Raw genomic sequence first — 56,643 nt, 5'->3', positions numbered from 1 at the left:
TCGTCGCGCTGCTGTTCCTCGGGACGGTGCCGACCCTGCTGGCGTACCGCTGGTACTTCGCCGGCCTCGCGGCGGTACCGGGTGCCACCGCCTCCGTCCTGGTGCTGCTGGAGCCGGCGGCCGCGGCGCTGATCGCCACGGTGCTGCTCGGCGAGCCGCTCACGCCGGGCCTGCTGCTGGGCTCGGCGCTGCTGCTGGCCGCGATCGCGGCACTGACCCGCGCATCGGCCTGACGCCCCCGGCGCGGCCTGCCGCGCCGGCGCCCGCCGCCGCCCACCAGGGCGCCGGCCGGCGCCGGGCCCGGACCGGTGGGCTCACGGGACCGGGTGGAGTGCGGGCGGGCCGGGGGCGAGGGACCGGAGGACCAGCTCGATCCGGACCCGGGCCGCGCCCGAGCGCTGCAGTGCAGCCGTGACCGCTCGTAACTCCGCGGGGCCGGTGCAGGCGAGGCGGAGCTCCAGGTCGGCGTCCCCGGCCAGCGCGAGCCCGCTCTGCACCGCCGGGAACTCCGCCGCGAGGCGGTGGAAGTCCAAGGGGACCGGTCCGAAGCTGATCCGGGCCAGGGCGTGCAGCGGCCGGGCGGTCTCCCCGGAGCGCGCGCCTGCGCCGGGGACCAGGTGGAGGGCGGTCACCTGGGCTGGAGCTGAGCGGCCGGGGCGGGGGAGAGGACGGCCGGCCCGGCGACGGGCGGGGCCACCAGGCGGGGGTCCAGGACGAGGGTGTCCACACCGAGCGGCGTCCAGGACGAGGGTGTCCACACCGAGCGGCGCGACGAGGGCGCGCAGCGCCGGTTCGGCGAGCCGGACGGAGGCCTGCTGCGGGCCGAGCAGGGCGGTGAGGGCCTCCGCCGAGGCGAAGCCGACCGCGCAGCGGCGGCCGTCGCGCAGGCGGAAGAGGCGGAGGGCGGTGGTGCGTCCGGTGACGGTGACCGGGACGTGCCAGACGACGCGGGCCATGCGGGTGCTCCCGAGTGGGTCGAGGGGCCTGCCGGAACTGCTTCTTCGACGCTAGGGCGGCCGCGGGCACCCCGACGCCGTCCATACGCGGCGTTGACCGGATGAGGCGCCGTGTTGACGGACTTCTGACGCACCGTGCGCTGCCGGCCGCCCCGTCGCCGCGGTTCACGCCCCCAGAGGCGGCCTCCCTAAAACTCCCTATCGGTCCTCATCGGATGGTAGGTTGCAGTGGTTAAGGGAAGTATGCGAAAGGTGAGCTCCGTGCCGCAGTACTACTCGGTGGAGCAGGTGGCCGAACTGCTGGGCCTGCATGTCCGCACCGTGCGCGGCTACATCCGCGACGGCCGGTTGCGGGCGACCAGGATCGGCAAGCAGTACCGGATCGCCCGCCAGGACCTGGAGGCCTTCACCGGCGCGCCGGCCGCCGAGCCGCCCGCCGCCGAGCCGCGGTACGCCGAGGTGTCCGCCGTGGTGCGGATCGAGTCGATCGGCCGCGTCGAGGCCGGCCGGGTGGCCAACACCGTGCTGGCGGCGATCGCCGGCCCGCGGGACGGCGGCGGTCCGCCGCTGCGGGTCGAGGCCGTCCACGAGGAGGACCGCGAGACGCTGCGGCTGGTCGTCCTCGGCGGCCCCGCCGACACCGCGGCCGTGCTCGCCCTCGTCGACACACTGATCAAGGAGAACCGGCATGGCTGAGATCCCCGACGCCTCCGAGGCCCCCGACGCCTCCCAGGCCCCCGAGGCCCCTGGGACCCCTGGGACCCCCGCGGCCCACGGCACGGCCGAGACCGCCGACCGCACGGTCATGCGGGTGCCGGCCGACGGTGCGCCGATCCGGGAGGAACGCGACGCGACCGACCTGATCGGCGAGGCCTTCGGCTGCGGCGCGACCTGGGTCGTCCTTCCGGTCGCCCGGCTGCACCAGGACTTCTTCCGGCTCGGCACCAGGGTGGCCGGCGGCATCGTGCAGAAGTTCGTCAACTATCGGATCGGCCTGGTCGTGCTCGGCGACATCGCCCACCACGTCGCCGCGAGCGACGCGCTGCGCGACTTCGTCCGGGAGAGCAACCGCGGGCGGCAGCTCTGGTTCCTGGCCGACGAGGCCGAACTCGCGGACCGCCTCGCCGGGGTCGCGGAGTCCGCGATCCGAGAGCCCTCCGCTTGCCCCGCGCCCGCCCCGGGACCACGGTGGAGCTGACCGCCGTCCGCCCCGGGCGGGGCCCGCGCGCATTCCACGGCAGGGGGAGGTGGAGCGAGGGGGCACCGACGAGATATCTTGACGTCAAGACGTTGGAGACGTGAAGCGGAGTACCGATGACTGACTCGACCATCATCTATACGCACACCGACGAGGCGCCGGCCCTGGCGACGTACTCGTTCCTGCCGGTGGTCCAGGCCTATGCCTCGACGGCGGGCGTGCAGGTGGAGACTCGCGACATCTCCCTGGCCGGGCGGATCATCGCGAGCTTCCCGGAGCGTCTGGAGGAGGGCCAGCGGATCGAGGACGCCCTCGCCGAGCTGGGCGAGCTCGCCAAGACCCCGGGCGCCAACATCATCAAGCTGCCGAACATCTCGGCCTCCATCCCGCAGCTGAAGGCCGCGATCGCCGAGCTGCAGGCGCAGGGCTACGCGCTGCCGGACTACCCGGACGACCCGCAGACCGACGAGGACAAGGACGTCCGCGCCCGTTACGACAAGGTCAAGGGCAGCGCCGTCAACCCGGTCCTGCGCGAGGGCAACTCCGACCGCCGCGCCCCCGCCTCGGTCAAGAACTACGCCAAGACCCACCCGCACCGCATGGGCGCCTGGTCGGCCGACTCCAAGACCAATGTCGCCACCATGGGCGAGAACGACTTCCGCTCCACCGAGAAGTCGACCGTGATCGCCGCGGACGGCGCGCTGCGCATCGAGCTGGTGGCCGAGGACGGCACCACCACCGTGCTGCGCGAGAAGGTCCCGGTGCTGGCCGGCGAGGTCGTCGACGCCTCGGTGATGCGCGTCGCCGCGCTGCGCGAGTTCCTGGCCGCCCAGGTCGCCCGCGCCAAGGCCGAGGGCGTGCTGTTCTCGGTGCACCTCAAGGCCACCATGATGAAGGTCTCCGACCCGATCGTCTTCGGCCACGTGGTCCGCGCCTTCTTCCCGCAGACCTTCGCCAAGTACGGCGAGGTGCTGGCCGCCGCCGGTCTGAGCCCGAACGACGGCCTCGGCACCATCCTGAACGGCCTGGACAACGTGCCGCACCTGGGCGCCGAGATCAAGGCCTCGTTCGAGGCCGAGCTGGCCGACGGCCCGGCCCTGGCCATGGTCGACTCGGACAAGGGCATCACCAACCTGCACGTCCCGAGCGACGTCATCGTCGACGCCTCGATGCCGGCCATGATCCGCACCTCGGGCCACATGTGGGGCCCGGACGGCAACGAGGCCGACACCCTGGCCGTGCTGCCGGACAGCAGCTACTCCGGCGTGTACCAGGCCGTGATCGAGGACTGCCGCGCCCACGGCGCCTTCGACCCGGCGACCATGGGCTCGGTGCCCAACGTCGGTCTGATGGCCCAGAAGGCCGAGGAGTACGGCAGCCACGACAAGACCTTCGAGATCGCCGCCGCCGGCACCGTCCGGCTCGTCGACGCCGAGGGCGACGTCGTCCTGGAGCAGCCCGTCCAGCCCGGCGACATCTTCCGCGCCTGCCAGACCAAGGACCTGCCGATCCAGGACTGGGTCAAGCTGGCCGTCACCCGCGCCCGCGCCACCGGCGACCCGGCCGTGTTCTGGCTGGACGAGGACCGTGCGCACGACGCCGTCCTGATCGAGAAGGTCAAGACGTACCTGGCGCAGCACGACACCACCGGCCTGCAGATCGAGATCAAGTCCCCGGTCGAGGCCACCAAGTTCTCGCTGGAGCGCATCCGTCGCGGCGAGAACACCATCTCGGTCACCGGCAGGCCTGCGGTCGGGCGTGGCGGGGGAGCAGGAAGGCGACCACGAAGGTCACCGCGAACAGGCCGGCGGTGAGGCCGTACGTCCAGCCGGCGGCGTGGCGGAATCCGTCCGAACCCGCCCGGCCGAAGAAGGCGGTGCCGAGCAACGCGACCCCGATCGAGCCGCCGAGCTGCTGCTGCGCGTTCAGCACGCCGGCCGCCGAACCGGTCTCGGAGTCCTCCACCCCGGCCAGGGCGATGTCGAAGAACGGCGCCATGATCAGGCCGAGCCCGAGGCCGGCGACGGCCAGCGCGGGGACCAGCTCCCAGCTGGTGAGGTCGGCCGCCCAGTGCTCGACCGTGGCCCGGAGCCCGAGCACCCCCGCCGCCGCGACCGTCATGCCGGCGTGCAGCACCCTGCGGCCGTACCGCGGGCCGAGCAGGGCGCCCGAGAGGACGGCGCCGAGCACGATGCCGAGCGAGAGCGGGATCATGCTCAGCCCGGAGTGGAGCGGGGTCCAGCCGAGGCCGAGCTGCAGGTGGAGGGTGAAGACCAGCAGCAGGCCGGAGACGGCGGCGAAGAAGACCAGTCCGGTGGCGAGCGCCGAGGTGAAGGCGCGCTTGCCGAACAGCGAGGGCTCGATCAGCGGGGTGCCGCCACGGCGCAGCACCCGCCGCTGGTGGACGGTGAAGAGCCGGAGCACCGGCAGCGAGGCCGCCATGGCGGCGTACGTCCAGAGCGGCCAGCCCAGCTCGCGGCCCTGCACCAGCGGGTAGACGAGGAGGAGTACGGCGGCGCTCAGCACCAGGACGCCCACCGGGTCGAGCCGGCCGGCGCCGGGGGCGCGGGTGGTGCGGTCGGCGGGCAGCACCTTGAGGGCCGCGAGCACGGCGAGCACGCCGAGCGGCAGGTTGACCAGGAAGACCATCCGCCAGCCGGTGCCGAACCAGTCGGCGTCGGTGAGGTAGCCGCCCAGCGTCGGCCCGAGGACGGAGGAGAGCCCGAGGACGGGGCCGAACAGCCCGAACGCGGCGCCCACCTCCTTGGGCGGGAACATCGCCTTGATCAGGCCGAGCCCCTGCGGGATCAGCAGCGCGGCGAAGAGGCCCTGGACGGTCCGGGCGGCGATCAGCGTGCCGGCGCCGGGCGCGGCCGCGCAGAGCACCGAGGCGGCGGTGAAGCCGGCCGCGCCGACGACGAAGAGGCGCTTGCGGCCGAAGAGGTCGCCGAGCCGGCCGCCGGTGATCAGCAGCACGGCGAAGGCGAGCGTGTAGGAGGCGGAGATCCACTGGATCTGCGCGCCGCTGCCGCCGAAGTCGTGCTGGATGGCGGGGGAGGCGACTCCGACGATCGTGGTGTCGAGGAGGTCCATCACCTCGGCGGCGAGGATCACGGCCAGGGCGGCCCAGCGCAGCCGGTAGCCGGCGGGCTCGGGCGCGGCCGGTGCGGCGGGGGCGGAAGTGGCGGTCGGACTGGTCATGCGGGTCTCCGAGTGGATTCAGAGCTGGACGAACCTCGTTCGTCCGAACGAACACTGTTTGGCTTGACGAACAGTGTTCTTCCATGGAACGGCGTTCGTGTCAAGTAGGGTGGGATGCGTCGTCGACCCGTGAAGGAGCCCTCCATGACCAGTGCAGCCCCGCGTTCGAGCTGGTCGGGGCAGTGGCAGGAGAAGGAGAAGGGCGGCTCCCGGCGCCAGCCGCTCACCCGCGAGCGGATCGTCGAGGCCGCGCTGCGGATCGTCGACACCGAGGGCATGGACGCGCTGAGCATGCGCCGGGTGGGCCAGGAGCTCGACACCGGTGCGGCCAGCCTCTACGCGCACGTCGGGAACAAGGAGGAGCTGGTCGACCTGGTCCTCGACCTCGCCTACTCCGAGATCGAGCTCGAACGGCCCGACCCGGCCGACTGGCAGGAGCAGCTGAAGCGGCTGCTGCGGCGCTCGCGGGACGTCCTGCTCGGCCACCGGGACCTGGCCAAGGCCGCGGTGACCGCCAACGTCCCGATGACCCCGCACGCGATGGACGTCGCCGAGAACATGCTCGCCATCCTGCGCGCCGGTGGCCTGGACGAGCAGACGGCCGCGTACGGGGTGGACCTGCTCGGGCTGTACACCACGGCGACCACCTTCGAGGCCTCGACCCGCAGCGGCGGGAACTCCCAGGAGTTCACCGACCAGGTCCTGGCGTACTTCGGCACGATCCCGGTCGACCGGTACCCGATGATCACCTCGATGGCCGTGGCGCTCACCCGCAACGTCGGGGGCGAGCGGTTCGAGTTCGGCCTGGACATCCTGGTCGCCGGCCTGGCCCGGCAGGGCGGCGGGACCGACCCGTCGGCCTGACCGCGCCCGTTCGCGCCGGCCGGCCGGAGGCCGGAAACACAGGAGCCCCCGCCCGACGGGCGGGGGCTCCTGGGACCGGAGGGGGCCGGAGCGGTCGGCTCAGCCGGCGTCGGCGGCCGGGGCCGCCGGGCGCTGGTTCCGCTTGTCGAGCGAGGCCAGGTAGGCGTTGTACGCCGCCAGCTCGGCGTCGCCGTTGCGGTCCTCGGCGCGGTCCCGGCGGCGGGAGAGCCGCTGCTCGGAACGCATCCACTGGTAGACCAGCGCGATCAGCACGATCGCGGTCGGGATCTCGCCGAACGCCCAGGTGATGCCGCCGGCCAGCTTCTGGTCGGCCAGCAGGTCGGTGCCGGGCGGGGCGCCCGCCTCGGTGAAGGTGCTCACCAGCTGGTGGCTGCCCATCATCACGGCCACGCCGAAGAACGCGTGGAACGGCATCCCCATGAACAGCTCGATGATCCGCATCACGTGGCCGGGCCGGTGCGGGCCCGGGTCCACGCCCATGATCGGCCAGAAGAACGCCAGGCCGGCGGCCAGGAAGTGCACCATCATGAAGATGTGCCCGAGCCGGTACTGCATCAGGAAGTCGAACAGCGGGGTGAAGTACACCCCGTACAGGCTCGCGATGAACAGCGGAATGGTGAACGCGGGGTGCGAGATCACCCGGACGTAGGTGCTGTGCAGCAGCGCCACCAGCAGCTCGCGGGGACCGCGCGGCCGGCCCTTGCCGGCCGGACGCAGCGAGCGCAGCGCCAGCGTGATCGGCGCCCCGAGCAGCAGCAGGATCGGCGACAGCATGGAGAGCACCATGTGCTGCATCATGTGCGCGCTGAACAACACCATGCCGTAGTCGTTGAGCCCGGTACAGGTGACCAGGATCACCGAGCCTACGCCCGCGACCCAGCCGACGGTCCGGCCGATCGGCCAGCGGTCGCCGCGGCGGTACAGCCGGACCACGCCGGTCACGTACAGCGCCAGGGCGACCAGGCTGCCGATCAGGAAGACCCAGTCGGGGGACCAGGTCATGACGTTGGAGAGGGAGAACGGTCCCAGCTGCGACATCCCGCCGTGGTGGTGCATCCCTGACATTCCGTCGCCCATCGGCGGGTCCTGCTTTCCCTCGTCGCGGGCCCAGGGTGGGTCCGGTTCGCCCGTTTTGGTTCGCCCTACAGCCTAGGCGGGCCTTACCCCGGGCCTCCCCCCGGCCCCCTTCCGGCGGCGAGCCGGGACGGCAAGGGTCGGGGGCGGACGACACCCGTCCGGACGGCGCCGGCCCGGACGACACCGGTCCGGACGGCACCGCTCGGACGGCACCGGTCCCACCCGGGTCGCAGGTGCGGCGCCGTACCGGGGCGGTCGTCCGGCTCACCGGTCGTGCTTCAGGTCACCACCGCCCGCCGCTTGGCCAGGTACGGCCGGTGCGCGCCCTCCGCGGCGATCTCCCGGAGGGTGGTCATGGCGTGCAGCACGTCGGCATGGGAGACGTAGAGGGCGTTGACCCCGAGGGTGAAACCCTGCGGGGCGAGCAGGTCGTCGGCGCAGTCGAGCAGGAAGCCGGTCAGGGAGAGGCTCTTGGCCCGCAGCCGGGCCGGGTCGACGCCCTCGAAGACGGTGAGGGCGGCTTCCAGCGCGAGCAGGGAGAGCATCGGCGGAGTGCCGATCCGCGCGCGCGAGACGCCCTCGGCGGGCCGGTACTCCTCGGTCGGGTCGAACGGGTCGGCGTGGCCGTTCCAGCCGGTCAGGGGGTGGTCGAAGTCGGCCTGGTGCCGGTGGGCGACGTAGAGGAAGGCCGGGGCGCCCGGGCCGCCGCACAGGTACTTGTAGCCGCAGCCGACGGCCAGGTCGGCGCCGAGCGCGTCCAGGTCCAGCGGCAGCGCTCCGGCGGCGTGGCACAGGTCCCACACCGCCAGCGCGCCCGCGTCGTGGGCGGCCCGCGTCACGGCCGCCGGGTCGGTCAGCCGGCCGGTGCGGTAGTCCACCGGTGCGCCGAGTACGGCGGCCACCTGCTCCCCCTCCCGGGACAGCAGGTCCGCCAGCGCGTCGGCCGGCACCGCGCGGAGCCGGAGGCCGTGGAGCCGGGCGACGGAGGCGGCGAGGTACCGGTCGGTGGGGAAGTGGTCCCGGTCGACGACCAGCAGCGGCCGGCCGGGGCGGAGCCGGACCGCCGCGCTCAGCGCGTTGAACAGCTGCACGCTGGTGGAGTCGCCGACCACCACCTGCCCCGGGGCCGCACCGATCAGGCGTCCGACCGCGTCGCCGACCCGCAGCGGGGCCTGCCACCAGGCGTGGTCGTTCCAGGAACGGATCAGACCGGTGCCCCACTGCCGGTGCACCGCGTCCGCCAGCACCGGCGGGACGGCCGCGGGCAGCGCGCCGAGCGAGTTGCCGTCCAGGTAGACGACGCCCGGCGGGAGCAGGAAGCGCTCGCGCAGGCCGGACAGCGGGTCGGCGGAATCCAGCGCGGCGGCCCGGGCGGCGAGGCGTTCGGCGGTGCTGCTCATGCCGTGCTCCCGGCGCTCCCGGTGGCCGCGGCGCTCCCGGCGGCTCGCCCCGGGCCGAACTCTGCGGCCAGCCGGTGCAACTGCTCCGCGACCGCGCGGGCGCCCGGCGCGCCGGGCTCGATCAGGGTGTAGTGGCCGGTGTCCGGCAGCACGACGACCTCCAGGTCCCGGTGGACGGCGGCGTAGTCGGTGAACTGGTCGAGCGGCACCTCCTCGTCGAGCGCGCCGTGCAGCAGGACGGTGCGCACCCCGGTGGTGCCCGGCCCGCGCAGCAGGGTGACCGGGTCCACCAGCGGCAGCCGCTCGGGTACGGCCTCCGGGCCGCCGAGCAGTTGCAGGGCCGCGTCCTCGCTGAGCCGGTCCCGGATGGTGGCTTCGAGGTCGGTGAGCGGGGCGAGCGCGAGGATCGCGGTGGGCGACCCGGCGCTGGCGTGCCAGGGGGAGTCGGCCGGCAGCAGCGCGCGGGCCCCGGCCCACAACGCCAGGTGCCCGCCCGAGCAGTGCCCGGCGAGGACGTACGGCCGGCCGGCCGGGAGGGTGTCCACGATGCGCGCGATGTCGTCGAAGGTCTCCGGGTAGCCGCCCGCGCCTCCGGAGCGACGGAAGCCCGGCAGCAGGGTGGTCAGCCCCTGCCCCGCCAGGTAGGCGGCGAACGGCGTCAGGTGCATCCGGTCGTAGCGCCAGTAGCCGCCGTGCAACAGGATCACCAGGGGTGTGTCGGCGGGGTCGCCCGCGGCCGGCCACAGGTCGTAGACCTGGTGCGGGTGGTCGCCGTAACGGCCGTGGACCGGGGCCAGCACCGGCCGGAGGCCGAGCACCCTCCGCTCCTCCTCGGCGGCGAAGGCGGAGATCGTCCTGCCGGCCGTCGTGGTCGCCGTGACGGCGGCGGCCGTCGTGGCGGTTCGTGGTGCTCGGGTCGGACGTGACGCTCGGGTCGGACGTGGGCTCAGACATGGCTGCGCACCGTCCACAGCTCGGGGAAGACCCGGCGCCGCGCGCGACGGTCCAGCCAGTCCAACCCGGAGGTGCCTGCGCTGCCCGGCCTGGCCCCCATCGCCCGCCGCACCACCAGCAGGTGGTCGGTGCGCCAGCGCTCGACCGACTCGGCGATGTCGGTGAGCAGCTCGGCCAACCGCAGGAGCGGATCGTGCTGCGGTCCGCGGTAGATCCGCCGCCACACCTCGACGACGCCCTCGTCCGGCCGGTACTCCTGGGTGACGTCCCGCCGGAGCACGGCCTGCGGCACCTCGTGGCCCTGGGAGTGCAGGTAGCGCAGCACCTCGTCCCAGAGCGAGGGGGCGTGCAGGTGCTCACCCAGCTCGGCGTGCTCCACGGGGTCGCCGCGGTGGGCGTCCAGGATCGCGTCGGACTTCTCGCCGAGCAGGAACTCCATCATCCGGTACCGGACGGACTGGGCGCCCGAGGCCTTGCCGAAGGCGGCCCGGAAGCCGTTGAAGCGGACCGGCGTCAGCGCGGCCAGCGGCGTCCAGCTGGCGTTGAGCGACAGGTGGGCACGGCGGCTGCGCTCCAGCGCGTCCAGCGCCGCCGGCAGGTCCTGCTTGGCGAACGCGTCGCAGGCCGCGCGCCACTCGTGCACGATCAGCTTGAACCACAGTTCCATCACCTGGGTGGTGACCAGGAAACCCATCTCGTCGGGCGCGTCGGTGAACGGCTGCTGGAGCGACGGCTGCTGGAGCGAGCCGAGCACCGAGGCGTGCACGTAGTCCTCGTACGGCGAGGTGCCCGAGAAGACGGCCAGCTCGGCGGCGTCCCCGGGGACGGGCGTTCGGTTGATCATCTGTGGGCTCCAGGGTGTCAGAGGCCGAGGTGGACGCCGCCGGTCGCGTCGATCCACTGGCCGGTGATCCAGCGGGCGTCGTCACCGGCCAGGAAGGCCACCACGTCGGCGATGTCGGCGGGCGCGCCGAGCCGGTTGAAGGCCGAGTGCGCGGCGAGGGCGCTGCGGATCTGCGGGTCGGCGAGGGTCGGGTTGATCGCGGTGTCGGTGAAGCCGGGCGCGACGGTGTTGACGGTGATGCCGCGCGGGCCCAACTGCAGGGCCAGGGCCGGGGTGAGGACGTCCAGCGCGCCCTTGGTCATCGTGTAGGCGGCGATCGCCGGGTAGGCGATCCGGGCGGCGCCCGAGGAGACGTTGACGATGCGGCCGCCGTCGCGCAGCCGGGGCAGCGCGCGCTGGAGGATGAAGAACGGCGCACGGGTGTTGACGGCGAAGACCCGGTCGTAGTCCTCCTCGGTGACGTCCGCGATGGACTTGGGCAGCGTGACGCCCGCGTTGTTCACCACGATGTCCACCCCGGCCGGCGCGCCCAGCGCCTCCAGGCCCCGGTCGAAGCCGTCCCAGACGGCCTCGGCGTCGCCCGGCACCCCGAGCTCGGCGCGCAGGGCGAAGGCCCGGCCGCCGTCCGCCTCGATCTGCTTGACGGTGTCCTGCGCGGCCTGGTGGTCGTGGCCGTAGTGCACGGCCACCAGCGCGCCCTCGGCGGCGAGCCGCAGCGAAATCGCCCGGCCGATGCCGCGGCTGCCACCGGTCACCAGCGCGGTCCGGTTGGCGAGTCTGGTCGACGTCATCTTGGTTCCTCTCTGCGCCGGCCCCGCCGGGGCCGGCGTTCGGGACGCCCGAGGTCTCAGGCGTCGAAGTCGAGTTCGATCGCGTCCGTCTGCGGACGGGCGCGACAGGTGAGGGTGTAGCCGGCCGCCACCTCGGCCGGGTCGAGCGCGTACTGTCGAGCGCGTACTGGCTGTCCAGTGCCGCCGAGCCGGAGACCACCCGGGCGCGGCAGCTGCCGCAGAGCCCGACCCGGCAGGAGTACGGTGCGTCCGGCCGGACCCGCAGCACCGCGTCCAGCAGGGTGCGGTCGCCGGGCAGCATCCGGGCGCCGGCGGTGTGGCCGCCGAGCCGTGCGGTGACCCGGACGCTGCGGCCGGCCGGCGGCACCGGGACCGCGGCGGGCGTCCCCTCGGGCGAGAAGAGCTCCAGACGGATCTGCCGCTCGGCCGCGCCGGCCTCGGCGAGCGCGGTCCGGGCCAGCGCCACCAGCCCCCACGGTCCGCACAGGTAGAAGGCGGTGGCCGCGTCGAACTCGGTGCCCGGCGCGGACAGCAGGCGCCGCAGCCGGTCGCCGTCGAGCCGGCCGGAGAGCAGCTCCGCCTCCCGGCGCTCCCGGGAGAAGACCTGGAGCATGGTGAGCCTGCCCAGGTACGCGTCCTTCAGGTCGGCCAGCTCGTCGGCCAGCAGCAGCGAGCCGGCGCCGCGGGCGGCGTACAGCAGTGAGACGCGGCAGCCCGGGTCGTCGCGCAGTGCGGCCGCGGCCATCGCCAGCAGCGGGGCGATGCCGGTGCCGCCGGCCAGCAGCACGTGGTGCGCGACCGGGGCGGCGGCCAGCTGGAAGGTGCCGGCCGGCGGGGAGACCTGCAGCCGGTCTCCCACCGCCAGGCGGGTCGTCGCGTGCGCCCCGAAACCGTCCGGGCTCGCCCGCTTGACGATCAGCCGGAGCCGGCCGGGGTCGGACGGCGGCGGGCAGACCGAGTAGCAGCGCCGCAGGTCGCGCCCGTCCTGCCGGTGGCGGATCACCACGTGCTGCCCGGCGCGGTGGGCGAAGGCGCCGGCCAGCCGGTCCGGCACCGCGAGGGTGATCGCCACGGTGTCGTCGGTGAGGTGGTCTGCATCCGGCGCCGGCTCTCGGCGGTGCCCAGGCCCAGCCGGACCGTCCAGCCGTCGGCGTGCACCCGGTGGTAGCCCACCTCCGTTGCGGCGCGCCCGGCGAAGGCGGCCAGCTCGGGGGCCGCACAGCCCGCCAACTCGGCGTAGTACAACTGCGCGTAGTGCGTGTAGAGCAGCTGCCGGGCCACCGTGACGGCGAAGTCGCCGCCCGGGAGCTCGGCGAGGAGCGTGTTGCGGAAATCGCGTCGCTCATGGTCAGCAGGACGCGGGCGTGGCCGAGCAGGTCCAGGGCGATGTTGGACAGCGCCAGGTCCTCCTCGATGCTCGGCGCCCGGGTGATCCAGGCGCACAGCCGCTGGGCCAGGACCAGTGCGTCGTCGCCCAGTCCGAGCGCGCAGCGGGCGAGGTCCCGCTCCCGCGCCGCCGTCGTCCCGCCGGTGGTACCGGCCGTCGTGTCAGCGGTCACGGCCCGCTCCCTCCGCGGACTCGGACGGCTCGGCCGGCCCGGGTGAATCGGCCGGCCCGGGTGGATCGGCCGACGCGGCCGGACCGGAGGGCTCGGACGACTCCGGCCCGCCCAACGGCGCGTAGTGACCGGGATAGCGGTACGGCTTGGCCGCCGCGCCCGCGAAGTACGGGTCCTTCTCCTGCGGTGAGACCGCGTGCACCTGGTCCGAGCGGACCACCCACAGGGACTGCGGTTCGCCCCGGCGGGCGAACAGGTCGCGTGCGGTGGCCAGGGCCAGCTGCTGGTCCGCCGCGCGGACCGAGCCGACGTGCTGGTGGGCCAGTCCGCGCCTGGCCCGCAGGAACACCTCCCAGGAGGCCGGCGCGCCGCCGTTGCCGCCGGTCACGACGCCACCTCCGCCGTCTCCTCGCCGCCGCGGCCGGCGTACGCCTCGGCGGCCTCCCGCACCCAGGCGCCGTCCCGGTGGGCCGCCTCCCGGTGCGCGAGGCGCTGCCGCGCCCAGTGGGTCCCCTCCGCCAGCGCCCGCCGGTAGCAGGGCCAGTCGATCGGGCCGAAGTCGTGGTGGCCGCGCTCGGGGTTCCAGCGGATCGCGGGGTCCGGCAGGGTCAGGCCCAGGCTCTCGGCCTGCGGCACGACCAGGTCCACGAAGCGCTGGCGCAGCTCGTCGTTGGTGTGCTGCTTGATGCCCCAGGCGATGGCCTGCCGGGAGACCGCCGAACCGACCGCCACGCCCGCGCCGCCGGCCTCGGTGTCCGGGGGCCCGAACATCAGCGCCACCGCGGGCAGCCACCAGCGGTTCACCGCGTCCTGGGCCATCCGGTGCTGCTCCGGCGTGCCCCGGGTCAGGGACAGCAACTGGTCGTAGCCCTGCCGCACGTGGAACGCCTCCTCCTGGCAGACCCGCCGCATGGCCCGCGCGTAGGGGCCGTAGGACGTTCGGGTCAGCGGTGCCTGGTTGACCACCGCGGCGCCGTCGGTGAGCCAGGCGATGGCGCCGGTGTCGGCCCACGTCAGCGCCGGGTGGTCGAAGGTCGCCGCGTAGCGCTGCTGGCCGCGGTGCAGCGCGTCCAGCAGGTCCGCGCGGTCCACGCCCAGGGTCTCGACCGCCGAGTACAGGTACATGCCGTGCCCGGCCTCGTCCTGCACCTTGGCCAGCAGGGCCGCCTTGCGGTGCAGGGACGGCGCGCGGGTCAGCCAGGCGCCCTCCGGCTGCATGCCGATGATCTCCGAGTGCGCGTGCTGGGCGATCTGACGGATCAGCATCCGCCGGTAGCCGTCGGAGCGGCGGGTGCCGCTCAACCACAGTCTCACCAGCCGACCGCCCTGATCGGCGAGACGGCGCTGCTGGAGCGCTTCGCGGACCTCCCGGTGCCGCGGCGGATCGCCCTGGACGAGCCGGCCTTCGCGGAGATCGGCGCGGACGCGCCGGAGTTCGAGCTGCCCGAGGTCGCCGACACCGATCCCGTCGCGATCCTGCACACCTCGGCCACCACCGGCCGGGCCAAGGGCGTCGTGGTGGACCAGCGGTCGTTCCGGGCCATCGCGCTCGGCTGGCTGGCCGTCAGCAGGCCTGCCGACGACATGGTCCTGGTCAACTGCTGCCCGCTCTACCACGGCAGCATGGTGGTCACGCTGACCTACCTGGCCGCCGGGGCCACCGCCGTGCTGATGCCCGGCTTCACCCCGCAGCGCGCGCTGGCCGCGATCGAGGCCCACCGCGCCACGCACATCTGGCTGGTCCCGCAGATGCTGCGCTTCATGCTGCAGGCCAAGGCCCTGGAACGCACCGAACTGGGCGCCCTGCGCGAGGTCATGTACGGCGCCGCGCCGATGCCCCGCGAGGTGTACGTGGCGGCCGCCGAGCGGCTGGGCTGCGGCTTCCGGCAGGTCTACGGCATGACCGAGGTCGGCGGCCCGTTCGTCACCCTCGGCCCGGAGGAGCACCCGGCCCCGGACGCGGTGGGCGGGATCATCCCCGCCGGCCGGGTCGTCCCCGGCATGTCCGTGCGCGCGATCGATGCCGACGGGCGGGAGGTGGAGCCGGAGGCGATCGGCGAGATCGTGGTCCGCGGACCGGGCGTCATGCACGGCTACCTGCACAACCCGGACGCCACCGCCGAGATCACCACCGCGGACGGCTGGATCCGCACCGGCGACCTCGGCCGGATCGACCGGGCCGGCCGCATCCACCTGGTCGACCGCACCAAGGACCTCATCCTGCGGGCCGGGCAGAACGTCTACCCGTCCGAGATCGAGCGGGCGCTGCTGCAGCACCCGGCGGTGCAGGATGCGGCCGTGGTCGGCATGCCCGACGCCGACTACGGCGAGGTGCCGCTGGCCTACGTGGTGGCCGGGGCGGACACCGGCCGGGCCGAGCTGCAGCGCCACCTGGCCGAGCGGCTGGCGCCGTACAAGCGCCCGGCGCGGATCGAGTTCATCGAGCAGGTGCCGCGCAATCCGGCCGGGAAGATCGTCAAGAAGCTGCTCCGGGCGTGACAGGGGAGCTCGTGCGGCGGCAGGTCCTGGACGACCTGCCGCCGCTCGGCGCTGCCCTGGCCGCGCGCGGCCTGTCCCTGGGCTGGGCCCTCGCCGGGGACGGCGGGCCCGGCGGGGACGGCGGCGCCGAGGACGTGGACGCCGCACCCGCCGGGCCGAGCGAGGCACAGGCCGCGGCCGGGATGCCGCCCACCCGGCGCCGCGAGTTCCTGGCCGGCCGGTGCGCGGCCCGAAGGGCCCTGCGGGCGGCCGGCGGCCCGGTCGGCGAGATCGGGCGGGCCGGGCGCCGACCCGTGGCGCCGGCCGGCTGTCGGCGAGATCGGGCGGGCCGGGCGCCGACCCGTGGCGCCGGCCGGCTGGACGCTGTCCATCAGCCACTCGGCCGGGCTCGCGGTGGCCGTCGCCGCCCCGCTCGGACGGCACGCCGCGGTCGGCTGCGACCTGGAACTGCGCCGGCTGCCCGCCGCGGCGGCACGGCTGGTGCTGACCGGACCGGAGCGCGTCTGGGTCGGCGACGCCGGTACGCCCGAGGCGGAGCACCGGCTGCTGGCCCTGTTCTCCGCCAAGGAGGCGGCCTTCAAACTGCTGTGCGGGCTGCAGCCGGGAACCTTCGGCGCGCTCACCGTGGCCCGCCTGACCGCCGACCCGCTGCCGGCCGGCGCTCGGCCGCAGGCCTTCCGCCTGCGGCCGAGCCTGCCGGCCGCCCCGGCCGCCCCGGGCACCCCACCGCCCGCGGCGCTGGTGCGGGTCGGCGCCGCGGGCGACGGGGTGTTCTGCTGGACGGCGCTGCCGCGCCCGGGCGGCGTGCGGCCCTAGCGCCCCGCGTTGACCAGCACCGCCATGTTGCCCGGGGGGTGCTGGTTGTCGTGGATGAGCTGGTGCGCCAGCCCGACCTCCTCGAAGTCGAAGGTGCGCGACAGGCACGGGTCGATGTGTCCCTGCGCGATCAGCGCGGACACCTCCCGCGCCTCCCGGGCGCTGGCCACGTGCGAGCCCTGCAGGCGCTTCTGCCGCATCCACAGGAACCGCAGGTCCACGTCGCCGTTGTAGCCGGTGGTACCGCCGCAGATGACCACCATGCCGGCGTTGTCGCACAGGTACATCGACGTCGGGATGGTGTCCTGGCCGGAGTGCTCCAGCACGATCCGCGGCGCCCGCCGCTCGCCCAGCACCTCCCAGAACCGGCGGCCGAACGCCCGGGCCCCCTTCAGCCAGTGGGCCATCGCCTCCTGGTCGGTGGCGTCCGGCAGCCGTCCCCAGTGGTCGAAGTCGCGCCGGTCGATCCAGCCCCGGGCGCCCAGGCGGACGCAGAACTCGCCGCGCTCCGCGCTCGAGACCACCGCCACCGGGATGCCCCCGGCGTGCCGGACCAGCTGGATCGCGATGCTGCCGAGACCGCCCGCCCCGCCCCAGATCAGCACCGGGTCGCCGGGCCGGACCGCGTGCGGCTCCCAGCCGAACAGCTGGCGGTAGGCCGTGGCGGCGGTCGCGAGGTAGCAGGCGGCCTCGGCCCAGGACAGCCGGGCGGGCTTGGGGTGCAACTGGTACTCGCCCACCACCGCGAACTGCGCGAACGAGCCGTAGTTCTCCTCGTAGCCCCACACCCGCTGGCTGGCGGAGGTCGCCGGGTCGGCGCCGAGCCGGATGTCCTCGGCGTGCTCGTCCCAGGTGCTGGCGAGCACCACCACCTCGTCGCCGGGCCGGAACTGCCGCACCCCCTCGCCGGTGGCCCAGACCACGCCGGAGAGGTCGGAGCCACCGATGTGGAAGTCCTCGGTGGCGCCCTGCTTCTGCCGGGCCGCGATCACGTCCAGCGGGTAACCCTGCGCCGCCCAGACGTTGTTGTAGTTGACGCCGGCCGCCATCACCTTCACGAGCACCTGGTTGCGGCCGACCGGCGGCACGTCCACCACCTCGGTGCGGAAGGCGTCCGCGGGGCGGCCGTAGCGCTCCCGGCGGATCAGCGAGGCGTGCATGCGCCGTGGCATCCGCCCCAACTCGGGCGCGTCGCCCAGTTCGTAGAGGTCCTTCTCGGCGAAGGGGACCTGGCTCGGCTGGCTCACCGGGAGACTCCTCGGGTGGTGGTACCGGGGTGGGTGGCGGAGGAACGGTGGGACCGGCAGGGCCGTCCGCCGCCCCGGCCGGCCGGGCCCCCGGGGCGTCGATCCAGTACCGCCGGCGGTCGAACGCGTAGCCGGGCAGCGGGACCGGGCGCACCTGCTCGGCCGGGTCCGGCTCGGGCAGCGCGGCCACACCGGCGCTCCACAGCCGCCCCAGCGCGGCCGCCAGCACCTGCCCGTCCGGGCTCTCGGCCTTGGCGTGCCGCATCGTGGTCACCCCCACCACCGCGGCCCGCTCGCCGAGCGCGGCGCCGGCCAGCTTCAGCAGGGTGTCCCCGGGGCCGATCTCCACCAGCACCGGGCTGCCGCCCTCCCACAGCGTCCGGACGCCGTCGGCGAACCGCACGGTCTGCCGGGTGTGGGCGACCCAGTGCTCCACCGAGCCGGCCTGCGCGTCCGTCGCCCAGTCGCCGGTGACGTTGGTGACGTACCGGATGCGCGGCGGGCGCAGCGGGACGGAGCGCAGGTGCCCGGCCAGCTCGCCGAGCGCCGGGTCCAGCACGGCGGAGTGGGCCGCGGCCGGCATCCGCAGCCGGCGGAACGTCACCCCGGCCTCCGCCAGCCGCCGTTCCAGCTCCGCCACCGCGGCCTCCGGGCCGGCGGCCGTGCAGGCGGCCGGGCCGTTGACGGCGGCCAACGAGACGCCCTCGGTCAGGAACGGCCGCAGCTGCTGCTCGCCCAGCGCCACCCCGACCGTGGCACCGCCACAGGCGGCGATCAGCCGGATCCGCTCGTGAACCAGCGGCAGCATCTCCTCCAGGGTGAACACCCCGGCGAGGCAGGCGGCCGTGTACTCGCCGAGCGAGTGCCCGATCATGGCGTCCGGACGCACGCCGCGCTCGGCGAGCTCCGCGGCCAGCGCGTACTGGGTGACCACCAGCGCCAGGAACGCCTCGGCGGACGCCGGGTCCACCTGTTCGAACAGCGCGGTGCGCAGGTCCCCGCCGAGCCCCGGCCGCAGGATGCGGGCGCACTCGTCCACCGCGTCCCGGTACACGCCGCCGGCCCGGTACAGCTCGGTGCCCATGCCCACGTACTGGGTGCCACCGCCGGGGAACAGGAACGCCACCGGCCGCGGCGCGCCGTCCGCCACCTCCACCGGCTCGGGCAGCGGCGCGCGCAGCGCGGCGACCGCCTCCCGGGCGCTGCGCACGGCGACCGCCGAGCGCAGCCGCATCCCCGGCCGGTGTTCGGTCAGCGTGTGGGCGACGTCGGCCAGCCGCAGCCCGGGGTCCTCCGCCAGCCGCCGGGCCAGCGCGTCGGCCTGGCCGCGCAGGGCGCCCGGGGTGCGGGCCGACAGCGGCAGCACCCGCCAGCGCGCCCGCTCCGGCGCCCGGGAGTCCGCCGGGGCGGCCGGCGCCTCCTCCAGCACCACGTGCGCGTTGGTGCCGCCGACGCCGAAGGCGCTCACCGCGGCGCGCCGCGGGTGCGGGCCGGCCGGCCAGTCCTCCAGCGCGGTCGGGACCCGGAACGGGGTCGCGGCGAAGTCGATCAGCGGGTTGGGCCGCTCGAAGTGCAGGCTGGGCGGAACCTGCCGGGTTGACGAAACGCGCCGTCCGGGGCCGCGGACCCGCCGGGTTCGGCGGACCCGGCCGCCCGCAGCACCCAGTGCCCGTCGACGTCCAGCCGCCGGGCCGCCTCGCCGGCGCCCGTGCACACCGCTCCCAGGTCCGCGCCGTCGGCCAGCACCACCCGGCCTGCCAGCCGCTGCACCGGGCGGGCCGGGCCGGCCAGGTGCGCCCGCACCCAGGGCGCCGTGCGGTCCGCGCCGATCAGCAGGTGCGGCTCGGCCGTCGACGCCGCCAGGTCGTACGAGCGCAGGGCCGCCACCGCATCGAGGGCGCGGTAGCCCCGGGCCTCGGTCAGCGCCGCCAGCCGGTAGCCCTCGCTCATCCCGCGGCCCTTCCAGGCGCTCCAGGCCAGGCTGCGCACCGGGCGTCCGTCGCGCCCGTGGCGCACCGCGAGCGCGTCCAGGAAGGCGCAGCCCGCCGCGTAGGCCGCGTTGAGCGAGCCGCCGAAGAAGCCGTTGACCGAGGAGAAGGCCGTGTAGGAGGCGTCCAGCTCGGCGGCCAGCCGGTACAGCACCCAGCCGCCCTCGACCTTGGCCGCCAGCGCGGACCGCCAGCGCTCCGGGTCCAGCTCGGTGACCGGCGCCTCGACCCGGTCGCCGGCCAGGTGCAGCACGCCGGCCAGCGGCGCCGACCACGCGTCGCGTGCCCGGTCCACCGCAGCCCGCAGCTGCCCCGGGTCGGTCACGTCGGCCGCCTCGTAGCGGACCTCGCCCAGCGCCCGCAGCCGCCGGTACGCCGCGACCCGGTCGGCGGCCGGGCCGTCCGCGGCGGGCTCCCGCTCCTGGTCGGGCTCGTCGGGCAGCGCGGTGCGGCCGACCAGCAGCAGCCCCGCGAGCCGGTCCAGCAGCCGGGCCAGGTCGGCCTCGTGGTCCGGCCGCACGGGCCCCGCCGACGCGGTCTCGTACGAGGCGGGCACGGTCAGCGGGACGGCCGTGATGCCGCCCAGGATGCAGCCCCACAGGGCGGCGAGGTAGTCCTCGGTGTCCTCGCACTGCAGGATCACCCGGTCGCCGGGGCGCAGCCCGAGGGCCCGCAGCCCGCCCAGCACCCGGGAGGCCTCCGGGACCAGCGAGGCGTAGCTGCGGCGGGTCTCCGAGCCGTCCGCGCGGACGTGCACCACCTCCGCGTGCTCCCCGGCCGCGGCGGCCCGGCGCAGCGCCGCCGCCCAGGTGTCCACCGAGGGCTCCGGCAGCTCGGGGCCGGTGCTCACCGCGTGGTCGCGGCGTCGAACAGCTCGGTGGCGTACTCCAGGTGGCAGTCCAGGCCCGCCGGGGCGCCCTGCTCGTCGGTCCGCTCGACCACGTCGAGGAACAGGTCGAACTTGGCGGTGCCGGTCGCGGTGGGCCGCAGCGGCGCCGTGGTCGGGCCCAGCCGCAGTACCCGCACCCGGGCCAGCAGGGTGCGGAAGTCCGGGTCTCCGGATGTGTCGGTGGGCAGCACCAGGGTGTTGGTCAGCAGGCCGACCAGGTCGTCCAGCGCCGGGTCGGTCCGGCCGGCGACGGGTGTGCCGATCGCGACCAGCGGGCCGGCGCCCCACCGGGTGAGGAGCGCACCCAGGGCGGCCTGCAGCACCATGAACAGGCTGGCCTCGCCGTCCTCGGCGAGCCTGATCAGCGCCCGGTGCAGCTCGGCGTCCACGGTCAGCGTGCGGGCCGCACCCTCGCCCGGGCGGGCACCCCGGGGCCGGTCCGCGGGCAGACCCGCGTCCTCCGGCAGGCCGGCCAGCGCCCGGCGCCAGAAGGCCAGCTGGTGTTCCAGCAGACCCGCCCCGGCGGGCGGCGGGGCGAGCAGGCGGCGCTGCCAGAGCGCGTAGTCGGCGTACTGCACCGGCAGCGGGCGCCACTGCGGGACCCGGCCCGCGACCCGGGCGGGCTGGAGGTGGACGGGTGCCCGCCGAAGCGCAGGTCCTCGCTGAACGGGATCAGGTTGACCACCGGTCCGTACAGCCGCCGGCCTCCGTCGAGCAGGCCCAGGTCGCGCCGCAGGTACTCGCCGCGGTAGAGCTGGTTGCGCCGCAGGGCGGCCAGCTCGGCGGCGACCCGGCGCACCAGGTCTCCCACGGTGGTGCCCGGGTCCACCCTGACCCGTAGCGGCAGGATGTCGGAGGTGGTGCCCGGCGTGCGCAGCGCGGCCGAGCCCAGGCGGCTCATCGTGGCCAGCCCGAGCACCAGGTCCTCCGCCCCGGTCGCCCGGTGCAGGTAGGCGGCCACCGCGGCCACCAGCAGGTCGGTGCGGGAGGCGCCGAACCGGCCGGCGGCCGCCGCCAGGCCCTCGGCGTCGGGCAGCACGGTGGCGCGGCGGCGGAACGGGTAGACCGGTGGCGCGGTGCGCGCGCTCAGCCGCACCGGCGCGGGCGCGTTGGCGAGGCGGTCGGTCCAGTACGCGCGGTGTTGCGCGAAGCGTTCCGAGGAGCGGTACTCGGCATCGGCGTCCAGCAGCGGGCCGACCGGGCCGAACGGATCCGGCGGGACCTCGCCGCCGGCGGCCAGCGCGCTGTACGTATCGGCCAGCCGGCGGGCCACCAGCTTGTAGCTGTAGCCGTCCAGCAGGATGTGGTGGGCGCGCAGGGACCAGGCGTAGTGGTCGGCGCCCAGCGTGAACAGCGCATGGGTGAACAGCGGGCCGCTCTCCAGGTCCACCGGGGTGGCCAGGTCGGCGCGGATCCACGCCTCGGCCGCGCTCCGCGGGTCGGGCTCCGCGCTCAGGTCGATCCGGTGCAGCGGCCAGTCGGCCGGCTCGGCGGGCAGCACGCAGCACGGCCCGTCCGGGGTGTCGCGGAACCGCAGCGCGAAGGTCTGGGCCTCCGCCACCGTGCGCCGAAGGGCGGTCTCGAAGAGCGCCGGGTCGATGCGGCCGTGGATCTCGACGTACTCGCCGGTGTTGTAGGCGCCGTTGGCCGGGTCGAGCCGCTGGGCGAACCAGATTCCTTCCTGGGCGCCCGACAGTGGCCGGAGTTCTTCCTCATGGACTGACATTGCACCAACCTTCAGCGCGGAGCGGGAATACCGCAGGAGAGACCGACCGATGTGTTCGAGCAGGAGTCGGGGCGCGCGCGAGGAAATCTGCCGGCGTACCCGCGGAAAGCTCAAGAAAGGGAACGGTGAATTCGGGCTGAACGGAGCCCGACGTGGCGACGCGTCGCACCGGTGAATGCATTGGCGACGGTGATCATTCAGGCCTCATTATCAGGAGCCCCACTTGTCGGGTCAAGGTCAACTTTGAGGATGGTCGAGCGGGACAAAACCGGACAATCGACGGATCCGGCCAGCTCGGATGTGGAGGTTCCGGCTCCCGTGTCGGGACTCATTTGGCTGAGAACCCGCCGGAAGACGCGATTCGGCCATGTCTCGGAGGCGACCTTGGCGCATACGTGACCAGGTGAAAAGCTGAGCGCGCGGACCCCTTCGGCGGGTCCGCCGCAGCTACGGGGGACACGAATCTTGCTGCGGAAATCCGGATTCGGCTGAACCTGATCGGCTCGCCGTCCGTAGGACCGAACAGTGCGCCGTGCCACAGCTCGAAAGGCTCACCATGCAGCGCGCTTGCCCACGAGCCCGGCGGCGACCGCGGCGCAGCTGCTCGCGCGGGCACGGGCCGGCGACCGGCAGGCGCTCAACGACCTGCTGGCCCACATCGCGCCCTACGTCTCCCGCGTGTGCACGCCGATCGCCAGGCGTCACGGCCCGGACGCCGTCCAGGAGGCCCTGCTCGCGGTCTACCGCGGTGTGCACGGCCTGCGCGACACCGGTGCGTTCTACGGGTGGGTGCGCGCCATCGCCGTCCGTGAGGCCGTGCGCGCCGCCCGGCTCTCGGTGGCCTCCGCCGCGGACGCGCTCCCCGACGTCACCCAGACCGCCGACCCGCTGGACGTGGTGCACATCGACGACATCCTGGAGCGGCTCTCCCGTCAGCACCAACAGGTGCTCTCGCTCAGGGTGTTGGGCCTGAGCGAGGAGGAGATCGCGCGCACCCTGCAGCTCCCGGTCGGCACCGTCCGCTCCCGCCTGCACCGGGCCCGGCGCCGCTTCCGCCAGCACTGGAACGCCACTCCGGTCTGCTGACCCCGCCCGGGGAACCCACGACGGGCCGTCCTCTCGCGGGGTCAGCTCCTCGGCACGAGGGTGTTCTCGTTGCGGCGGCCGGCGGCGAAGTCGTCGACGTTGCGGGCGGTGGCGTCGATGATCTGGCCGACGGCGGTCCCGGTGAAGTAGGCCTGGTGGCTGGTGACCAGGACATGGGGGAAGGTGACCAGGCGGGCGAGGGTGTCGTCGGTGATGCCGTGGATGGAGCGGTCGGTGAAGAAGACGCCGGTCTCCTCCTCGTAGACGTCCAGGCCGACGCCGGAGAGCCGCCCGGCGCGCAGCGTCTCCACCAGGGCGGCGCTGTCCACGAGGCCGCCGCGGCTGGAGTTGACCAGGATGGCGTCGTCCTTCATCCGGGCCAGCGCGGCCGCGTCGATCAGGTGGTGGGTGGCCGGCACCAGGGGGACGTGCAGGCTGATCAGGTCGGAGCGGCCGAGGAGGTCGGGCAGCTCGGTGTAGGCCATGCCGAGCTCCAGGCAGTCCGGGTTCGGGGCGATGTCCCAGCCGAGCAGTTCGGTGCCGAAGCCGGTGGCGATCCGGGCGAAGCAGGTGCCGATCTTGCCGGTGCCGATCACGCCGACCGTCATGCCGTGGACGTCGCGGCCGAGCAGGCCGTCCAGCCGGAAGTCGAACTCGCGGGTGCGGACGGCGGCGCGGGTGAGCCGCCGGTTCACCGCCAGCGCCAGCGCCCAGGCGTGTTCGGCGACCGCGTGGGGACTGTAGTGGGAGACCCGCGCGACGGTGAGGCCGAGCTCGGCGGCGGCGTCCAGGTCGATGTTGTTGAAGCCGGTGGAGCGCTGGGCGATCAGCTTCGTGCCGCCGGCGGCCAGCACGGTGAGCGTCCCGGCGTCGAGCACGGCGTTGACGCTGCTGCTGACGACCGGGTGGCCGCTGGCCAGCGGGGCGGTGTCGCGGTTGAGGAAGACGTCCAGGCAGCGCAGTTCGTGCCGCCCGGCGAAGGCCCGCTCCAGCAGCGGCCGCTCGTCGGTCTGGACGCCGTACGCCAGGATCTCCATCGACTGGTTCCTTCCGTGGTGGGCCGGCCCACCGGTCACGCTAGCCGCTGCCGCCCGGCGCCGGGCGGGAACGACACCGGCCCCCGGGCGGCAACGCCACCGGCCCCCGGGCCGGAACGCCACCGGCCCCCGGGCGGGTGCTCGGGGGCCGGTGCCGCGGTGCTTCGTGCGGCGGTGCTCCTCGTGCCGCGGCGCGGCGGGGGCGGACGGGTCAGACGACCGTCTCGGCCTCCACGTAGCGCTCCTGCGGGACGGTCTTCAGCTCGGCGACGGCCTCCGCCAGCGGTACCAGGTTGATGTTGGTGCCCTGCAGCGCGGTGATGTGGCCGAAGGCGCCCTTGTGGACGGCCTCGATGGCGTGCCAGCCGAAGCGGGTGGCCAGCACCCGGTCGTAGGCGGTCGGCGTGCCGCCGCGCTGGGTGTGGCCGAGGATCACCGGGCGGGCCTCCTTGCCGAGCCGGTGCTCCAGCTCGCGGGAGAGCTGGGTGGCGATGCCGGTGAACCGCTCGTGGCCGTAGATGTCCTTGCTGCCCTCCTCCCAGTGCATGGTGCCGGGCTCGGGCTTGGCGCCCTCGGCGCAGACCACGATCGCGAACTTCTTCTGCCGGTCGAAGCGCTCGCGCACGACGGCGGTGAGCTTCTCGATGTGGAACGGGCGTTCCGGGACGACGATCGCGTGGGCACCGGCCGCCATGCCCGCGTTGAGCGCGATCCAGCCGGTGTGCCGGCCCATGACCTCGACGACCATGACGCGCTGGTGCGACTCGGCGGTGGTCTTCAGCCGGTCCAGCGCCTCGGTGGCGACCGAGACGGCGGTGTCGAAGCCGAAGGTCACGTCGGTGCAGGCGATGTCGTTGTCGATGGTCTTCGGCACGCCGACGATCGGCAGGCCGGCGTCGCTCATCAGCTTGGCGGCCTTGAGGGTGCCCTCACCGCCGATCGGGATGACGGCGTCCAGGCCGAGGTCGGCGCAGTACTGCTTGGCGCGCTCGACGCCGTCGCGCAGGTGGCTGGGCTGCACCCGGGAGGACCCGAGGATGGTGCCGCCCTGAGCGAGGATGCCGCTCACCGAGTCGAGGGTCAGGGGCCGGTGGTGGCCCTCCAGGAAACCGCGCCAGCCGTCCTCGAACCCGATGATCTCGTCGCCGTGGTCGACCACCCCCCGGTGGACCACGGAGCGGATCACCGCATTCAGGCCGGGGCAGTCACCGCCGCTGGTCAGCACTCCAATACGCATTGCTTTGCAACTCCCGAGCAGAACCGAGGAACGGCCGGACTACAGGCTGGGACGACGAGCCGTCACCGTAGCGGCCCGATCCCGCACCGTGGTGACGGGGAGGCGACCGTGGGGTGAAGGGCCGGCCGATTCGGACGGAACGCCCGAAAGCGGCCGGGGAGTCGAGCATACGGCCCCTGCGTCCGGCCGGGCAGGGGCCGACGCGGGAGCGGCGCCGTCGGCGCCCCCGCGCGGAAGTGCAGCCTGCTGCCGAGGAGGGTGTGCAGCCGGCAGCCCCATTGTCGTACGTCCGGGCCCGCCGGTGGGCCGGGTGACCGCATCGCGGGCACCCGGTCCGGGCGGGGACGTGCTACGCGGGGCGCGAAGTGGCCGCGATGCGCTCGGCGCGCAGCGCGTCGTACCAGGTGGTGTCGGCCGGCGGCAGGGCGTTGACGTCCAGCGCCAGCTTGATCAGCATGTCCGCCACGGCGGGGTTCCGGGCCAGCACCGGGCCGTGCAGGTAGGTGCCGAAGACCGTGTCCCGCCAGGCGCCCTCGGTGCCGTCCCCGGTGCCGTTGCCCCGGCCGACGGTGACGTTGGCGAAGGGCTGGACACCCTGGCCGAGGTGGGTGACGCCCTGGTGGTTCTCGAACCCGGTCAGCTGCGGCAGGCCCAGACGCGGGTCCACGTCGGCGAGCACGTCGCCGACGCACCGGGCGCCCTCGCCGCGGGTTGTCCAGACGTCGAGCAGGCCCAGGCCGGGCTCGCGCTCGCCGAGGTCGTTGATGAACTCGTGGCCCATGATCTGGAAGCCCGCGCAGACGCCGAAGATGATCGCGCCGTTCTCGGCGGCGCGGATCAGGCCGCTGTCGGCGCGCAGCCGCTCGGCGGCCAGCCGCTGCGGGCGGTCCTCGCCGCCGCCGATCAGGTAGATGTCCCCGCTGGTGGGGATCGACTGGTCGGAGCGGACGTCGATCCGGGTCACGTTGAGGTGGCGCTGGCGGGCCCGGCGCTCCACGACCAGGGCGTTGCCCCGGTCGCCGTAGGTGCTGAGCAGGTCCGGGTAGACCCAGACCACGCGCAGGCTGCTCTCACTCATCCTCGAAGGCCTTCCGTCACGCTCACTCGATGGGGCTGCTGGGCCGGCATCAGCCGGCCACGACCTTCCGCAGCTGCTGGAAGGCGGTGTAGTTGGCGATCGCCTCGATCCGGCCGGGCGGCGCCATCCGGACGGCCTGCTCCAGGGAGTCCACCACGTGGAACTGCAGCCCGGCGACCTCCAGGCGGACGGCCAGGTCCAGCTTGCGCTGGCCCATCACGAACACCGGGTGCCCGGCGAGGCGCTCGTAGTCGACGTCCCAGAGCCACGAGGTGTCGGTGCCGTCGGCGTCGAGGGCGTTGACGGAGAGGATGACCGGAGCCGGGGGGCCGTCGATCAGGGAGAAGGTCTCCAGCCAGCCGGCCGGGTTCTTGGCCAGCAGCAGCCTTATGTCCCGGCCCTGGTACTGCACCACGTCGTAGCGGCCGGCCACGGCGGTGACCGAGCGCATCCGCTCCAGCGCGACCTGGGGGGCGACGCCGAAGACGGCGGCGACCGCGGCCGAGCTGGTGGCGTTGGCCAGGTTGGCGCGGCCGGGCAGCTGGAGCTGGATCGGCCAGGCACCGCGCTGCGGGTCGATCACGTGGGTGCCCTGGAGCGCCCAGTGCGGGTTGGGGCGCCGGAAGCCGCAGTCCTGGCAGAACCAGTCGTCGCCGGGGCGCTGCATCACACCGCCGCAGGCGGGGCAGGACCAGGCGTCCTCCTTCCAGGCCTGGCCGGCGGCCACCCAGACCACCTTCTTGCAGGAGGAGGCGGCCCAGGTCACCAGCGGGTCGTCGGCGTTGGCGATGACCACGGCCTCGGTGTCCTGGAGGCCCTCGCGCCACTTCTCGGCCATCATGCGCGTCTCGGCGGCGCGGTCGAGCTGGTCGCGGGAGAGGTTGAGCAGGGCGATCGCCTTCGGACGGGTGTCGCGGGCGACCCCGGCCAGGTACTTCTCGTCCACCTCGATGACGCCGAAGCGGGCGTCCGAGCCACCGGCCAGGGCGGAGGTGATGCCGGCCGGCATGTTGGCGCCGAGGGCGTTGGAGACCACCGGACCGGCGGCGCGCAGCGCCTCGGCGATGAGTCGCGTGGTCGTGGTCTTCCCGTTGGTGGCGCTGACCAGCACCACGTCCAGGTGGTCGGCGAGGGTGGCGAGCAGATCGGGGTCGAGCTTGAGGGCGACCTTGCCGCCGATCACCGAGCCGCTTCCGCGGCCGGCCTTGCGGGACACGGCGGCGGCCACCTTGCCGGCCGTCACCGCGATCTTGGCGCGGGCGGGCAGCGAGGCGTCGCGTGCGCCTGTGGGCTCCGGTTCGGTGCCTGCCATGCTCAGTGGTTCCTCCTTGCTGCGGCACCGCCCGGGGGCCGGATAACGAGCCGTCGGGCGGCGGGGACGGGGTCAGCCTACCGACTCCGCCGGCCGGCTCGATGCTCCGGACCCCGCGCCGCCTGCTGCGACGGCCCCGGCGGCCCCCTCGCGGGTGCCCTGACGCGGTGTCAGGAAAGACGGTGTACGGAGGGGCCTTTCGCCGCTGGGGACGCTGATCCGGGGCCTGCCGGTTCCCCGCGGCGGGCGTGCGGCGGGCCGGACGGCGGGGCTCGCCGTCCGGCCCGAGGGGTCCGCGTGAGGATGTAGTGAAGAAACGATAACCGCCCGGTTGGTCGCCGGGTGATCGGCTACCGGACCGCCGGGTGACCCCGCACGGCCGGGCCGGCTGGTCCGGCGGCAGGATCGGCGAGGCGGGCCCCGCCGCCCGGCGGGGCTACCGGCCCGGGCGGGTCGGCCACGGGACGGGGAGCTGCTCCGCGGCCTCCGCCAGGTGCGCGGTGATCACCAGGGTGCCCTCCTCGACCTGGTAGTCCAGCGGTGCGGCCAGCCGGCGCATGGTGGCGATCAGGCCGGTGTTGGACGACTGGGTGACGGCGTAGACCGTCTCCACCCCCGCCTCCAGGGCCAGCGCGGACATCCGCCGCATCAGGTCCAGGCCCAGGCCGCGGCGCTGCCAGGCGTCCTCGACCAGGACGGCGACCTCGGCGCTGTCGTCGTCCCACATCAGGTGCCCGAGGGCCACGATCCGGCCGTCCGCCGCCTCGACCGCCAGGGTCTGGCCGTGCCGGGCGTCCAGCAGGTGGTCCAGGTAGCGGTCGGCGTCCCGGACGGGGCCGTGGTAGCGCTTGCGCAGGGTGTCCGGGGAGCAGCGGTGGTGCATGGCCAGCGCCGCCTCCTTGTCGCCGGCGTCGGCCCGCCGGACGGTCAGGTCGGTGCCGGCGGGCAGCGTCAGTCGCGCCCGGACGTCCGGGACCCGGGGGCCGAGCAGGGCGTCCAGCTCGACCAGGGCCTTCGCCCGGGCGAACTCGGTCGGGGTGAAGGGCAGCTGGGGGCGGCTGAGCTCGATCAGGTCGCCGGACGGCACCGGAAGCCGCAGCACGTGGCCGTCGACCCCGGCGACGGCGCGTCCGGCCCCGCCCGGGTACTGGCGGATGGTGCACTGGCCGAACAGCTGGCGCAGGGCGACCGGCAGCTCGGCGGCGTCCAGGGCGGTGCGGGTGGCCAGCGCCAGCACGTGGGTCGGCCCGTCCACCAGGTCGTGCGCGTCGGCGGGCGCGCTCCAGATGTCGTGCCCGCCGGCCGCGGCCACCAGCGAGGTCAGGTCGGCCCGGGTGAACGAGCGCGGGGCGCGGACGAAGAACTCGTCCACGGTGCCCTCGGGCAGCGGGTGGGACTGCATCGAGACGATGTTGACCCGCCGCTCGGCGAACGCCGTGCACACCCGTGCCAGGCTGCCGGGGGAGTCCTGCACGGTGGTGCGGATCCGCCAGAGCGCGGTCTCCTCGAAGTCGTCCAGGGGTCCCTTCAGGGGCTCCTTCACCGGCGCCGCGGCGGCCTGCGCGGCGCCCGGGGGAGCGGGCGCGTCCGGCGCGGGCGGACCGTGCAACTGGTGGCGGTGCGACCACCAGGCGTGGAAGAGCGCCGTGGCGACCAGGGCGGCCGCGGATGCGGCGAGGACCACCGGGCCGTCCGGGCCGTGCACCACGACCTTGGCCACGAGGTCGGCGGCGGTCACCGAGAGGAAGACCGCGGCGAGCTCGACGGTGTCGCGGCGCCAGCGGTGGTTGCGGGCACCGCGCCGTTGGGCACGGGAGGGGGTCGGCGTCTCGGGGGATGGGGTGGTCGGCTTCTCCGTGTGCTCCATGCCATCAATCTGCCGTCCCGGTGTTTCACGATCACGAATCCTCCGTGTCCGGTCGGTTAATGGTGCGCAGGTCGGCGGCGGCCGACTTCACCTCGGCCAGCAGGAGCGCGAGGTCGGCCTCGGTGGTGGCGGCGTTGAGGAGGCAGGCGCGGAGCATCTCGCGGTCGCCGAGGCGCGCGCCGGTGACGAAGACCCGGCCGCGGCCCTGGACCGCCGCGGGCAGCTGGCGGTTGAGCGCGTCGAGGGCGGCCTCGTCAAGCCCGGCCGGCCGGTACCGGAAGGCCGTGATGGAGGTCTGCACCTCGGCAAGCAGCTCCAACTCGGGGTCGGCGCAGACGAGTTCGCCCAGACGTCGGGCCAGTGCGGTGCAGTGGCCGATGTCCCGGGCGAGGCCGTCGCGGCCTCGGTGGGCGATGGTGGCCCAGACCTTGAGGGCGCGGAACGGGCGGGTCTGCTCGGTGCCGTACTCGGAGAACCAGCCGAGCGCGCCGGCCGCCTCGTCGCGCAGGTAGGAGGGGACGAGGCTGAAGGTGCCGCGCAGCTCGCCGGTGTCGCGCACCAGGGCGCAGCCGCAGTCGACCGGGACGCCCAGCCACTTGTGCGGGTCGAGGGCGAGCGAGTCGGCCCGCTCCAGGCCGGCGTAGCGGTGCGCGATCGCCGGGTCGAGCCGGCCGAAGGCCCCGTAGGCGCCGTCGACGTGCAGCCAGAGGCCCTGCTCGGCGCAGAGGTCGGCGATCGGGTGGAAGGCGTCCACGGCGCCGGTGCCGACCGTGCCGGCCGAGGCGACCACCAGGAACGGCAGCAGGCCGGCGTCCCGGTCGCGCGCGATCGCGGCGCGCAGGTCGGCGGTGTCCAGCCGGCCGTCGGGCCCGGTGGCGACGGTGCGCAGGTGCCGGCTGCCGAGGCCCAGCAGCTCGGCGGCCTTGCGGACGCAGGAATGGGTCTCGCCGGTGACGTAGCCGACCAGCGGCGGCAGGCCGGCCAGGCCGTCCTCGCGGACGTCCCACCCGGCGGCGCGGGCGGCACGGTTGCGGGCGGCGGCCAGGCAGACGATGGTCGCCATCGAGGTGCCGGAGGTCAGCAGCCCGCCGCCGGCCGGGTGCGGGAAGCCGACCAGCTCGGCGATCCAGCGGACCACCGCCCGCTCCAGGTGGACGTCGGCGTGGTCGCCGCCCGCCGAGCTGGGGTTCATCGCGGCGGCGGCGAGGGTGGCCAGGACGCCGGCCGGGGCGGGGGCGGAGTTGACCCAGCCGAAGAAACGGGGGCTGCCGTTGCCCATCGGGTACGGCAGCACGTCCCGCTCGACGGCGGCGAGCAACTCGGTGAGCGCGGTGCCGGCGGTCGGCAGGGGCGCGTCCAGCAGGGCCGCCCGGGCGGCCTCGTCCATGGGCTGCCAGACCGGGCGGGCGGGCAGCCCGTCGAGGTAGTCGGAGACCAGCTCGGCGGCGGCGTGCGCCGCGGTGCGGAAGTCGTCGCCGGCCGGCGGGGTGGTGCCGACGTGGTCGGCGCCGGGGCTGCGGAGGTCGTCAGGGGTCGTCACGGCGGGCTCCCAGGGGGTGCGGGGCCAAGGGCCTGGCGGCGCGGCGTCCTCGGCGCACCCGATCACCGCGATCCTACGGAAAGGGACCCGCGCCGTGCGGCGCGGGCCCCTTCCGGTGGCGAACGTCCGGTCGACCTGGCGACGCCTAGTCGAGCGAGGCGGAGAGGCCGCTCGCGGAGCGGCAGTAGCCCTGCATCTCCTTGTTGGTGATCTTGCCGCAGAGCCGGGCGGCCGCGCCGGCCTCGGTGTAGTTCACCGTGTAGTAGCTGACCAGGCCCTCGGCGCAGGCCTTGCGCTGCCAGCCGTCGGCGGCGGTCGCGCACTGCTGGGCGGCCCAGTCCTCGCGGTCCAGGTTGTACTTCATGGTCCGCGAGCCGACGCCGCGGCTGCAGTCGACGGCGCCGCCGGAGGCCTTGCCCGCCAGGCACCACTTGAGGGCGTCGGCGTAGACCTCGGGATGGTTCGGGTAGTCGTGCGAGGAGAGGTAGAAGGTCGGCGCGTAGAAGAAGCAGGCGGACTGGAACAGCGCCGGCTGGTCCTTGCACGGGTAGAGCGGGTCCTGGGCGAGCTTGTCGGCGGGCAGGTTCGCCTTCGCCTTCTCGTCCTCCTCGTCCGGGCCGAAGAGCTGCATGAACAGGCCCTCGGAGCAGCGGATCCGGTTCTGGTCGGTCGTGAACTTGTTGCACAGGTCGCGGGCCTTGGCGACGTCCTGCTTGGCGACGAACATCGTCCCGTGGCCGACGCCGTGGATGCACGGGCCGCTGTTCTTGGGGGCGCAGAGCTTCAGGAGGTCCACCTCGGGCTGCTGGGAGGCGTTCAGCATCTCCTCGACCGCGCCGTGCAGGTATCCGGCCGCGCAGGTCTCGTGCGGGAAGGAGATGACCTTCTGGAAGTCGGCGTTGAACCGCTTGACCGCCGCGTGCCCGAGCTCGTGCGCGATCGGGTGGCAGAACCGGACGGTGTACGGCAGCTGCTTGGTGATCCTGTCGAGGTCGGCCAGCGCGACGCCGGGGTCGGTGGCCTCCATCTCGGACATCAGCTTGTTGCGCAGCGTCGAGCGGGTCCACACCGCCGGGTCGCCGGTGGGGGTGGCGCTGGCACCGGTGACGGCGGCGCCGCCGGAGGGCGGTGCACCCGAGCCCGTCGCGCCGGTGGCCGCCGGAGCCGCGGCCGCCGCGGTGGTCGAGGGCGTCCAGTCGGTGACGGCCACCGAGCCGAGGCCCAGGACGCCCAGCAGCAGGGCGGTGAGAATCGCGAAGGCTCGCGGTTGCATGACGGAGATCCCCCGGCGGATCGATGCGGACGGTTCGCTCCCCATCCTGACGGCACGCGGGTCGGATTCCGCGTTTTCGGCCGCCATTCGGGAGGTGTCGGCGACGCTACCGCACGCCGTGCCGGCCGATCGACGCGGGATGGCCCGGGGCCGGCCGCCCCCGTACGGCGGCGGCCGGCCGCCGTACGGGCTGAGGTTCGGTCAGAGCTCCAGCTCCACCCGGTACTCGGTCAGCCAGGCGTTGAGGTCCAGCGCCAGGTCGACGCCGAGCCGGACGGACTGCGGGTCGGTGTCCGGGGCGAGCGCGTCGGTGAGCGCCCGGCGGTCCAGCAGGCCGAGCACCGGCGCGCTGCCGTCGTCGGCGACGGCGGCCAGCTCGGCGCGGAGCAGCGCCGGGTAGTGCGGGTCCTGGACCACCGGGTACGGGGCCTTGGGCCGCTGGGCGACCTCCTCCGGCAGCAGGTCCTTGACGGCGGCGCGCAGCAGGCTCTTCTCCCGGCCGTCGAAGGTCTTCATCCACCAGGGCGCGTTGAAGACGTACTGGACCAGCCGGTGGTCGCAGAACGGCACCCTGACCTCCAGGCCGTTGGCCATGCTCATCCGGTCCTTGCGGTCCAGCAGGATGCAGACGAAGCGGGTGAGGTTGAGGTAGGAGATCTCCCGCATCCGCCGCTCCAGCGGGTCGGCGGCGGGCAGGTGCGGGACCTCGGCCAGCGCCTCCCGGTAGCGGGCCCGTCGGTACTCGTGCACGTCGAGCTTGGCGACCAGGCCAGGGTCCAGCAGCTGCTCGCGCGGTCCCGCGCCGGCGCCGGCGAGCTGGCTCAGCGCGCCCGCCCAAGGGAAGTCCTCGGCGGCGACCAGCCGCGGGTCGTGGAACCAGCGGTAGCCGCCGAACAGCTCGTCGGCCGACTCGCCGGAGAGCGCCACGGTGGAGTGCCGGCGCACGCCCCGGAAGAGCAGCAGCAGCGAGACGTCCATGTCGCCGAAGCCGCCGGGGACGTCCCGGGCGCGCAGCACGGCGGCCCGCTCGGCCGGGTCGGTGAGCGCGCCCGCGTCCAGCTCGATCACGCTGTGGTCGGCGCCGACGTGCCGGGCGAGCAGCCGCGCGAACGGGCCGTCCGGGGTGGAGCGGACCTCGTCGGCCCGGAAGTGCTCGCTCTGGCCGGTGAAGTCGACGGCGAAGGAGCGCACCGGGCCGGCTCCGGCGGCGCGCAGCGCCCGGGCGGCGAGCGCGGTGACGGCGCTGGAGTCGAGGCCGCCGGAGAGCAGCGAGCAGAGCGGTACGTCCGCCTCCAGCTGGCGGTGGACGATGTCCTCGAGCAGGGCCCGGACGGTGGTCACCGTGGCGTCCAGGTCGTGGGGGTGTTCGCGGGCCTCCAGGGCCCAGTAGCGGCGCACCGAGACGCCCTCGCGCCGGATCCGGACCACGTGGCCCGGCCGGACCTCGGCGACGCCCCGGTAGACGGTGCGGCCGGGCGACTTGGTGACGGCGAACATCTCGCGCAGACCGTCCAGGTCGACCACCGGCCGGACGGAGGGGTGGGCGAGCACGGCCTTGGCCTCCGAGCCGAAGACCACGCCGTGCCGGGTGGGGTGGTAGTAGAGCGGCTTGACGCCCATCCGGTCCCGGACCAGCAGCAGCTCCTCGGTGCGGGTGTCCCACACGGCGAAGGCGAACATGCCGTTCAGCCGCTCGGCGAGGCGCTCGCCCCACTCCAGGTAGGCGTGCAGGACGACCTCCGTGTCACTGCGGGTGCGGAAGCGGTGGCCGGCGGCCTCCAGCTCGGCCCGCAGCTCGCGGTGGTTGTACACCTCCCCGCTGTAGGTGAGGGCGGCCAGCACCCGGCCGTCGTGCTCGACCGTCATGGGCTGGGTCCCGCCCTCGAGGTCGATCACGGCGAGGCGGCGGTGGCCCAGGGCGGCGTGCCGCTCCAGATGGACCCCGCCGGCGTCCGGTCCGCGGCAGAGCTGGGTGGCCGTCATCGCGTCGAGCACTGGCCCTTCGGCGGTGAGGTCGCGGTCGAAGGCGACCCATCCGGTGATCCCGCACATCAGCAAGCCTCCGGTTCTTCCGAGACGCGTCCGTGGAGGGCGCGTCTCTCCGATGCGTATGCGAAGAGTCACGCTACGTGTCGTGCCGGTGCCGCTACAAGGGGTCCGGCGACGGTCCGGGGGCGGTCGGGGGCGGGCATCGGAGCGCGAACGCGCTGGATTTTGAGCTGAATGCGGCAAGTCCTGCCCGAATTCGGGCAGGATCTTTGATCTCCGTGCCCTGCCCGGCCTAGAGTCCCGAGTTGTGTCCAGCGCTCCCGGTTCCTCGCACTCCCAGTCCCACCCCCACGAGGAGCTGCTCGCCCACCTCACCCGGACCAGCCCGCTCGGGCCCCGGGAGGCGGCGCGGGTGGTGGCGGAGGTCCTGGCGTACTTCTCCGAGACCACCGAGGAGTACGTCCGGCGCCGCCACGGCGAGCTGCAGGCACGCGGCCTGACCAACGAGAAGATCTTCGCCCGGCTCGCCGAGGAGCTGCCGGCCCGGCGCGTCGCCGCGCCCGGGTTCTCGGCCCGCCAACTGCGCCGGATCGTCTACGGCTGACCGGCGGCCCCTCGCCGGCCGTGCCCCGACCGGCCGGGGCCGGCCCCGCCCCCGGTCCGCCCGCGCCATCCGGAACACCGGCCCTCCCACGCCACCCCAGAAGGAGTCCATTCAGATGTGCGGAATCGTGGCCTACATCGGCCCCAAGGACGCGACGCCCTTCCTGCTGGAGGGTCTCGCCCGGCTGGAGTACCGCGGCTACGACTCCGCGGGCGTGGCCGTCGCCGGACGCACCGGCGGCATCAAGGTCCGCAAGGTCAAGGGCAGGGTCGCCGACCTCGCCGCCGCCGTCCCGGCCCGGTTCAAGGGCGGCACCGGAATCGGCCACACCCGCTGGGCGACCCACGGCGTGCCCAGCGACGCCAACGCGCACCCGCACCAGGACAACGCGGAGAGGATCGCGGTCGTCCACAACGGCATCATCGAGAACGCCGACGAGCTGCGTGCCCGGCTCACCGCCGAGGGGGCCGTCTTCCGCTCCGAGACCGACACCGAGGTGCTCGCCCACCTGATCGCCGCCCACGCGACCGAGGGTGTGGAGCTGGAGGAGGCGGTCCGCGCCGCGCTCGGCAAGGTGGTCGGCACCTACGGCATCGCCGTGCTGGACGCCGAGCAGCCCGACCGCATCGTGGTGGCCCGCAACGGCAGCCCGATCGTGCTGGGCATCGGCGAGAAGGAGATGTTCGCCGCCTCCGACGTGTCGGCCCTGGTCCGGTACACCCGCCAGGTCGTCCACCTGGAGGACGGCGAGCTGGCGACCGTCCGCGCCGACGGCTTCCGCACCTCCACCGAGGACGCCCGCACCACCCACCGCCAGCCGTCCACCGTGGACTGGGAGATCGACTCCTACGACACCGGCGGCTACGAGCACTTCCTGCTCAAGGAGATCCACGAGCAGCCCGGCTCGGTCGAGCGCACCCTCAGCGGGCGCCTCGACGAGCGCTTCGCCACCGCCCACCTGGGCGGCCTCAACCTGGACGCCCGCGAGCTGCGGGAGATCCGCCGGGTGAAGATCCTCGGCTGCGGCTCCGCGTACTACGCGGGCGAGATGGGCGCCCAGCTGATCGAGGAGCTGGCCCGCATCCCCGCGCACAGCGAGCCGGCCTCGGAGTTCCGCTACCGCAACCCGGTGATCGAGGCGGACACCCTCTACATCGCGGTCAGCCAGTCCGGCGAGACCTACGACACGCTGGCCGCCGTCCAGGAGGTCAAGCGCAAGGGCGGCCGGGTGCTCGGCGTCGTCAACACCGTGGGCAGCGCCATCGCCCGCGAGTGCGACGGCGGCATCTACCTGCACGCCGGCCCGGAGATCTCGGTCGCCTCCACCAAGGCGTTCACCTCCACGGTCATCGCCTTCGCGCTGCTCGCGCTGCACTTCGGTCGGATCCACGACCTCTCGCCGGCCGACGGGCGCCGGATCGTGGCCGCGCTCAAGGCGCTGCCGGACCAGATCCGGGAGGTCCTCGCGCAGAGCGACGCGATCGCCGGACTCGCCGCCGAGTACGCCGACTCCGAGGGGATGATGTTCATCGGCCGGGTCCGCGGCTACCCGGTGGCCCGCGAGGGCGCGCAGAAGCTCAAGGAGATCTCCTACGTCCACGCCGAGGCCTACCCGGCCAGCGAGCTCAAGCACGGCCCGCTCGCGCTGATCAGCCCCGAGCTGCCGACCGTCGCGCTGGTGCCGGACGACGAGCTGCTGGACAAGAACCTCACCACCCTCGGTGAGATCAAGGCCCGCTCCGGCCGGGTGCTGGCCGTCGCCCACCGCGCGCCGGAGGCCAAGCTGGCCGACCACTGCATCCTCGTCCCGAAGAGCGAGCCCGAGCTCGACCCGCTGCTGCTGAACATCCCGCTGCAGCTGCTCGCCTACCACGCCGCGGTCGCGCTGAAGCGCGACGTCGACAAGCCGCGCAACCTGGCCAAGAGCGTGACGGTGGAGTAGACGGTGGAGTAGGCGGCGTCCGATTGCCGAGGGAGGGCCGGTCCCGGACGGGGCCGGCCCGCCGTGCATCCAGATGCTTGACTTCACCAACCATTCGGACCTACCGTCGAGACAAGTGCTTGATATTGGCAACTATCAAGCGGCTGAAAATTTCTCGCCGGGAGTACTGTCATGAAGGCCACCACCCACCCTCGGCAAGGGCCCCGCCGAGGCGCACCGGACGGAGATCGCCTTCACCGTCAACGAGCTGGACCAGGTGCTGCCCGTGCTGGAGGTGCCCGACCTGGATGCGGCCATCTCCTTCATCACCGACCGGGAGAAGCCGCTCGCCCTCTACGCCTTCACCGCCTCGGAGACGACCAAGGAGCGGCTGGCCGCCGAGACCTCCTCCGGGGCGCTGGTCTTCGGGCTGTCCGTCTCGCACCTCGCGGTGCCCGAGCTGCCGTTCGGCGCGCGCGGCCAGGGAGTTGAGCAGCGCTGCGCCCCGCTCCGCATCGTCCAGGCTCACCGCGAACTCCGGCCCCGTGCGAGGGCGGACCACCAGGCAGGCGCCGCCGCGCAGCATCACCGTGGTGCCCGTGCCGCTCAGCCGGTAGCCCCAGCCGCCGACCTGGGCGGGGGTGCGGTCCTCGGCGCGGGCCGACTCGATCCGACCCAGCGGCCAGCGGCGGACCGGCCAGCCGAACGGGCCGAAGGAGACCTCCAGCCCCTCGGGCGAGACCACGGCCTGGACGAGAGCCAGGCGAAGCGCTCGCCGTCGGGGAGGGCGAGCCGCGGCCCGGCCGCCGGGGTGCCGGCGGGGGCGCCGGCCGGGGCGGCGGTGCGCCTGGCGGCCAGGTGCCCGAGCAGGCCGGCGGCGGCCGCGGCGACCAGGACGAGGACGACGTCCGGACCGACGTCGCCGGCCCCGGTCCAGTCGGTGCGGTCCAGGTTCAGTTCCACGAGATCCTCCCTGCTGTAGCCCAGCCGTGCGGCTTCCTCCACCAGCTCGGCGGCCCGGCCTGCGAGCCCGGCCCGCCCGTCGGCGCCGCCGGCGACGGTCACGCCCCGGCCCCGGCGGAACTCCAGGACGCCCTCGTCCCGCAGCGCCCGCAGACCGCGCAGCACGGTGTTGGCGGCATGTCGGTGAGGTCCAACTTCAGCAACATGATGCTATCGACAGTAGCACCATCATCGGGGCAAGGAGCCGTCGGTGCCGAGAGGGCCGGGCGCAGGCCCCGGGATGCGCCGCGGCCGGCCGGCACCCGGACCTCAGGGTGCCGGCCGGCCGTGCCGGTCAGTAGTCGACGCTGGGGGCGGTCGTGGTGGAGCCGAGGTCGGGCCGGTCGCGCAGTTCCAGGACGGTGCCGTGGGTGGCGAGTTCGAGGACGATCAGCTCGTTGCCGCCCGCGCGCCAGAGCGGGCCGGGGGCGTAGAGGGTTTGCTGGGGGCTGTCGGGGGAGTAGCGGCCGAGCAGGAAGCCGTTGAGCCAGAGGAGGCCGCGGCCCCAGCCGGGCAGGGCGACGAAGGCGTCGCCGGGCGCGTCGAGGTGGGCCTCGAAGCGGTGGAACGCCGGGTCCTCGTCGGCGGCCCCGACCGCGGGGTCGAAGGCCAGGCCGGAGAGGTCGGTGAGCGGCAGCGGCCGGATCTCCCAGTCGAACAGGCGCTGTTGACCGTGCGAGACGCCGCGGCCGATGCCCTTGTGGTCGTCCATCAGGGGCCCGTAGTTCACCCGGCCGAGCGCCTCGACCAGGATGTCCAGGGTCGCACCCGTCGGCCCGGTCTCCAGCGGCAGCGTCCGGCCGGGGGCGTTGCGCTCCAGGACGCCGAGCGGCGTGCCGTCGACGAAGACGTGGGCGCGGTCGCCGATGCCGTCGATCCGCAGCGGCAGCGCGCCCCGCGGCCCGGGGACGCGGGTGCGGTAGTGGATCAGGCCGAGCGACTGACCGACCCGCTCCATCGGCTCCGGCGCGGCCCGGCGGACCGGGTCGGAGAGGGCGTCGAGGGAGCCGAGTAGCCGGGCCCGGCCCCGGTCGGGCCGTCCAGCCGCTGCGGCGCGATCCGCGGCGGCGGCTGTGGCAGTTCGACGTCCGGCAGCGGCACGTACTTGCCGATGACCTCCCGGAAGGCGTGGAACTTCTCGGTGAGTTCACCCGCCTCGCCGATCGGCGCGTCGTAGTCGTAGCTGGTGACGTCCGGCTCGTGGCCGGCGTCGTACGGGTGGGCGCCGGTGTGGTTGGCGCCGGCCCAGAAGCCGAAGTTGGTGCCGCCGTGCGCCATGTAGAGGTTGACGGAGGCGCCGGTGGCGAGCAGGTCGTCGAGGGCCCGGGCGGACTCCTCGGCGTCGCGGACGTGGTGCGGCGCGCCCAGGTGGTCGAACCAGCCGATCCAGAACTCCATCGCCGTGAGCGGGCCCTTGGGCTGGTGGCGGCGGAGCACCTCGAAGCGCTCGGCCGCCCGGGAGCCGAAGGTGGCGGTGGCCAGCAGGCCGGGGATGCCGCCGCCCTGCTGCATGGTGTCCTCGGCGCCGTCGGCGGTGAACAGCAGGCAGTCGACTCCCCGGGCCACCAGACCCTCGTGCAGGTGGGCCAGGTAGGCGGCGTCGTTGCCGTAACTGCCGTACTCGTTCTCGATCTGGACGGCCACCACCGGGCCGCCCCGGCTCGCCAGCAGCGGCAGGAACTCCGGCACGACGGCGTCGAACCACCCGTCCACCTCGGCCAGGTAGGCGGGTTCGGCACAGCGCAGCCGCAGGCCGTCGACGGTGAGCAGGCGGGCCGGGAAGCCGCCGAACTCCCACTCGGCGCAGATGTACGGGCCCGGGCGCAGGATCACGTCGAGGTCGTTGGCCCGGGCGAGCCGGAGGAACCGGCCGAGGTCCCGCCAGCCGGTGAAGTCCTTCTCACCGGAGGGTAGTTCGTGGAAGTTCCAGGGGACGTAGGTGTCGACGGTGTTGGCGCCCATGGCGCGCAGCCGGCGCAGGCGGTCGTCCCAGAGGTCGGGGTGGATCCGGAAGTAGTGCACCGCGCCGGAGATGATCCGGTGCGGTGCGCCGTCGCGGCGGAATCCGCTGTCGTCGTAGTCGAGCATGAAGACCGGCCTTCGGGTGCGGGAGGCGAGGGGGAGCACGGTTTTCGGGTTACCGGGAAGGATAGTTGGGTTCGGCGTGCCGAAGGCGCGGTACGCGCGGAGCGGCGACCGCCGTCACCCCCGCGGGGTGTTCCCGTGACCGGGGCCGGGCCTAGACTGCGGAGCTCGCGCGGTATTACCGGCCGGTAGGGATGGGGAAGTCGGATGGCGGACGAGCGGGTCCACGCTTTCGGGGACGACGCGCTGGGGGAGCACGACGCGGTGGCGCTGGCGGCGCTGGTGAAGGCGCGCGAGGTCAGCCCGGCCGAGCTGGCGGCCGCCGCGTCGGCGCGCGCCGCCCAGGTCGACGCCGCCCTGGCACCGGTCGCCTTCGCCGCCCGCGGTGGCCCGCGGACGGCCCCGGCCGGCGACGGCGGCGCCCTGTACGGCGTGCCCAGCTACCTGAAGGACAATGTCGACCTCCGCGGGATGCCGACCACGCACGGCAGTTCGGCGTTCCGTGCCAGGCCCGCCCGGCGCACCGCCGGGTTCGCCGAGCAGTTCCTCGGCACCGGTCTGGCGGTGCTGGGCAAGACGCGGCTGCCGGAATTCGGCCTCAACGCCTCGACCGAGTTCGCCGAGGCCCGGCCGGTCCGCAACCCGTGGCGGACCTCGCACTCGCCCGGGGCGTCCTCGGGCGGGTCGGCGGCGCTGGTGGCGGCCGGCGTCGTGCCGATCGCCCACGCCAACGACGGCGGCGGCTCGATCCGGATCCCGGCCGCCTGCTGCGGGCTGGTCGGGCTCAAGCCCACCCGCGGCCGGCTGGTGCCCAACGACCAGGGCCGGCGGCTGCCGATCGACCTGGTCACCGACGGCGTGCTGACCAGGTCGGTGCGCGACACCGCCGCCTTCTTCGCGGCGGCCGAGCGCTACCGACGCAACCCGGCGCTGCCCCCGCTGGGCCTGGTGGAGGGGCCGGGCGACCGCCCGGTGCGGATCGGGCTGGTGGTGGACTCGCCGCTGGCGGTCAGCGACGAGCCGACCCGCCGCGCGGTCGAGCGGACGGCGGAGCGGCTGGAGGCGATGGGGCACGAGGTCGTCCCGGCGACGCTTCCGTTCGGTGAGGAGTTCTCCCGGGACTTCACCATGTACTGGGGCTACATCGCGTTCCTGATCGCCACGACCGGCAAGCTGCTGCTGGACCCCGGCTTCCAGGCCGGGAGGCTGGACGGCCTCACCACCGGCCTGCGGCGTTCCTTCCACCGCGAGTTCCACCGGGTGCCCGGCGTGCTGCGCCGGCTCCGCCGGGCCGAGGCGGCGTACGCGGGGCTCTTCCGCGATCACGACGTGATCCTCTCGCCGGTGCTCGCGCACACGCCTCCGCCGATCGGGCACCTGAGCCCGAACGTCGCCTTCGACGAGCTGCTGGAGCGGCTGCGGCGCTACGTGGCGTTCACGCCGGTGAACAACGTGACCGGCGGTCCGGGGATCGCGCTCCCGGGTGAGGCGGCCGGCAACGGTCTGCCGGTCGGCGTCCACCTCTCGGCGGCGCACGGCCAGGAACGGGTGCTGCTGGAGCTGGCCTTCGCCCTCGAGGCGGACCGGCCCTGGCGGCGGATCCAGGACGACGCGCCCGGGGTCTGAGGGTCCGGGTCCGGGGGGGCGCGGGTACGGCGGTCGGCGGTCGGAACGGTCAGTCCCCGGCGGGGGGGGATCGCCCGGGCGGCCCGGACCTCGCGCCGCAGCGGGTCCAGCACACCCTCCTCCCCGCCCGGGCCGCCGGCGGTGTCCGACCTTCCTTCCCCGCTCGGCCCTTCTCCGTTCGGCCCTTCTCCGTTCGGCCCGGAACCTTCGTCCGCCCCGCCCGGCACGGCCTCCCCGGTGCGCAGCGCGCCGGCGAGGTCGTCCAGCTCCCGGCGACGCTCCGGTACGTCCCGGCGACCGCCGACCGCTCCGGCACGCCGCCGCGCAGCGGCCAGCCGAACAGCGCGAGCGCCAGCACGACCAGGCCGCCGAGGGCGAGCAGCAGCGGCGGCTTCCACCAGGGGCTCGGCATCGGGAGACCGGCGCCGACGACGGCGTTGAGCAGGAGCAGCAGCCCCGAGGCGGAGGCGACGGCGCCGATCGAGGAGATCATGCCGGAGACCAGGGCGACGGCCGTGACCACGGCGACGGCCGTCCACCCCTGGTGGAAGACCAGCGTGCCGAGGGTGACGCCCAGGGCGCCGAACAGCTGCGGAACGGCGATGTTGAACAGCCGCATCCGGTAGGCGTCCGCGGTGTCGCCGATGACGGCGGAGAGCGCGCCCATGGACGCCAGCGCGCCGTACTCGGGCCGCCCGGCGGCCATGCCCACCGCCAGCGGGGTCGCGAGGCCGACCGAGGCCCGGGCGACGGCGGCCCGGGGGATCGCCGCCGGGTGGGGGCGCAGGCCCTCGGCGAGCCAACTGGGTGGTGCGAGCCGACCGGCCCGCGCGCTCCGTGCCACGGTTCCACGCTAGGGCGCCTCAGAGCCCGGCGGGCCCGTAGAGGACGTCGACGGTCAGCTGTCCGTCGGACCGGCGGGCCACCGCCGTGTTGTCGACCACCGTGATCAGGGCGTTGGAGTTCTTCGCGGTGAAGACGCAGACCCGGTCGCCGGGGGCGAACCCGTGCGGCGCGTAGCCGCTGGTGAACCGGTTGGCCACGGCGAGGCAGGCGTCCCGGGTGGCGGGCGCGTCGCTCGGGAGGAAGGCCGCCGCGTCCTTGTAGCCGGCGATCTCGCTGCCGTCGTCGGCCTTGCCGTACCAGCCGAACGTCTCGGTGGCGCCCCACTCCGACACGGCCGGGCTGCTCGGGTTGCCGAGGTTGACGGCCTTCCCCTGGGGGATGACGCTCCGGTAGCCCCCGGTCCACCCGGTGGAGGGCTGTGTCGGCGTGGCCACCGGGGTCGCCGCCGAGGTGCTCGGCCGCACGGTGGCGGGCGCCGGCGGGGACGTCCAGGCCGGCTGCTGCGCCGGCGGGGGGACGACCTGGGTCCCGCCCCCGCCCGGCCCGGTGCCGCCGTTGACCGCGCCGGTGCCGCCGCCTCCCACGCCGCCGACTGCCGCGCCACCTCCCGCGCCGCCGCCCGAACCCCCGGCCGCGCCGGCCGCACCGGAACCGCCCGTCGCGCCCCCGGCGGATCCGCCGCCGGACCTGCCGGTGCCGCCGCCGTTGCCGCTGCCGCCCGTGCCGCCGGCGCTGCCCGGTCCTCCCGCGGCACCGCCGGCACCGCCGGCACCGCCGCTCCCGCCGGTGGCGCCGTCGCCGCCACCGATGCCGTTCGAGGTGCCGGTGGCGGGCGGGGGGTTCTGCGGCCCGTCCGGGGCCGGCGGCGTGGCCCCCGGCCCGGACGGCGCCCCGCCGGCGGCCGGACGCTCGGAGGTCGGGGCGGAGGCCGTGGACGGGGCCGGGCCCGCCTGGCTCCGGCCGCCCTGTCGGGGATCGCCTGAGGTCAGCGCCGCGACGACGGCGAGCGCCGCCAGGCACGCGGACGTCACGACCAGCGCGACGGCGCCGCGCCGGGAGAGCCGCCGACCTGCACCGGCGGTCGGCGCGGTCATGTGGACCGTCGCCGTCCTGCTCTGCACGGTCACGCCGTTCGTGGTGCTGTCGCGAATGGTGCTGCGGACGCTGCTCCGGGCCTCCCCGGGCTTTCGGGCCTCCCCGGGCTTCCGGGCTTCCCCGGGCTTCCGGGCTTCCCCGGGCTTTCGGGCCTCCCCGGCACCGGTCGGGCCGGATCGCGCCGACTTGCCGTCCTTCTCCCAGTCCACGTGCCGACCCCCACGATCTCCCCGCGGATGTTCGATCCGCCCCCGGGAGGTGTCCTGCCCTGCCCTGCCCGGCCCCCAACCGACCCGTCGGGCACGAACATGATCCCGGGCCCCACCCCTCGGCGCATGCGGCCCGCACCCCGATCGCTCTGTGCTCCGGCGGTCAGGGTTCCTGAGCGGGACGGAGACTGACGGCCCGTCCGCTGCCCGTCCGGCCCCGCGATCTTCTAGAGTCGCCAGCGGTAGGACCGTAGGACGACCGCACCGGTGGTCACCCGCGGTGCACGACCGCACCGCACCACGCACGACCGCAGTACGTACGACCGCACCAGGCACGACCGCACCGCGTACACCACGGAGAGGCAGTACCCATGAGCGAGCAGCAGGCGCCCGAGCCGTTCGAGCCCGTCGACGAGGACTGGCAGACCGCCCTGGCCGTCGTCGCCCACCCCGACGACATGGAGTACGGCGGGGCCGCCGCCGTCGCCCGGTGGACGGCGCAGGGCAAGAAGGTGGTCTACGTGATGGTCACCAGCGGTGAGGCGGGGATCGACTCGCTGAGCCCGCAGGAGTGCGGCCCGCTGCGCGAGGCCGAGCAGATCGCCTCCGCCGCCGTCGTCGGCGTCGACACGGTCGAGTTCCTCGGTCACCCGGACGGCGTACTGGAGTACGGGTTGCCGCTGCGCCGCGACATCGCCCGGGCGGTCCGCCGCCACCGCCCGGAGATCGTCATCACCAGCAACTTCCGCGAGACCTACGGTGGCGTCCTCCTCAACCAGGCCGACCACATCGCCGTCGGCCGGGCCACCCTCGACGGCGTGCGGGACGCGGGCAACCGTTGGGTGTTCCGCGAGCTCACGGCCGAGGGGCTGGAGCCCTGGAACGGCGTGCGGCAGGTCTGGGCGGTCGCCTCGCCGGAGGCGCGGCACGCCGTGGACACCACCGACCACTTCGACCTGGGCGTCGCCTCGCTGGCCGAGCACAAGGCGTACCTGGCGGGACTCGGCGGCGCGATGGCCGAACCGCGGGAGTTCCTGGAGGGTTTCGGCCGCTCGGCGGGTACCCGGCTCGGCACCCGCTTCGCCGTTCCCTTCGAGGTGTTCCCGCTCCGGTAGCAGGACGGCGGGCGGGTGGGGAACGGCCGGGAGCCGCAGGGGACGCGGCGGCCGGTTCCGCTAGGGCTGGTCCCCCGGGGTCCGTGGCCCGCGCCGCTCCGGTGGTTCAGGCGGCTCAGGGCGCTCAGACGGCTCAGGGGGCTCAGACGGCTCAGGTGGTTCCGCCGGCGCCCGGGTGCCGGACGGCTCGGGCGCGTCCGGCCGCCCCTGCTCCGGCCCCCTGCGTTCCTGCTCGCCGCGCCGCCGGCCGCCGCGCCGACGGCGCACCAAGGCCCGGACGGCGAGCAGCGCGCAGACCGCGAGCAGGCCGAACAGCAGCCAGAGCTGGTAGCGGATAGCCGTCCGGTAGATGGTGCCGATGTTGGTGCCGGCCAGGTAGCCGAAGGCCGACCAGACGCCGACCCAGAGCGCCGCGCCGAGCACGTTGAACGGCTGGAACCGCCGCCACGGCATCTCGGTGGTCCCGGCGATGATCCCGTTGGTCTGTCGCAGCCCGTCCACGAAGCGGGCCACCGTGACCACCTTCCCGCCGTGCCGGGCGAAGAACCCGTCGGCGCGCTCCATCCGGGCCGGCGTGAGCGCCACGTAGCGCCCCCAACGGTGGACGAAGGCACGGCCCCCGGTGCTGCCGATCAGGTAGCCGAGGCTGTTGCCGACGACGGCGGCCGCGAAGGCGATCGCCACGACGGCGGCCAGACTGAGGTGCCCGGCGCCGGCGTAGACGGCGGCGAGCACCAGGATGGTCTGGCCGGGGGCGGGGATGCCGCAGTTGTCCAGCAGGACGAAGAGCGCCACCGCCGGATAGCCGTACTCGTCGAGCAGGGGAGCGAGCCCGGCGAGTGCGCCGGGCAGTTCGGGGGTGGTCGCGGACACGGGCTCACCACCCCGCGCCGCGGCGGCGCGGGGTGGTGGCGGCCTGGTTCAGTGGAGCGCCTCGCGGCGTTCGATGTTGCAGTCGGGCCCGGGGTAGATCAGGCCCACGTGGCCGTCCTCGAAGCGGACCATGTACGGCGGCTCGCCCCCCTGGCCCCGCACCTCGATGATCTCGCCCTTCTGGTCGACCATGCCTACCGACCTGCTGTGGATGTGGAGCTGGTCACCTACCGCTGCCTGCATGGTCTGCTCCTCGGGTAGCTGTGGCCGCGCGGGCGGCCGTTCTGCTTCCACTGTGCTGCGGCGGAGGCGGGCTCGCAACGCCGTGGTGGGCCGGTGCGCGGCCGTGTCGCGCTCCGGCCGGGGCCGGGTCGTACCGCCCGTTCCCGGGCGGGTGCGCGCGGTGTCCGGCCCGGCGGGGGGGTGTCCGGCCCGGCGAGGGGAGGCCCGGCGGACCGCTCCCGGCCTCGCTTCCGCGCCTCCGTGGGTCCGGCGGCCGTCAGCGCTGGCCGAACTGCGCGGCGAGGTAGCAGCGGATCAGCTGTTTGCACTCGGCGATCAGGGCCGGGTCGCCCTGCGGGTCGCTGCGGAACGCCAGCTTGAGGACGGCGTCCGCCGCCTCCAGGGCCACCCGCAGCCCGAGGGTGAGCGCGGCAGGGTCGGCCGCGGCGAACAGCTCGGCGCCGAGCGCCTGCAGGCGCAGCGCGACGGCCGTGTTGTTGTCGAGCTCGGTGTCCAGCAGGTGCTGGTCGTCCCGGACGCCGGCGGGGACGGTCGCGTCGGCCAGCCCGAAGTCCACCTGGCCGAAGCCGGGCACCGTCCGCTTCATGACGACGAACTCCTCGACCGCCAGGTCGGTGAACCCGGCCGGGCCGGCCGGGGACTCCACCAGCAGCCGCTGCTCGACGCGCCCGAGGTACAGATCGAGGTTGCGGCCGGCCAGCGCGGCCAGCAGGTCCTCCTTGCCGGCGAAGAACTGGTAGAGCGTGCCGATGGGCACCTGCGCGCGGTGCGCGACCTCCTTGGTGGTGAGCGCGCCGGCGCCGACCTCGTCGAGCAGGCCGGCACAGGCGTCGAGGATCCGGCCGTAGCGCTCCTGGCTGCGCTGCTGCACCGGGCGCCGGCGGCCCGGACCGGTCCGCTCGGCGGTCTGGTGACTCCTCGTGTCCGCACTCATGGGGCCACTGTGCCGCATCGGGCGTTCGCCGGGCCAGTCCCGGCCCCCCGCCGCTGCGCCGCGAGGGCCCCGCGGCCGGTGACGCCCGGTCCCGGGCCCGCTGCCACGGCTTCGGCCAAGCCGTGGTGCCCGGACCGCTTCGTTCCGCCCCGGACCGCTTCGTTCCGCCTCGCACCGTTCGCCGGAAGGCTGGACTCCGGATTCCGGGAGTTGTCCGTGAACAGTCGTCAGGAATGGTAGCGTCCTGCCCTGCCATGACCGCGGCACTCCTCCCCGGTGACCGTTCGGTTCCTGGCGTCCGTGCTCAGCACCGCCCCCATCCAGACCGCACGGGGCCCGGCCCCGTTCGCCACGACCGCTGCGACCGCCCCGGGTTCACCGCCCGGTCGTCCCCGGCCTCGCGCTCCCCGACCTCCCGCCGTCGGCGCGGCGGGTCGCCGCGATTCCCGGGACCGGGCAGCGGGGTGAACGGTCGCCGCCGCCTGCCTTGACCCACCGGGATGACGAATGAAGAAGCTCGTGCACCGCGCACTTGCGGCAGGGGCAGCCCTGTCCGCGTGCGTCGCGATGACCGCGGGAGCCGGCACCGCCGCCTCCGCCGCACCTGCCACACCCGCCGCCGCGCCTGCCGCCGTCGCTGCGCCGGTACCGCTCACCGGCTCGCAGCTCGCCGCCTCCTGGACCGCCCCGCTCAGCACCCGCGGGCGGTACATCGTCGACGCGAACAACCAGGCCGGCCAGGTCTCCCACAACCTGCCGCTCGGCCTGGACCGGGCGCCGATCGCCGACATCCTGACCGGATTCCACCGCCTCGGCATCAACAGCGTCCGGCTGCCGTTCGCCAACGCGATGATCCACGACACCGCGCCGGTGCCGGACGTCGCCGTCACCGCCAACCCGCAGCTGAAGGGGAAGACGAACGACACCTACGCGGTCGGCTACAGCGTCCGCTCCAACGCGATGTCCGCCCTGCTCTGCGCCCCGGCGGCGGCCGCGCTGCCGCAGTCCGGGCGGAACGTCTGGTTCGACCACGGCGACAACCGTCCCGCGACCGGTGGTTCCACGGGCAGCGACTGGGCGCCGGGCTACTACAAGGGCCAGTGCACGGACGACGAGTACGTCGCCGGTGTCGCCTTCACCTGGAAGTGGCTCCACTACGGCGTCCCGGACGCCCTGCTCTGCCACCCGGTGAAGTGACCCGGCTGAAGTGACCCGGGTGAAGTGATCCGGTGAAGTGATCCGGTGAGGTGGTGCGGAGGGAGCACCGCCCGACGTGCCCCCGCCGGCGGTCCGACCGCCGGCGGGGGCACCGTCGTCCGGGTGCGGACCCGGGTGCCGACCCGGGTGACGCAGGCCACGCCCGCCCGACCCGCTTGTACGGACAACTTCAGGCGTTCGTCTGACGTACAGCCGGCCGCCACGAGCGGTCCTCCGGCCGGTACCGCGCCCACGCTGTCCTTGGGGACGCCGTCCTCCCCCCGACACGCAGAGGTCACCCACCATGGCTGAGCTGAGCCGCCGGCGATTCTTCCAACTGACCGGCGCGACAGTCGCGTTCTCGGCACTGTCGCAGAGCATCGCGCGCGCCGCATCGATCGCCCCGCAGGGCACCACCGGCACCATCCAGGACGTCGACCACATCGTCGTGCTGATGCAGGAGAACCGTTCGTTCGACCACTACTTCGGGGCGATGAAGGGCGTCCGCGGCTTCGGCGACCCGCGCCCGGTGACCCTGCCGAGCGGGAAGCCGGTCTGGTACCAGACGGACAGCGCGAAGAAGGAGGTGCTGCCGTTCCGCCCCGAGGTGAACGACCTGGGCATGCAGTTCGTCCAGGACCTCAACCACGACTGGGCCGGCGGCCACAAGGCCTTCAACAACGGCAGGTACGACCAGTGGATCCCCGCCAAGACGGCCACCACGATGGCGTACCTGACCCGCCAGGACATCCCGTTCCACTACGCGCTCGCCGACGCCTTCACCATCTGCGACGCGTACCACTGCTCCTTCATCGGCTCCACCGACCCCAACCGCTACTACATGTGGACCGGCTACACCGGGAACGACGGTGCCGGCGGCGGCCCGGTGCTGGGCAACCAGGAGGCCGGCTACGGCTGGATGACCTACCCGGAGCGCCTGGAGAAGGCCGGGGTCTCCTGGAAGGTCTACCAGGACATCGGCGACGGCCTCGACGCGGCCGGCGGCTGGGGCTGGATCGGCGACGCGTACCGCGGCAACTACGGCGACAACTCGCTGCTGTACTTCAACAACTACCGCAACGCCAAGCCCGGCGACCCGCTCTACCAGAAGGCCCGCACCGGCACCGACGCCAAGGCCGGCGAGGGCCTGTTCGACGGCCTCCGCCGGGACGTGCAGGCCGGTACGCTGCCGCAGATCTCCTGGATCGCCGCCCCCGAGGCCTTCACCGAGCACCCCAACTGGCCCGCCAACTACGGTGCCTGGTACGTCTCCCAGGTGCTGGACGCGCTGACCTCCAACCCCGACGTGTGGGCCCGCACCGCGCTGTTCATCACCTACGACGAGAACGACGGCTTCTTCGACCACGTCGTGCCGCCGTTCCCGCCGTCCTCCGCCGCGCAGGGCCTCTCGACCGTGTCGACGACGGCGGACCAGTACCCGGGCAGCACCGGCTACACGGCCGGCCCCTACGGTCTCGGCCAGCGGGTGCCGATGCTCGTCGTCTCGCCGTGGAGCACCGGCGGCTTCACCTGCTCCGAGACCTTCGACCACACCTCGATCATCCGGTTCATGGAGCGCCGTTTCGGTGTCCAGGAGCCCAACATCTCGCCTTGGCGGCGAGCGATCTGCGGTGACCTGACCGCGGCCTTCGACTTCACCAGTTCGAACGCGGCGCCGGCGGCGCTGCCCTCGACGGCCGGCTACCTCCCGCCGGACCGCAACCGCCACCCGGACTACGTGCCGACCCCGCCCGCCACCGGCACCATGCCCAAGCAGGAGCGGGGCAGCAAGCCCACCCGCCCGCTGAAGTACGCGCCCTACGTCGACGGCGCGGCCGACACCGTCGCCGGCAAGTTCGGCCTCACCTTCAGCGGCGGGGCCGCGGCCGGCGCCCAGTTCCTGGTGACCTCGCCGGTCCGCACCGACGGCCCGTGGACGTACACCGCCGAGGCCGGCAGGTCGATCGCGGACGCCTGGAACACCAAGTACTCCAAGGGCGTCACCGACCTGACCGTGCACGGCCCGAACGGCTTCCTGCGGCGCTTCCGCAACCCCGGCAGGACCGCCGGCCCCGAGGTCACCGCGCGCCACAACGCGGCCACCGGCAACCTCGACCTGACGTTCACCAACGCGGGCAGCGCCGACGCCGTCCTGACCGTCACCAACGCCTACGGCGGTGCGCCCACGACGGTCACCGTCCGCCGGGGCGTGACGGTCGCCCTCACCCTCGACCTGACCGCCGGGCACCGCTGGTACGACGTGACCGTCACCTCCAGCACCTCGACGGACTTCGTCCGCCGCCTGGCCGGGCACGTCGAGACCGGTGCCTCGGGCGTCTCCGACCCCGGGATCCTCACCTACTGATCCGTCGCCCCGCCGATCCGTCGCCCCGCCGATCCGTCGGCGGGGCGAGGGCCCATGCCGCCCCGGGTGCCGCGGCGCAACGGCGTCTCCGCCCGGCGGGTGCGGATCCGCCGGCGGCCGGGTGGCGGCGGATCCGCGGTGTCGTGGGGCCGGATCGGCTGCCGCTCGGCCCGCACGATCGCCACGTCGCCGCCCGGCCGGGGGCCCTGGTGGGCCGTCAGGAGCCGTGGACGGGCCGGCGCAGTGCCTCCGGGGCCGGGTCGCCGCCGGCCCTGTGCCGGACGACGACGTGCCTCACCTCAGGTTCTGCGGCGTGCGGCTCACCGTCCGACCGGCCTTGGCGGCCGCCCGTGCGAAGGCGACGGCGTCCAGGGGAGCCGCACCGCCGGGGTCGTTGTTGAAGTACGCGTACACGTCGGCCTCATCGGGCCAGGCCTCGCCGACCCTCGCCACCCAGGTGGCCAGCGACTGCCGACCGTAGCGGGGCGGCGGCTGCGCCAGACCGGCGTGGAAGCGCAGGTAGCCCCAGCCGGCGGTCCGCCACAGCGGCGTGCCGGGCGGGCCCGCCGGTCCGCCCAGCAGAGGGCGGCGCCGCGCCGTTCGAGCACTGCCCGGATCTCCGGCACCCACCATGAGGCGTGGCGCGGCTCGACGGCCACTCGCACCCCGGGCGGGAAGCAGCCCAGGCAGCTGTCGAGGAGGTCGACGTCCGCCCGCAGGGTGGGCGGGAGCTGGAGCAGGACCGGTCCGAGCCGCGGGCCCAGCCCTGCGGCGGCCGACAGGAGCCGCTGCACCGGCTCCTGCGGGTCCTGCAGGCGCTTGATGTGCGTGAGGTAGCGGCTCGCCTTGACCGCCATCACGAACCCCTCAGGGGTCCGCTCCTGCCAGGCGGTGAAGGTCTCGGCCTTGGGCAGGCGGTAGAAGGCGTTGTTGTTCTCCACCGTGGCGAACCGCCGGGCGTACTCCTCCAGCCAGATCCGCTGCGGCGTCCCCGGCGCGTAGAGGACGCCACGCCAGTCGTCGTACTGCCAGCCCGAGGTGCCGATGTACAGAGGCACACCTCCATGGAAGCACGGAACGCCGCCGACTGTTCGGTGCCCTGAGGCGAACCGGTCTCCCGGACGACCCCGACCGCAGCTCGCGGCGGCGGCGCCGTCCGCAGCTCCACCCGGTTCGCCCCGCCTGCCCTCCGTCCGTCGTGCCGGGCTCGGGAAGCCGCGCGCGGCGGCGCCTGCCCCGGGCGGGACGGTCAGGCTGCCGGGCGGATGACGGCGCCGACGCACGGGAGCTCCTCCGAGCCGGTGGCGGACGCCGCGGCGCGGACGGCCGTCCGGACGGCCGTCCGGCGTGCGGTCATGCGGTCAGCCATCTGCGCAGTCTCCCCCCGCGGGCCCGGTCGACCCAGGGCGCTGCGCGGCCGGCCGGCACGCCGAGGCCGTACCCGGCGGCGGTGCCCACCGCGGCCCGAGCAGCAGCCTCTGGTGTTTCGACGGCTAGGCGCTAACATGAGTCTTCCTCATATTTTGCGGAGAGGGTGTGGCGGAGTGCCGAATCGGCATGACTTTCCGGCGGGCTTCCGGTGGGGTGTCTCCACGGCGGCGTACCAGATCGAGGGAGCGGTGGAGGAGGACGGGCGCGGGCCGTCCGTTTGGGACGTGTTCGCGGCTCGACCCGGGGCTGTCCTGGACGGCCAAAGTGGGCGGGTCGCCTGCGACCACTACCACCGCTATCCCGAGGACATCGCTCTGATGAAGGACCTCGGCCTGGACGGCTACCGCTTCTCGATCGCCTGGCCCAGGATCCAGCCCGACGGCACCGGCCCAGCCAACTCCGTCGGACTCGCTTTCTATGACAGGCTGGTGGACGCCCTGCTTGCCGCAGGCATCACCCCGATGCCCACTCTCTTCCACTGGGACCTGCCCCAGGGCCTCGAAGATCGCGGCGGCTGGCTCGACCGCGACACGGCGTACCGGTTCGCCGAATACGCCGAGCTGGTGGTGGACCGGCTGGGCGACCGGGTGCCGGCTTGGATCACGCTCAACGAGCCGTTCGTCCACATGGTTTACGGTTACGCGCTCGGCATTCACGCGCCCGGACGCGCCCTGATGCTCGATGCCTTGCCCGTAGCCCACCACCAGCTCCTCGGGCACGGGCTCGCGGCCGCCGTACTGCGCGAGCGCGGTCGAGAGGTGCTCATCGCCAACAACCTCACCCCGGTCTGGCCGGCGAGCTCCTCGGAAGCCGACCAGGCGGCCGCCGTCGCTTACGACGCCCTGCACAACCGGCTGTTCACCGATCCGCTGCTGTTGGGGCGCTACCCGGACCTGAGTGCGTACGGCGTCGGCGAGGACCTCGGCGGGAGCGTCCGTTCAGGCGACCTGAAGCTGATCGCCGGTCCGGGCCTGGACGGGCTCGGTGTCAACTACTACAACCCGACCCGCATCGCTGCTCCCACCGACCCCGGGCTCCCCTTCGCGGAAGCCGAGATCGAAGGCGTCCCGCGAACCGCCTTCGGCTGGCCCGTCGTTCCGGACGGCCTGCGCGAACTCCTCGTCGGCCTTCAGCGGCGCTACGGTGCCGCGCTGCCGCCGATCACCATCACCGAGAACGGCTGCTCCGTCACGGACGAACCTGGCCCCGACGGAGCCATCCTCGACCAGCCGCGGATCGACTTCTTGTCCGGCCACCTCGACGCCCTCGCTGCAGCGACCACCCAGGGTGTGGATGTTCGTGGCTACTACACCTGGTCTTTGATCGACAACTTCGAGTGGGCTCAGGGATTCGAACAGAGATTCGGCCTCGTGCACGTTGACTTCACCACGCAGCGCCGAACCCCGAAGTCCTCGTACGCCTGGTATCGCCAGGTGATCGAGGCCCATCGGGCCCGACATGCGGGGTAGCCTCGCGGCGGTCCCCGGGGGAGGCGATGCGGATCGGCGCCGCCTGACCAGACAGTAGACGGAGACTCCGGTCGCGCCAAACGACCACCCGGGCAGGACTCGTGCACCACCTCCCTGGGCCCAAGGCCGCTCCTGACCCGGCAAGACTCGAAGGCTCACAACGCCGTAACACCACACGCCCGGCTGCCGGCGGTCAAGCCGCAGCGGTGCCAGCAGTGCTTCGACTTGACCGGCGGTGTATGCCGACGGCGTCCAGACTCAAGGCGTCTCGGCCCCACCACGTTGCGACACCGTGGCAGGTGCGGCGCCTGGCCACCCGGCCGGGCGCCGCCGGGCCATCGGGCCGCCAGGGCGGTGTCGCTGTCAGTCGAGGATGACGGTCATCTTGCCCAGTGCCCGACCACTCTCCATCACGCGGTGGGCCTCGACGATCTGCTCGAAGCGGAAGGTCCGAGTCGGGCGTGCGCGCAGGGACCCTGCCTCGACCTTGGCGTAGATGGTGTCCAGCGGGATGTCGGAGAGGGGGAACTCAGGGCTGCCGAGGACGAACGCGCTGCCGAAGAAGCTGAGCCGGACGCCGCTGGGAAGGTCGCTGATCGGGTCGAAGTCGGGTACCGGTGCGAAGCCGCCCAGGAAGCCGACCTGGCAGACCCGTCCACGGGGCCGGACGGTGGCGAGCGAGTCGCGTAGGGCACTGTTGCCGACGACGTCCAGGACGGCGTCCACGCGGATGCTCCGGTCTCGGACCTGGGTGCTCAGTCGGCCGTCGTCGATGAGCACGTCCTCGGCTCCGAGGTCCTTGAGCAGGACGGCGTGGTCGGGGTTGCGGGTGGTGGCGAGGACGCGGGCGCCGTGGTCGACGGCGAGGTTGACGGCAGCCTGGCCGAGCGAGGAGGTCGCGCCGCGGACCAGGACCGTCTCGTCGGGGCGCAGCTCCAGGTTGCCGAACAGGCCGCTCCAGGCAGTCGAATAGACCTCGGGGACGGCTGCCAGGTCGGCCCATCCGAGTGAGGAGCGGACCGGCACCACGTTGGTCGCGGGTACCGTCACGAGTTCTGCATAGCTGCCGTTGCGGGTGCGGCCCATGCCGCCGAGGATTGCCACCACGGTTATGCCGGTGGGGAGTTCGCCGGACGGGTCGGCTTCGACGGTTCCGGCGCACTCGATCCCGGTGACGGCGGCGACCTCGCCCCAGGCCCCCGCGCGCATGTACGCCTCGGCGTGGTTGAGGCCGATTGCCTTGACCCGGATCAGTACCTCGCCCGCCGCCGGCACGGGGTCGGGCAGCTTGGTGAGGGTGAGTACCTCGGGGCCGCCGTAGGTGGAGATGATGATGGCCTTCATGATCGCTTCCTTTTCTTGAATGACTATTCAAATATTGGGCCGGAAGAAGGGCCACCGTGTCCGGTGGCCCTTGTCTGCTTCGTTGCGCTCAGTTGAGGGCGGCGAAGGCGTTGTCGGTGATGGCGCGCAGCAGCGCCTCGTCCGGGTTGGCCTTGCCCACGACCATCAGCCCCTGGCAGGTCGCGACCAGCAGCTTGGCGCTGCCGGCCGGATCCACCGAGTCGCGGATCTCGCCGCGACGGTGGGCGTTCTCCAGTGCCGTGGTCATGCAGCGTTCCAGGCGGGCGAGGTGGCCGCGGACGACGGCCGCCGCCTCGTCGTCCTCGGCCGCGTTCTCGATCGCGGTGTTCACCAGGAGGCATCCCTGTCGGCCCTCGGGGCTGAGCAGGTCCTGCACCAGTCCGTCGAAGTAGCCCCGCAGCTCCGCCAGGCCGGCGCCGGCCGCCTCCAGCTCGCCGAGTTTCTGCGGCACGACCAACCGGGAGTAGCGCTCCAGCGACTTCAGGAACAGTGCCCGCTTGCCTCCTGGAAAGGCGCTGTAGATGCTGCCCGGTTTCACTCCGGTCGCCTTCACCAGGTCCTCGATCGAAGTTGCCCGGTAGCCGCGTTCCCAGAACCGCAGCATGGCCCCGTTCAGTACGGTCTCGGGCTCGAACTCGCGGCGTCTGGGCATGGGACGAACATACATGAGCGACCATTCAAGAACAACCCATGCTCTGCGGTGCGAGGGGAAGAGCTCAGGCGGCGAGCAAGTCGCTGAGTAGAGCAATGCCGGCGAGGTCGTCTGCGGGTTCGACGGGCCGAGGGCTACCACCAGCGGTTCGGACGCGTCCACGTCGACTTCGAGACGCAGCGGCGCACCCCGCGCGCGTCGTACGCCTGGTATCGCGACCTGATCGCCGCTCGCCGGGCGCGGAGTTCGCGGTAGCTCACGCGTTGCTCCTCGGGGGACGGTAGACGGGAAGACCGGCCGCGCGACCTGGCCGCGCCATCAGATCCGGCAGGCTGTGCGGCCGCCAGGGCGAGCCTGCTCGGGCGGGGTCCGCCGCCGGGGCGCGCTGTCCGGTGCGAGTCGCGCGGCCACCGCAGGCGGCTCGCACCGGACCGCTGCGGTCACTCCTCGTCGTCGCCGTCAGCAGCAGGATTCTCGGGAGACCAGCGGAGCATGACGTCGAAGTGGACGCCGGCGGAGCCGCCCGCCAGGATCACGCCGACGCTACCGTCCAGTTTGACGCCGAACTTGACCTCGATCTCGTCAGGGCGGCGTGGCATGGCGCGGAACGCTTCGATCACGTCGGATGCCGTGTTGACCACGGTGTGCAGCGAGTCCCGCACCGTGGCGCCCGCTCTCTCCAGACTTCCCCGGCCGGCAGGCGCAACTCCTGCGCCGGTATCCTCGCTCTCGACCACCAGAGTCCCGCCGGACGCGAGGGTGAATTCGGTGCGTGTTGTCACTTGGCCTCCTGGCTCGGGGATCGTGAGGGTGCGCAGACGGAGTTCTTCGCCGACTGCGGATAGGCGTCGGCCTGGATCTTGTCCAGCCCGGCGAGGATCGTCGGCAGTCGGGTCGGATCGTTCAGGTAGTCGAGCACCGCGCGGTTGAACGCGGCCGCCATGGTGCTGGGCATGCTGTCCGAGGCGTCGAAGCACAGGGTGGCGGGCGAGGTCAGCAACTCGGCGATCCGGCGGGCGACGCTGCCGGGCGGCGCCATTCGCGTGGTGACGGTGTGGTTGGCGGAGAACGCGGATTCCGGCTGCCGGTCCGGCCAGATCTGCTGGGCCTGCGGGCTCGCGAGGTAGGCCATGAACTTCTCGGCCTCGGGCGAGTCGCGGAA

At 74.0% G+C, this 56,643-nt stretch carries 43 protein-coding genes and 11 pseudogenes (2 of these 54 only partly in view); 17 read left to right on the top strand and 37 right to left on the bottom strand.

Going from position 1 to position 56,643, the window contains the following annotated elements; genetic code table 11:
* On the top strand, nt 1-233 hold the 3' end of the coding sequence (locus MCM47_RS28035; RefSeq protein ID WP_238864492.1) for a DMT family transporter. Its footprint begins 637 nt before the window's first position; the window shows 233 of its 870 coding nt (coding positions 638-870); its start codon lies beyond the left edge, outside the window; the stop codon is at nt 231-233.
* A gap of 81 nt (nt 234-314) precedes the next feature.
* Here MCM47_RS28035 and MCM47_RS28030 read toward each other — a convergent pair whose 3' ends face one another.
* Nucleotides 315-956, bottom strand: coding sequence for an SAV_915 family protein (locus MCM47_RS28030; RefSeq protein ID WP_238864600.1), 642 nt, complete (start codon nt 954-956; stop codon nt 315-317).
* Between the two features lie 252 nt (nt 957-1,208).
* Between MCM47_RS28030 and MCM47_RS28025 the strand changes: the two genes are divergently transcribed.
* The 3 genes and pseudogenes from MCM47_RS28025 to MCM47_RS28015 all read left to right on the top strand — a co-directional run.
* A complete protein-coding gene (locus MCM47_RS28025; RefSeq protein WP_238864491.1) occupies nt 1,209-1,652 on the top strand; it encodes a helix-turn-helix domain-containing protein in 444 nt (147 codons plus the stop codon).
* A complete protein-coding gene (locus MCM47_RS28020; RefSeq protein ID WP_374209217.1) occupies nt 1,645-2,154 on the top strand; it encodes a DUF4180 domain-containing protein in 510 nt (169 codons plus the stop codon). The genes MCM47_RS28025 and MCM47_RS28020 overlap by 8 nt, the downstream gene beginning before the upstream one ends.
* A gap of 116 nt (nt 2,155-2,270) precedes the next feature.
* Nucleotides 2,271-3,896, top strand: a pseudogene (locus MCM47_RS28015) (NADP-dependent isocitrate dehydrogenase); the annotation flags it as partial.
* Here the strand turns inward: MCM47_RS28015 and MCM47_RS28010 are convergent.
* A complete protein-coding gene (locus tag MCM47_RS28010; protein ID WP_238864490.1) occupies nt 3,889-5,355 on the bottom strand; it encodes an MFS transporter in 1,467 nt (488 codons plus the stop codon). The pseudogene MCM47_RS28015 and the gene MCM47_RS28010 overlap by 8 nt on opposite strands.
* Nucleotides 5,356-5,499: 144 nt before the next feature.
* Between MCM47_RS28010 and MCM47_RS28005 the strand changes: the two genes are divergently transcribed.
* Nucleotides 5,500-6,219: a TetR/AcrR family transcriptional regulator gene (locus MCM47_RS28005; RefSeq protein WP_238864489.1), complete on the top strand. Its 720-nt coding sequence runs from the start codon at nt 5,500-5,502 to the stop codon at nt 6,217-6,219.
* Between the two features lie 99 nt (nt 6,220-6,318).
* Here the strand turns inward: MCM47_RS28005 and MCM47_RS28000 are convergent, their stop codons facing one another.
* From MCM47_RS28000 to paaA, 9 genes and pseudogenes are all read right to left on the bottom strand, one after another.
* Nucleotides 6,319-7,296, bottom strand: a complete 978-nt coding sequence (locus tag MCM47_RS28000; RefSeq protein WP_238864583.1) for a cytochrome c oxidase assembly protein — start codon at nt 7,294-7,296, stop codon at nt 6,319-6,321.
* 299 nt (nt 7,297-7,595) lie between these two features.
* Entirely contained in the window at nt 7,596-8,717 is a 1,122-nt protein-coding gene (locus MCM47_RS27995) for an aminotransferase class V-fold PLP-dependent enzyme (RefSeq protein WP_238864488.1), read from the bottom strand.
* A complete protein-coding gene (locus MCM47_RS27990) occupies nt 8,714-9,535 on the bottom strand; it encodes a S9 family peptidase (RefSeq protein WP_238864487.1) in 822 nt (273 codons plus the stop codon). The genes MCM47_RS27995 and MCM47_RS27990 overlap by 4 nt, the downstream gene beginning before the upstream one ends.
* 128 nt (nt 9,536-9,663) lie before the next feature.
* Nucleotides 9,664-10,515, bottom strand: coding sequence for a tryptophan 2,3-dioxygenase (locus tag MCM47_RS27985; RefSeq protein WP_238864486.1), 852 nt, complete (start codon nt 10,513-10,515; stop codon nt 9,664-9,666).
* Nucleotides 10,516-10,532: 17 nt separating this feature from the next.
* On the bottom strand, nt 10,533-11,306 hold the full coding sequence (locus MCM47_RS27980) for an SDR family oxidoreductase (protein WP_238864485.1): 774 nt from the start codon (nt 11,304-11,306) through the stop codon (nt 10,533-10,535).
* A gap of 211 nt (nt 11,307-11,517) precedes the next feature.
* Nucleotides 11,518-12,360, bottom strand: a pseudogene (locus tag MCM47_RS27975) (FAD-binding oxidoreductase); the annotation flags it as partial.
* A 38-nt stretch (nt 12,361-12,398) separates the two neighbouring features.
* Nucleotides 12,399-12,865, bottom strand: a pseudogene (locus tag MCM47_RS27970) (Phenylacetic acid catabolic protein); the annotation flags it as partial.
* A gap of 112 nt (nt 12,866-12,977) precedes the next feature.
* Nucleotides 12,978-13,253: pseudogene (gene paaB, locus MCM47_RS27965) on the bottom strand (1,2-phenylacetyl-CoA epoxidase subunit PaaB); the annotation flags it as partial.
* Nucleotides 13,250-14,131, bottom strand: a complete 882-nt coding sequence (gene paaA, locus MCM47_RS27960) for a 1,2-phenylacetyl-CoA epoxidase subunit PaaA (protein WP_238864582.1) — start codon at nt 14,129-14,131, stop codon at nt 13,250-13,252. The pseudogene paaB and the gene paaA, both read right to left, overlap by 4 nt.
* A 105-nt stretch (nt 14,132-14,236) precedes the next feature.
* Between paaA and MCM47_RS27955 the strand changes: the two genes are divergently transcribed.
* Both MCM47_RS27955 and MCM47_RS27950 read left to right on the top strand, forming a co-directional pair.
* Complete coding sequence (locus MCM47_RS27955; protein WP_238864581.1) at nt 14,237-15,364, top strand: class I adenylate-forming enzyme family protein; 1,128 nt, start codon at nt 14,237-14,239, stop codon at nt 15,362-15,364.
* 342 nt (nt 15,365-15,706) lie between these two features.
* A complete protein-coding gene (locus MCM47_RS27950) occupies nt 15,707-16,180 on the top strand; it encodes a 4'-phosphopantetheinyl transferase superfamily protein (protein WP_238864484.1) in 474 nt (157 codons plus the stop codon).
* Here MCM47_RS27950 and ccrA read toward each other — a convergent pair.
* The 5 genes and pseudogenes from ccrA to MCM47_RS27925 form a co-directional block, all read right to left on the bottom strand.
* Entirely contained in the window at nt 16,177-17,352 is a 1,176-nt protein-coding gene (gene ccrA / locus MCM47_RS27945; RefSeq protein WP_238864580.1) for a crotonyl-CoA carboxylase/reductase, read from the bottom strand. The genes MCM47_RS27950 and ccrA overlap by 4 nt on opposite strands.
* Nucleotides 17,353-17,761: 409 nt before the next feature.
* Nucleotides 17,762-18,937, bottom strand: a pseudogene (locus MCM47_RS27940) (acyltransferase domain-containing protein); the annotation flags it as partial.
* Nucleotides 18,938-18,975: 38 nt separating this feature from the next.
* On the bottom strand, nt 18,976-20,265 hold the full coding sequence (locus tag MCM47_RS27935) for a KR domain-containing protein (protein ID WP_238864483.1): 1,290 nt from the start codon (nt 20,263-20,265) through the stop codon (nt 18,976-18,978).
* Complete coding sequence (locus MCM47_RS27930; protein ID WP_238864482.1) at nt 20,262-20,882, bottom strand: condensation domain-containing protein; 621 nt, start codon at nt 20,880-20,882, stop codon at nt 20,262-20,264. The genes MCM47_RS27935 and MCM47_RS27930 overlap by 4 nt, the downstream gene beginning before the upstream one ends.
* A gap of 665 nt (nt 20,883-21,547) precedes the next feature.
* Nucleotides 21,548-22,030: pseudogene (locus MCM47_RS27925) on the bottom strand (condensation domain-containing protein); the annotation flags it as partial.
* A gap of 567 nt (nt 22,031-22,597) precedes the next feature.
* Here MCM47_RS27925 and MCM47_RS27920 point away from each other — a divergent pair.
* Nucleotides 22,598-23,116: an RNA polymerase sigma factor gene (locus MCM47_RS27920; RefSeq protein ID WP_238864481.1), complete on the top strand. Its 519-nt coding sequence runs from the start codon at nt 22,598-22,600 to the stop codon at nt 23,114-23,116.
* Nucleotides 23,117-23,157: 41 nt separating this feature from the next.
* Here the strand turns inward: MCM47_RS27920 and MCM47_RS27915 are convergent, their stop codons facing one another.
* The 8 genes from MCM47_RS27915 to asnB all read right to left on the bottom strand — a co-directional run bounded on the left by MCM47_RS27915 (nt 23,158) and on the right by asnB (nt 34,512).
* The gene (locus tag MCM47_RS27915) at nt 23,158-24,153 is read right to left on the bottom strand and encodes a 2-hydroxyacid dehydrogenase (protein ID WP_238864480.1); all 996 of its coding nucleotides are present in this window, start codon (nt 24,151-24,153) and stop codon (nt 23,158-23,160) included.
* Between the two features lie 211 nt (nt 24,154-24,364).
* Nucleotides 24,365-25,390, bottom strand: coding sequence for a 6-phosphofructokinase (locus MCM47_RS27910; RefSeq protein ID WP_238864479.1), 1,026 nt, complete (start codon nt 25,388-25,390; stop codon nt 24,365-24,367).
* Between the two features lie 349 nt (nt 25,391-25,739).
* The gene (locus MCM47_RS27905; protein WP_238864478.1) at nt 25,740-26,468 is read right to left on the bottom strand and encodes a type 1 glutamine amidotransferase; all 729 of its coding nucleotides are present in this window, start codon (nt 26,466-26,468) and stop codon (nt 25,740-25,742) included.
* A gap of 49 nt (nt 26,469-26,517) precedes the next feature.
* Nucleotides 26,518-27,780: a MurT ligase domain-containing protein gene (locus tag MCM47_RS27900; RefSeq protein ID WP_238864477.1), complete on the bottom strand. Its 1,263-nt coding sequence runs from the start codon at nt 27,778-27,780 to the stop codon at nt 26,518-26,520.
* A 436-nt stretch (nt 27,781-28,216) separates the two neighbouring features.
* Nucleotides 28,217-29,647, bottom strand: a complete 1,431-nt coding sequence (locus tag MCM47_RS27895) for a GNAT family N-acetyltransferase (protein WP_238864476.1) — start codon at nt 29,645-29,647, stop codon at nt 28,217-28,219.
* A gap of 31 nt (nt 29,648-29,678) precedes the next feature.
* Nucleotides 29,679-31,187 (bottom strand): aspartate aminotransferase family protein, encoded by a 1,509-nt coding sequence (locus MCM47_RS27890; RefSeq protein WP_238864475.1) that lies wholly within the window; start codon nt 31,185-31,187, stop codon nt 29,679-29,681.
* Nucleotides 31,188-31,332: 145 nt separating this feature from the next.
* Nucleotides 31,333-32,460, bottom strand: a complete 1,128-nt coding sequence (locus tag MCM47_RS27885) for a hypothetical protein (protein ID WP_238864474.1) — start codon at nt 32,458-32,460, stop codon at nt 31,333-31,335.
* 201 nt (nt 32,461-32,661) lie between these two features.
* Nucleotides 32,662-34,512 (bottom strand): asparagine synthase (glutamine-hydrolyzing), encoded by a 1,851-nt coding sequence (gene asnB / locus MCM47_RS27880; RefSeq protein WP_238864473.1) that lies wholly within the window; start codon nt 34,510-34,512, stop codon nt 32,662-32,664.
* 244 nt (nt 34,513-34,756) lie between these two features.
* Here asnB and MCM47_RS27875 point away from each other — a divergent pair, with 244 nt between their 5' ends.
* From MCM47_RS27875 to MCM47_RS27865, 3 genes and pseudogenes are all read left to right on the top strand, one after another.
* Complete coding sequence (locus MCM47_RS27875) at nt 34,757-35,053, top strand: hypothetical protein (RefSeq protein WP_238864472.1); 297 nt, start codon at nt 34,757-34,759, stop codon at nt 35,051-35,053.
* 115 nt (nt 35,054-35,168) lie between these two features.
* Nucleotides 35,169-36,995, top strand: a complete 1,827-nt coding sequence (gene glmS, locus MCM47_RS27870) for a glutamine--fructose-6-phosphate transaminase (isomerizing) (RefSeq protein WP_238864471.1) — start codon at nt 35,169-35,171, stop codon at nt 36,993-36,995.
* A 256-nt stretch (nt 36,996-37,251) separates the two neighbouring features.
* Nucleotides 37,252-37,458, top strand: a pseudogene (locus MCM47_RS27865) (aldehyde dehydrogenase family protein); the annotation flags it as partial.
* Nucleotides 37,459-37,928: 470 nt separating this feature from the next.
* On the opposite strand, the pseudogene MCM47_RS27860 reads toward MCM47_RS27865, so the two are convergent.
* From MCM47_RS27860 to MCM47_RS42670, 3 genes and pseudogenes are all read right to left on the bottom strand, one after another.
* Nucleotides 37,929-38,108, bottom strand: a pseudogene (locus MCM47_RS27860) (GntR family transcriptional regulator); the annotation flags it as partial.
* A 163-nt stretch (nt 38,109-38,271) separates the two neighbouring features.
* Nucleotides 38,272-38,934 (bottom strand): hypothetical protein, encoded by a 663-nt coding sequence (locus tag MCM47_RS42675; protein ID WP_305068030.1) that lies wholly within the window; start codon nt 38,932-38,934, stop codon nt 38,272-38,274.
* On the bottom strand, nt 38,904-40,103 hold the full coding sequence (locus MCM47_RS42670) for a beta-galactosidase (protein WP_308222480.1): 1,200 nt from the start codon (nt 40,101-40,103) through the stop codon (nt 38,904-38,906). Before MCM47_RS42670 ends, MCM47_RS42675 begins: the two co-directional genes overlap by 31 nt.
* A gap of 165 nt (nt 40,104-40,268) precedes the next feature.
* Between MCM47_RS42670 and MCM47_RS27850 the strand changes: the two genes are divergently transcribed.
* A complete protein-coding gene (locus MCM47_RS27850; RefSeq protein ID WP_238864470.1) occupies nt 40,269-41,687 on the top strand; it encodes an amidase in 1,419 nt (472 codons plus the stop codon).
* Nucleotides 41,688-41,958: 271 nt separating this feature from the next.
* On the opposite strand, the pseudogene MCM47_RS27845 reads toward MCM47_RS27850, so the two are convergent.
* A pseudogene (locus MCM47_RS27845) lies at nt 41,959-42,531 on the bottom strand (FUSC family protein); the annotation flags it as partial.
* 19 nt (nt 42,532-42,550) lie between these two features.
* A complete protein-coding gene (locus MCM47_RS27840; protein ID WP_238864469.1) occupies nt 42,551-43,660 on the bottom strand; it encodes a hypothetical protein in 1,110 nt (369 codons plus the stop codon).
* A 548-nt stretch (nt 43,661-44,208) separates the two neighbouring features.
* On the opposite strand from MCM47_RS27840, the gene MCM47_RS27835 reads away from it, so the two are divergent.
* Nucleotides 44,209-44,952 carry a PIG-L deacetylase family protein gene (locus MCM47_RS27835; RefSeq protein ID WP_238864468.1) on the top strand — a complete coding sequence of 248 codons (744 nt, stop codon included), beginning with the start codon at nt 44,209-44,211 and terminating at the stop codon, nt 44,950-44,952.
* Nucleotides 44,953-45,012: 60 nt separating this feature from the next.
* On the opposite strand, the gene MCM47_RS27830 is transcribed toward MCM47_RS27835, so the two are convergent.
* The 3 genes from MCM47_RS27830 to MCM47_RS27820 form a co-directional block, all read right to left on the bottom strand.
* Complete coding sequence (locus MCM47_RS27830; RefSeq protein WP_238864467.1) at nt 45,013-45,825, bottom strand: DedA family protein; 813 nt, start codon at nt 45,823-45,825, stop codon at nt 45,013-45,015.
* A 48-nt stretch (nt 45,826-45,873) separates the two neighbouring features.
* Nucleotides 45,874-46,068, bottom strand: a complete 195-nt coding sequence (locus MCM47_RS27825; protein WP_238864466.1) for a DUF1918 domain-containing protein — start codon at nt 46,066-46,068, stop codon at nt 45,874-45,876.
* A gap of 256 nt (nt 46,069-46,324) precedes the next feature.
* Nucleotides 46,325-47,002: a TetR/AcrR family transcriptional regulator gene (locus MCM47_RS27820; RefSeq protein WP_238864465.1), complete on the bottom strand. Its 678-nt coding sequence runs from the start codon at nt 47,000-47,002 to the stop codon at nt 46,325-46,327.
* A 507-nt stretch (nt 47,003-47,509) separates the two neighbouring features.
* Here MCM47_RS27820 and MCM47_RS44105 point away from each other — a divergent pair.
* Together MCM47_RS44105 and MCM47_RS27810 are read left to right on the top strand one after the other, a co-directional pair.
* Nucleotides 47,510-48,199, top strand: coding sequence for a hypothetical protein (locus tag MCM47_RS44105; RefSeq protein ID WP_374209216.1), 690 nt, complete (start codon nt 47,510-47,512; stop codon nt 48,197-48,199).
* Nucleotides 48,200-48,503: 304 nt separating this feature from the next.
* Nucleotides 48,504-50,564 (top strand): phosphocholine-specific phospholipase C, encoded by a 2,061-nt coding sequence (locus MCM47_RS27810; protein WP_238864464.1) that lies wholly within the window; start codon nt 48,504-48,506, stop codon nt 50,562-50,564.
* 294 nt (nt 50,565-50,858) lie between these two features.
* Here the strand turns inward: MCM47_RS27810 and MCM47_RS27805 are convergent.
* Nucleotides 50,859-51,622 (bottom strand): annotated as a pseudogene (locus MCM47_RS27805) (DUF72 domain-containing protein).
* 486 nt (nt 51,623-52,108) lie between these two features.
* Between MCM47_RS27805 and MCM47_RS27800 the strand changes: the two are divergent.
* Nucleotides 52,109-53,464: a GH1 family beta-glucosidase gene (locus MCM47_RS27800; RefSeq protein WP_238864463.1), complete on the top strand. Its 1,356-nt coding sequence runs from the start codon at nt 52,109-52,111 to the stop codon at nt 53,462-53,464.
* 363 nt (nt 53,465-53,827) lie between these two features.
* Here MCM47_RS27800 and MCM47_RS27795 read toward each other — a convergent pair whose 3' ends face one another.
* Both MCM47_RS27795 and MCM47_RS27790 read right to left on the bottom strand, forming a co-directional pair.
* Nucleotides 53,828-54,808: a zinc-binding dehydrogenase gene (locus MCM47_RS27795; RefSeq protein ID WP_238864462.1), complete on the bottom strand. Its 981-nt coding sequence runs from the start codon at nt 54,806-54,808 to the stop codon at nt 53,828-53,830.
* Nucleotides 54,809-54,896: 88 nt separating this feature from the next.
* Entirely contained in the window at nt 54,897-55,481 is a 585-nt protein-coding gene (locus MCM47_RS27790; RefSeq protein WP_238864461.1) for a TetR/AcrR family transcriptional regulator, read from the bottom strand.
* Between the two features lie 126 nt (nt 55,482-55,607).
* Between MCM47_RS27790 and MCM47_RS27785 the strand changes: the two are divergent.
* Nucleotides 55,608-55,736 (top strand): annotated as a pseudogene (locus MCM47_RS27785) (family 1 glycosylhydrolase); the annotation flags it as partial.
* Nucleotides 55,737-55,921: 185 nt separating this feature from the next.
* On the opposite strand, the gene MCM47_RS27780 reads toward MCM47_RS27785, so the two are convergent.
* Both MCM47_RS27780 and MCM47_RS27775 read right to left on the bottom strand, forming a co-directional pair.
* Nucleotides 55,922-56,263, bottom strand: coding sequence for a CU044_2847 family protein (locus MCM47_RS27780; RefSeq protein ID WP_238864460.1), 342 nt, complete (start codon nt 56,261-56,263; stop codon nt 55,922-55,924).
* A protein-coding gene (locus MCM47_RS27775; RefSeq protein ID WP_238864459.1) for an ABC transporter substrate-binding protein crosses the window boundary here: on the bottom strand, nt 56,260-56,643 show its end. It continues 990 nt past the right edge of the window; the window shows 384 of its 1,374 coding nt (coding positions 991-1,374); the start codon falls outside the window, past its right edge; it ends in the stop codon at nt 56,260-56,262. Before MCM47_RS27775 ends, MCM47_RS27780 begins: the two co-directional genes overlap by 4 nt.

The sequence above is a fragment of the Kitasatospora sp. A2-31 genome, assembly GCF_022288725.1.
Taxonomy (GTDB): domain Bacteria; phylum Actinomycetota; class Actinomycetes; order Streptomycetales; family Streptomycetaceae; genus Kitasatospora.
This window is presented reverse-complemented; position numbering and strand designations above follow the sequence as displayed.

What these genes read in the sequence shown, in the direction of transcription:
- asnB (WP_238864473.1), bottom strand. Translation starts at nt 34,512, where the DNA reads ATGTGCGGGATCACCGGATGGGTCGCCTTCGACCGCGACCTCACCGCC.
- MCM47_RS27790 (WP_238864461.1), bottom strand. Translation starts at nt 55,481, where the DNA reads ATGCCCAGACGCCGCGAGTTCGAGCCCGAGACCGTACTGAACGGGGCC.
- MCM47_RS27820 (WP_238864465.1), bottom strand. Translation starts at nt 47,002, where the DNA reads ATGAGTGCGGACACGAGGAGTCACCAGACCGCCGAGCGGACCGGTCCG.
- MCM47_RS28010 (WP_238864490.1), bottom strand. Translation starts at nt 5,355, where the DNA reads ATGACCAGTCCGACCGCCACTTCCGCCCCCGCCGCACCGGCCGCGCCC.
- ccrA (WP_238864580.1), bottom strand. Translation starts at nt 17,352, where the DNA reads ATGCCACGGCGCATGCACGCCTCGCTGATCCGCCGGGAGCGCTACGGC.
- MCM47_RS27885 (WP_238864474.1), bottom strand. Translation starts at nt 32,460, where the DNA reads ATGCAACCGCGAGCCTTCGCGATTCTCACCGCCCTGCTGCTGGGCGTC.
- glmS (WP_238864471.1), top strand. Translation starts at nt 35,169, where the DNA reads ATGTGCGGAATCGTGGCCTACATCGGCCCCAAGGACGCGACGCCCTTC.
- MCM47_RS27895 (WP_238864476.1), bottom strand. Translation starts at nt 29,647, where the DNA reads ATGGAGCACACGGAGAAGCCGACCACCCCATCCCCCGAGACGCCGACC.
- paaA (WP_238864582.1), bottom strand. Translation starts at nt 14,131, where the DNA reads ATGCTGATCCGTCAGATCGCCCAGCACGCGCACTCGGAGATCATCGGC.
- MCM47_RS27825 (WP_238864466.1), bottom strand. Translation starts at nt 46,068, where the DNA reads ATGCAGGCAGCGGTAGGTGACCAGCTCCACATCCACAGCAGGTCGGTA.
- MCM47_RS27985 (WP_238864486.1), bottom strand. Translation starts at nt 10,515, where the DNA reads ATGATCAACCGAACGCCCGTCCCCGGGGACGCCGCCGAGCTGGCCGTC.
- MCM47_RS27810 (WP_238864464.1), top strand. Translation starts at nt 48,504, where the DNA reads ATGGCTGAGCTGAGCCGCCGGCGATTCTTCCAACTGACCGGCGCGACA.
- MCM47_RS27910 (WP_238864479.1), bottom strand. Translation starts at nt 25,390, where the DNA reads ATGCGTATTGGAGTGCTGACCAGCGGCGGTGACTGCCCCGGCCTGAAT.
- MCM47_RS27795 (WP_238864462.1), bottom strand. Translation starts at nt 54,808, where the DNA reads ATGAAGGCCATCATCATCTCCACCTACGGCGGCCCCGAGGTACTCACC.
- MCM47_RS27905 (WP_238864478.1), bottom strand. Translation starts at nt 26,468, where the DNA reads ATGAGTGAGAGCAGCCTGCGCGTGGTCTGGGTCTACCCGGACCTGCTC.
- MCM47_RS44105 (WP_374209216.1), top strand. Translation starts at nt 47,510, where the DNA reads ATGAAGAAGCTCGTGCACCGCGCACTTGCGGCAGGGGCAGCCCTGTCC.
- MCM47_RS27900 (WP_238864477.1), bottom strand. Translation starts at nt 27,780, where the DNA reads ATGGCAGGCACCGAACCGGAGCCCACAGGCGCACGCGACGCCTCGCTG.
- MCM47_RS27850 (WP_238864470.1), top strand. Translation starts at nt 40,269, where the DNA reads ATGGCGGACGAGCGGGTCCACGCTTTCGGGGACGACGCGCTGGGGGAG.
- MCM47_RS28005 (WP_238864489.1), top strand. Translation starts at nt 5,500, where the DNA reads ATGACCAGTGCAGCCCCGCGTTCGAGCTGGTCGGGGCAGTGGCAGGAG.
- MCM47_RS27835 (WP_238864468.1), top strand. Translation starts at nt 44,209, where the DNA reads ATGAGCGAGCAGCAGGCGCCCGAGCCGTTCGAGCCCGTCGACGAGGAC.
- MCM47_RS27995 (WP_238864488.1), bottom strand. Translation starts at nt 8,717, where the DNA reads ATGAGCAGCACCGCCGAACGCCTCGCCGCCCGGGCCGCCGCGCTGGAT.
- MCM47_RS28000 (WP_238864583.1), bottom strand. Translation starts at nt 7,296, where the DNA reads ATGCACCACCACGGCGGGATGTCGCAGCTGGGACCGTTCTCCCTCTCC.
- MCM47_RS28030 (WP_238864600.1), bottom strand. Translation starts at nt 956, where the DNA reads ATGGCCCGCGTCGTCTGGCACGTCCCGGTCACCGTCACCGGACGCACC.
- MCM47_RS27915 (WP_238864480.1), bottom strand. Translation starts at nt 24,153, where the DNA reads ATGGAGATCCTGGCGTACGGCGTCCAGACCGACGAGCGGCCGCTGCTG.
- MCM47_RS28020 (WP_374209217.1), top strand. Translation starts at nt 1,645, where the DNA reads ATGGCTGAGATCCCCGACGCCTCCGAGGCCCCCGACGCCTCCCAGGCC.
- MCM47_RS27980 (WP_238864485.1), bottom strand. Translation starts at nt 11,306, where the DNA reads ATGACGTCGACCAGACTCGCCAACCGGACCGCGCTGGTGACCGGTGGC.
- MCM47_RS42675 (WP_305068030.1), bottom strand. Translation starts at nt 38,934, where the DNA reads ATGGAGCGGGTCGGTCAGTCGCTCGGCCTGATCCACTACCGCACCCGC.